Annotated in this window: 55 protein-coding genes and 5 tRNA genes (2 of these 60 cut by a window edge); 24 read left to right on the top strand and 36 right to left on the bottom strand. The window is 64.2% G+C overall.

Going from position 1 to position 55,100, the window contains the following annotated elements:
• The 3 genes in view from ABD847_RS10245 to ABD847_RS10235 are tightly spaced (each overlapping or abutting the next) and all read right to left on the bottom strand, a layout consistent with a single transcriptional unit that may run on beyond the window.
• Positions 1–918, bottom strand: the 5' portion of a protein-coding gene (locus ABD847_RS10245; RefSeq protein WP_345012621.1) for an N-acetylmuramoyl-L-alanine amidase. Its footprint begins 609 nt before the window's first position; the window shows 918 of its 1,527 coding nt (coding positions 1–918); the start codon lies at positions 916–918; the stop codon falls past the left edge of the window.
• Positions 918–1,376 carry a tRNA (adenosine(37)-N6)-threonylcarbamoyltransferase complex ATPase subunit type 1 TsaE gene (tsaE, locus tag ABD847_RS10240; protein ID WP_345012619.1) on the bottom strand — a complete coding sequence of 153 codons (459 nt, stop codon included), beginning with the start codon at positions 1,374–1,376 and terminating at the stop codon, positions 918–920. The genes ABD847_RS10245 and tsaE overlap by 1 nt, the downstream gene beginning before the upstream one ends.
• Entirely contained in the window at positions 1,342–2,877 is a 1,536-nt protein-coding gene (locus ABD847_RS10235) for an NAD(P)H-hydrate dehydratase (RefSeq protein ID WP_345012617.1), read from the bottom strand. Before ABD847_RS10235 ends, tsaE begins: the two co-directional genes overlap by 35 nt.
• Here ABD847_RS10235 and queG point away from each other — a divergent pair.
• Positions 2,876–4,000 carry a tRNA epoxyqueuosine(34) reductase QueG gene (queG, locus tag ABD847_RS10230; protein ID WP_345012615.1) on the top strand — a complete coding sequence of 375 codons (1,125 nt, stop codon included), beginning with the start codon at positions 2,876–2,878 and terminating at the stop codon, positions 3,998–4,000. The genes ABD847_RS10235 and queG overlap by 2 nt on opposite strands.
• A 13-nt stretch (positions 4,001–4,013) precedes the next feature.
• A complete protein-coding gene (gene ppgK / locus ABD847_RS10225) occupies positions 4,014–4,769 on the top strand; it encodes a polyphosphate--glucose phosphotransferase (RefSeq protein ID WP_345012613.1) in 756 nt (251 codons plus the stop codon).
• A 4-nt stretch (positions 4,770–4,773) separates the two neighbouring features.
• On the opposite strand, the gene ABD847_RS10220 is transcribed toward ppgK, so the two are convergent.
• From ABD847_RS10220 to orn, 7 genes are all read right to left on the bottom strand, one after another.
• Positions 4,774–5,229, bottom strand: coding sequence for a hypothetical protein (locus ABD847_RS10220; RefSeq protein WP_345012611.1), 456 nt, complete (start codon positions 5,227–5,229; stop codon positions 4,774–4,776).
• A 115-nt stretch (positions 5,230–5,344) separates the two neighbouring features.
• Positions 5,345–5,420: transfer RNA gene (locus ABD847_RS10215), tRNA-Gly, on the bottom strand.
• 16 nt (positions 5,421–5,436) lie between these two features.
• Positions 5,437–5,512 (bottom strand) — tRNA-Gly (locus ABD847_RS10210).
• Between the two features lie 29 nt (positions 5,513–5,541).
• Positions 5,542–5,617, bottom strand: a tRNA-Gly gene (locus ABD847_RS10205).
• An 18-nt stretch (positions 5,618–5,635) separates the two neighbouring features.
• Positions 5,636–5,711: transfer RNA gene (locus ABD847_RS10200), tRNA-Gly, on the bottom strand.
• A gap of 24 nt (positions 5,712–5,735) precedes the next feature.
• A tRNA-Gly gene (locus ABD847_RS10195) sits at positions 5,736–5,811 on the bottom strand.
• 114 nt (positions 5,812–5,925) lie between these two features.
• A complete protein-coding gene (gene orn, locus ABD847_RS10190) occupies positions 5,926–6,471 on the bottom strand; it encodes an oligoribonuclease (RefSeq protein ID WP_345012609.1) in 546 nt (181 codons plus the stop codon).
• A gap of 106 nt (positions 6,472–6,577) precedes the next feature.
• On the opposite strand from orn, the gene rsgA reads away from it, so the two are divergent.
• The 8 genes from rsgA (at position 6,578) to ABD847_RS10150 (ending at position 15,287) form a co-directional block, all read left to right on the top strand.
• Complete coding sequence (rsgA, locus tag ABD847_RS10185; RefSeq protein ID WP_345012607.1) at positions 6,578–7,609, top strand: small ribosomal subunit biogenesis GTPase RsgA; 1,032 nt, start codon at positions 6,578–6,580, stop codon at positions 7,607–7,609.
• 26 nt (positions 7,610–7,635) lie between these two features.
• Complete coding sequence (gene asd, locus ABD847_RS10180) at positions 7,636–8,493, top strand: archaetidylserine decarboxylase (protein ID WP_345012605.1); 858 nt, start codon at positions 7,636–7,638, stop codon at positions 8,491–8,493.
• A 181-nt stretch (positions 8,494–8,674) separates the two neighbouring features.
• Positions 8,675–10,549: a methyl-accepting chemotaxis protein gene (locus tag ABD847_RS10175; protein WP_345012603.1), complete on the top strand. Its 1,875-nt coding sequence runs from the start codon at positions 8,675–8,677 to the stop codon at positions 10,547–10,549.
• A 317-nt stretch (positions 10,550–10,866) separates the two neighbouring features.
• Complete coding sequence (gene frdA, locus ABD847_RS10170; RefSeq protein ID WP_345012601.1) at positions 10,867–12,639, top strand: fumarate reductase (quinol) flavoprotein subunit; 1,773 nt, start codon at positions 10,867–10,869, stop codon at positions 12,637–12,639.
• On the top strand, positions 12,639–13,376 hold the full coding sequence (locus ABD847_RS10165; RefSeq protein WP_345012599.1) for a succinate dehydrogenase/fumarate reductase iron-sulfur subunit: 738 nt from the start codon (positions 12,639–12,641) through the stop codon (positions 13,374–13,376). The genes frdA and ABD847_RS10165 overlap by 1 nt, the downstream gene beginning before the upstream one ends.
• Positions 13,377–13,379: 3 nt before the next feature.
• On the top strand, positions 13,380–13,784 hold the full coding sequence (locus ABD847_RS10160) for a fumarate reductase subunit C (protein WP_345012597.1): 405 nt from the start codon (positions 13,380–13,382) through the stop codon (positions 13,782–13,784).
• A 12-nt stretch (positions 13,785–13,796) separates the two neighbouring features.
• A complete protein-coding gene (frdD, locus tag ABD847_RS10155; protein ID WP_345012595.1) occupies positions 13,797–14,147 on the top strand; it encodes a fumarate reductase subunit FrdD in 351 nt (116 codons plus the stop codon).
• A gap of 99 nt (positions 14,148–14,246) precedes the next feature.
• On the top strand, positions 14,247–15,287 hold the full coding sequence (locus ABD847_RS10150) for a GMP reductase (RefSeq protein WP_345012593.1): 1,041 nt from the start codon (positions 14,247–14,249) through the stop codon (positions 15,285–15,287).
• Between the two features lie 79 nt (positions 15,288–15,366).
• Here the strand turns inward: ABD847_RS10150 and ABD847_RS10145 are convergent, their stop codons facing one another.
• The 16 genes from ABD847_RS10145 to ABD847_RS10070 form a co-directional block, all read right to left on the bottom strand.
• Positions 15,367–15,555 (bottom strand): hypothetical protein, encoded by a 189-nt coding sequence (locus ABD847_RS10145; protein ID WP_345012591.1) that lies wholly within the window; start codon positions 15,553–15,555, stop codon positions 15,367–15,369.
• A gap of 127 nt (positions 15,556–15,682) precedes the next feature.
• Complete coding sequence (locus ABD847_RS10140) at positions 15,683–17,269, bottom strand: S8 family serine peptidase (RefSeq protein ID WP_345012589.1); 1,587 nt, start codon at positions 17,267–17,269, stop codon at positions 15,683–15,685.
• Positions 17,270–17,388: 119 nt separating this feature from the next.
• Positions 17,389–18,435 carry a tetratricopeptide repeat protein gene (locus ABD847_RS10135; RefSeq protein WP_345012587.1) on the bottom strand — a complete coding sequence of 349 codons (1,047 nt, stop codon included), beginning with the start codon at positions 18,433–18,435 and terminating at the stop codon, positions 17,389–17,391.
• A gap of 105 nt (positions 18,436–18,540) precedes the next feature.
• Complete coding sequence (locus ABD847_RS10130; protein WP_345012585.1) at positions 18,541–19,494, bottom strand: type II secretion system F family protein; 954 nt, start codon at positions 19,492–19,494, stop codon at positions 18,541–18,543.
• A 1-nt stretch (position 19,495) separates the two neighbouring features.
• Positions 19,496–20,467, bottom strand: a complete 972-nt coding sequence (locus tag ABD847_RS10125; protein ID WP_345012583.1) for a type II secretion system F family protein — start codon at positions 20,465–20,467, stop codon at positions 19,496–19,498.
• A 2-nt stretch (positions 20,468–20,469) separates the two neighbouring features.
• On the bottom strand, positions 20,470–21,855 hold the full coding sequence (locus tag ABD847_RS10120; RefSeq protein ID WP_345012581.1) for a TadA family conjugal transfer-associated ATPase: 1,386 nt from the start codon (positions 21,853–21,855) through the stop codon (positions 20,470–20,472).
• 2 nt (positions 21,856–21,857) lie between these two features.
• Entirely contained in the window at positions 21,858–23,090 is a 1,233-nt protein-coding gene (locus ABD847_RS10115; protein WP_345012579.1) for a CpaE/TadZ family protein, read from the bottom strand.
• A gap of 12 nt (positions 23,091–23,102) precedes the next feature.
• Positions 23,103–23,594, bottom strand: coding sequence for a TadE/TadG family type IV pilus assembly protein (locus ABD847_RS10110; protein ID WP_345012577.1), 492 nt, complete (start codon positions 23,592–23,594; stop codon positions 23,103–23,105).
• Positions 23,594–24,049 carry a TadE/TadG family type IV pilus assembly protein gene (locus ABD847_RS10105; RefSeq protein WP_345012575.1) on the bottom strand — a complete coding sequence of 152 codons (456 nt, stop codon included), beginning with the start codon at positions 24,047–24,049 and terminating at the stop codon, positions 23,594–23,596. Before ABD847_RS10105 ends, ABD847_RS10110 begins: the two co-directional genes overlap by 1 nt.
• Entirely contained in the window at positions 24,049–25,275 is a 1,227-nt protein-coding gene (locus tag ABD847_RS10100) for a pilus assembly protein TadG-related protein (RefSeq protein ID WP_345012573.1), read from the bottom strand. Before ABD847_RS10100 ends, ABD847_RS10105 begins: the two co-directional genes overlap by 1 nt.
• 26 nt (positions 25,276–25,301) lie before the next feature.
• Complete coding sequence (locus ABD847_RS10095) at positions 25,302–25,553, bottom strand: hypothetical protein (protein WP_345012571.1); 252 nt, start codon at positions 25,551–25,553, stop codon at positions 25,302–25,304.
• A gap of 12 nt (positions 25,554–25,565) precedes the next feature.
• Positions 25,566–27,134 carry a type II and III secretion system protein family protein gene (locus ABD847_RS10090; protein ID WP_345012569.1) on the bottom strand — a complete coding sequence of 523 codons (1,569 nt, stop codon included), beginning with the start codon at positions 27,132–27,134 and terminating at the stop codon, positions 25,566–25,568.
• Positions 27,135–27,161: 27 nt separating this feature from the next.
• A complete protein-coding gene (gene cpaB, locus ABD847_RS10085; protein ID WP_345012567.1) occupies positions 27,162–27,968 on the bottom strand; it encodes a Flp pilus assembly protein CpaB in 807 nt (268 codons plus the stop codon).
• On the bottom strand, positions 27,958–29,331 hold the full coding sequence (locus ABD847_RS10080) for a P-loop NTPase family protein (RefSeq protein WP_345012565.1): 1,374 nt from the start codon (positions 29,329–29,331) through the stop codon (positions 27,958–27,960). The genes cpaB and ABD847_RS10080 overlap by 11 nt, the downstream gene beginning before the upstream one ends.
• A gap of 64 nt (positions 29,332–29,395) precedes the next feature.
• Positions 29,396–29,872 (bottom strand): prepilin peptidase, encoded by a 477-nt coding sequence (locus tag ABD847_RS10075; RefSeq protein WP_345012563.1) that lies wholly within the window; start codon positions 29,870–29,872, stop codon positions 29,396–29,398.
• A gap of 7 nt (positions 29,873–29,879) precedes the next feature.
• A complete protein-coding gene (locus ABD847_RS10070; RefSeq protein WP_345012561.1) occupies positions 29,880–30,053 on the bottom strand; it encodes a Flp family type IVb pilin in 174 nt (57 codons plus the stop codon).
• Positions 30,054–30,321: 268 nt separating this feature from the next.
• On the opposite strand from ABD847_RS10070, the gene ABD847_RS10065 reads away from it, so the two are divergent.
• On the top strand, positions 30,322–31,440 hold the full coding sequence (locus ABD847_RS10065) for a substrate-binding domain-containing protein (RefSeq protein ID WP_345012560.1): 1,119 nt from the start codon (positions 30,322–30,324) through the stop codon (positions 31,438–31,440).
• A gap of 3 nt (positions 31,441–31,443) precedes the next feature.
• Positions 31,444–34,086: a LuxQ periplasmic sensor domain-containing protein gene (locus ABD847_RS10060; protein WP_345012558.1), complete on the top strand. Its 2,643-nt coding sequence runs from the start codon at positions 31,444–31,446 to the stop codon at positions 34,084–34,086.
• On the opposite strand, the gene ABD847_RS10055 is transcribed toward ABD847_RS10060, so the two are convergent.
• Positions 34,083–34,634: an Lcl C-terminal domain-containing protein gene (locus ABD847_RS10055; RefSeq protein WP_345012556.1), complete on the bottom strand. Its 552-nt coding sequence runs from the start codon at positions 34,632–34,634 to the stop codon at positions 34,083–34,085. The genes ABD847_RS10060 and ABD847_RS10055 overlap by 4 nt on opposite strands.
• 81 nt (positions 34,635–34,715) lie before the next feature.
• On the bottom strand, positions 34,716–36,260 hold the full coding sequence (locus tag ABD847_RS10050) for an alkaline phosphatase (RefSeq protein ID WP_345012554.1): 1,545 nt from the start codon (positions 36,258–36,260) through the stop codon (positions 34,716–34,718).
• 234 nt (positions 36,261–36,494) lie between these two features.
• On the opposite strand from ABD847_RS10050, the gene ABD847_RS10045 reads away from it, so the two are divergent.
• Positions 36,495–38,081: an alpha-amylase family glycosyl hydrolase gene (locus ABD847_RS10045; RefSeq protein ID WP_345012552.1), complete on the top strand. Its 1,587-nt coding sequence runs from the start codon at positions 36,495–36,497 to the stop codon at positions 38,079–38,081.
• Positions 38,082–38,143: 62 nt separating this feature from the next.
• Here the strand turns inward: ABD847_RS10045 and ABD847_RS10040 are convergent, their stop codons facing one another.
• Complete coding sequence (locus tag ABD847_RS10040; RefSeq protein ID WP_345012550.1) at positions 38,144–39,067, bottom strand: substrate-binding domain-containing protein; 924 nt, start codon at positions 39,065–39,067, stop codon at positions 38,144–38,146.
• A gap of 130 nt (positions 39,068–39,197) precedes the next feature.
• Between ABD847_RS10040 and ABD847_RS10035 the strand changes: the two genes are divergently transcribed.
• A complete protein-coding gene (locus tag ABD847_RS10035; RefSeq protein ID WP_345012548.1) occupies positions 39,198–40,499 on the top strand; it encodes an NAD(P)/FAD-dependent oxidoreductase in 1,302 nt (433 codons plus the stop codon).
• Between the two features lie 35 nt (positions 40,500–40,534).
• On the top strand, positions 40,535–40,732 hold the full coding sequence (locus ABD847_RS10030) for a DUF4250 domain-containing protein (protein ID WP_345012546.1): 198 nt from the start codon (positions 40,535–40,537) through the stop codon (positions 40,730–40,732).
• Positions 40,733–40,744: 12 nt separating this feature from the next.
• On the opposite strand, the gene ABD847_RS10025 is transcribed toward ABD847_RS10030, so the two are convergent.
• Positions 40,745–42,214 carry a RimK family protein gene (locus ABD847_RS10025; protein ID WP_345012544.1) on the bottom strand — a complete coding sequence of 490 codons (1,470 nt, stop codon included), beginning with the start codon at positions 42,212–42,214 and terminating at the stop codon, positions 40,745–40,747.
• 301 nt (positions 42,215–42,515) lie between these two features.
• Here ABD847_RS10025 and ABD847_RS10020 point away from each other — a divergent pair, with 301 nt between their 5' ends.
• Positions 42,516–43,604, top strand: a complete 1,089-nt coding sequence (locus tag ABD847_RS10020) for a peptidase C39 family protein (protein WP_345012542.1) — start codon at positions 42,516–42,518, stop codon at positions 43,602–43,604.
• A gap of 55 nt (positions 43,605–43,659) precedes the next feature.
• On the opposite strand, the gene aqpZ is transcribed toward ABD847_RS10020, so the two are convergent.
• The 4 genes from aqpZ to ABD847_RS10000 form a co-directional block, all read right to left on the bottom strand.
• Positions 43,660–44,379 (bottom strand): aquaporin Z, encoded by a 720-nt coding sequence (gene aqpZ / locus ABD847_RS10015; protein ID WP_345012540.1) that lies wholly within the window; start codon positions 44,377–44,379, stop codon positions 43,660–43,662.
• A 169-nt stretch (positions 44,380–44,548) separates the two neighbouring features.
• Positions 44,549–44,947, bottom strand: coding sequence for a VOC family protein (locus tag ABD847_RS10010; protein ID WP_345012538.1), 399 nt, complete (start codon positions 44,945–44,947; stop codon positions 44,549–44,551).
• Positions 44,948–45,017: 70 nt separating this feature from the next.
• Positions 45,018–45,494, bottom strand: coding sequence for a hypothetical protein (locus tag ABD847_RS10005; RefSeq protein WP_345012536.1), 477 nt, complete (start codon positions 45,492–45,494; stop codon positions 45,018–45,020).
• 66 nt (positions 45,495–45,560) lie between these two features.
• Positions 45,561–46,115: a flavodoxin family protein gene (locus tag ABD847_RS10000; RefSeq protein ID WP_345012534.1), complete on the bottom strand. Its 555-nt coding sequence runs from the start codon at positions 46,113–46,115 to the stop codon at positions 45,561–45,563.
• Positions 46,116–46,268: 153 nt separating this feature from the next.
• On the opposite strand from ABD847_RS10000, the gene ABD847_RS09995 reads away from it, so the two are divergent.
• Positions 46,269–46,691: a winged helix-turn-helix transcriptional regulator gene (locus ABD847_RS09995; protein ID WP_345012532.1), complete on the top strand. Its 423-nt coding sequence runs from the start codon at positions 46,269–46,271 to the stop codon at positions 46,689–46,691.
• Positions 46,692–46,697: 6 nt separating this feature from the next.
• Here ABD847_RS09995 and ABD847_RS09990 read toward each other — a convergent pair whose 3' ends face one another.
• Entirely contained in the window at positions 46,698–47,672 is a 975-nt protein-coding gene (locus tag ABD847_RS09990; protein ID WP_345012530.1) for a LysR family transcriptional regulator, read from the bottom strand.
• Between the two features lie 152 nt (positions 47,673–47,824).
• Between ABD847_RS09990 and ABD847_RS09985 the strand changes: the two genes are divergently transcribed.
• From ABD847_RS09985 to ABD847_RS09955, 7 genes are all read left to right on the top strand, one after another.
• Positions 47,825–48,613, top strand: a complete 789-nt coding sequence (locus ABD847_RS09985; RefSeq protein WP_345012528.1) for an ABC transporter substrate-binding protein — start codon at positions 47,825–47,827, stop codon at positions 48,611–48,613.
• 25 nt (positions 48,614–48,638) lie between these two features.
• The gene (locus ABD847_RS09980; protein WP_345012526.1) at positions 48,639–49,361 is read left to right on the top strand and encodes an ABC transporter permease; all 723 of its coding nucleotides are present in this window, start codon (positions 48,639–48,641) and stop codon (positions 49,359–49,361) included.
• Positions 49,361–50,077 carry an ABC transporter permease gene (locus ABD847_RS09975; protein WP_345012524.1) on the top strand — a complete coding sequence of 239 codons (717 nt, stop codon included), beginning with the start codon at positions 49,361–49,363 and terminating at the stop codon, positions 50,075–50,077. The genes ABD847_RS09980 and ABD847_RS09975 overlap by 1 nt, the downstream gene beginning before the upstream one ends.
• 74 nt (positions 50,078–50,151) lie before the next feature.
• Positions 50,152–51,174, top strand: coding sequence for an N-acetyltransferase DgcN family protein (locus tag ABD847_RS09970; RefSeq protein WP_345012522.1), 1,023 nt, complete (start codon positions 50,152–50,154; stop codon positions 51,172–51,174).
• A 1-nt stretch (position 51,175) separates the two neighbouring features.
• Positions 51,176–52,168 carry an N-acetyl-D-Glu racemase DgcA gene (gene dgcA, locus ABD847_RS09965; RefSeq protein WP_345012520.1) on the top strand — a complete coding sequence of 331 codons (993 nt, stop codon included), beginning with the start codon at positions 51,176–51,178 and terminating at the stop codon, positions 52,166–52,168.
• Between the two features lie 105 nt (positions 52,169–52,273).
• On the top strand, positions 52,274–52,717 hold the full coding sequence (gene arsN2, locus ABD847_RS09960) for an arsenic resistance N-acetyltransferase ArsN2 (RefSeq protein WP_345012518.1): 444 nt from the start codon (positions 52,274–52,276) through the stop codon (positions 52,715–52,717).
• A 206-nt stretch (positions 52,718–52,923) separates the two neighbouring features.
• Complete coding sequence (locus ABD847_RS09955; RefSeq protein ID WP_345012516.1) at positions 52,924–54,621, top strand: hypothetical protein; 1,698 nt, start codon at positions 52,924–52,926, stop codon at positions 54,619–54,621.
• 83 nt (positions 54,622–54,704) lie between these two features.
• On the opposite strand, the gene groL is transcribed toward ABD847_RS09955, so the two are convergent.
• Positions 54,705–55,100, bottom strand: partial view of a chaperonin GroEL gene (gene groL, locus ABD847_RS09950; protein ID WP_345012514.1) — the final stretch only. It continues 1,242 nt past the right edge of the window; only the last 396 of its 1,638 coding nucleotides appear in the window; its start codon lies off the right edge, out of view; its stop codon occupies positions 54,705–54,707.

Here is a 55,100-nt window from a genome sequence, read left to right as displayed (position 1 = left end):
CGCCTGCCGGTTGGCCACGCTATCGGCATGCACCGAAATCAGCAGATGGGCCTTGTGCTTGCGGGCAATCTCGGAGCGCTGGTTGAGATCGACAAAATAGTCCCCGGTTCGGGTCATCACGGCCCGCATGCCGGGTTGACGATTGATGAGTGCCGCCAGATCCCGCGCCACCGCCAGGGTCACGTTCTTCTCGTAGCTGCCGTGGGGGCCGACCGCCCCGGGATCCTTGCCACCGTGGCCGGCATCCACCGCCACTATGATCTCTTCGCCGGACAGGGTGCTGACCTTGGCGGGAGCAGGTTTCGTCACCTCAGCCGCCATGGGCTTGGCTGGCGCGGCCGCAGTTTGGGCTGGAACGGCCGGCGACATGGTGGCAGCCGGCTTGTCAGTCACCGTCGGCTGCCGTGGCAAGCCTTCCAGTTCACTCACCGGCGTTATCTTCCCTGCCATCAGGGGTTTGGCACTCCGGACCGGCGCCCCCTGGCCCGCGGCCTTGCTGCTGCTTCCCCCGGTTGCGGCAACCGACTGGCCGGCATGGGGCAGGTCCACCACCAGGCGGTGCCCGTATTGCGCCTGGGGCTTGAGGGTAAACAGCGTGGGCTTGATCTGGCCGGTCAGCTCAAACTGCCAGCGCAGCGTGCCGGCGGCGGCCTGCTGGCTCAGGCGACTGATCATGGGCCCGGTTTTTTTGAGCCCCTCGGCCTGCACCCGGCTCTGGGTATCGGTCAGCTCAATGATGAGCCGCGGCGGCGAGTCCTGCAGCCGATAGTGATAAGAAGGCTTGCCCGTCAGATCGAACACCAAACGTGTCTTCTCTGGTGTGGGGGCAATTCGCAGGGACAAGAGTTCATTCGCCCAGACCGGTCCGGTCAGGCCACACAGAACAACAATAAGCAGGATCAAGCGTCTCAACGGCATCACAACTTGCTGATAATGGCTTCACCTACGGCGCTGCGGGACAGCAACTCGGCCTCCCGCTCCTCGCCAACGTAACGTAACGTGATTTCCACGTCGGCCTCCGGCAACCAGCCCAGGCCCTTCTCCGGCCATTCGATCAGGCACAGACTGTCGGGGGTAAAATAATCACGGATCCCCATGAACTCCAGCTCTTCCGGATCGGCCAGCCGATAAAGGTCGAAATGATACACCTGCCAGGTAGGCAGCTCATAGGCCTCCACCAAGGTATAAGTAGGACTCTTTACCTTGCCGTCATGGCCGAGCCCCTGCACGAAGCCGCGACTCAGGGTGGTTTTGCCCGCCCCCAGGTCGCCGTGCAGGAAAAACACACAGGCACGCTGGCAAGCTTGCGCCAGGCGGCGGCCAAAATCGACCGTGGCCTGCTCAGAGGCCAGGCGTTCTGTGATCTTCATTGTCATCGCGTCTCTCTTGTGGGTTTACCAACTGTCGAATAAAGGGCAACAGATCGCTGGCCAGCATGCCGCGCTCCCCCTGATGGGCGGCCAGATCCCCGGCGGCACCATGCAGACAGACGCCCAACAAGGTCGCCAAGGACTGGGTGAGCCCCTGAGCCCAGAGAGCGGCGATGAGACCCGCCAGCAGATCCCCCATGCCACCACTGGCCATACCGGGATTCCCTCCCTGACAGACCCAGACCTGAGAGCCATCACACACCAGGGTACCGGGGCCCTTGAGCAACACCACGCCGCCAAAGCGGGCCTGCAGCGCCCGCACCGCCGCGAAGCGATCCCCGCTCACCTGGGCGGTGGTACAGCCCAACAGGCGGGCCGCCTCCCCCGGGTGCGGAGTCAGGATCCAGTTATCCCGATGCTGCGGCGAGCGGGCCAGCCAGTTGAGACCATCGGCATCCACCACGCTGGGCACCTCGGCGGCCAGCCAGCCGGCAAACTGCCGCTCGGCCCAAGAGCTCTGACCAAGCCCAGGGCCGAACACGGTCACCGTCGGCCACCGCCAGTCCGGGGACTCCGCATCACTGAGCATCAGCTCAGGGCGGCCGGCCGCCAGCAGCGGCAGATTGGCCGTGACACTGCTGGCGCGCACCAGGCCGGCCCCGGCTCGCAGCGCCGCTTCCGATGCCAGGCGCAACGCCCCCGGCATGCCGGGACCGCCGCCACACAAGAGCACCCGGCCGCAATCGCCCTTGTGCAGATGCCGCGGGCGCCGCCTAAGGTACTCATTGAGCAGGGAATAATCCAGCAGGCCGCCCTCGGGCGCTGCAAAATCCGTCAATTCCGGCAAGCCCAGTGGCGCAAGCACCAGCCTACCAACCCATTCGGCACTCTCTCCGGTGACCAGGCCCCGCTTATGACCGATAAAACTCAGGGTGTGGCTGGCACGCACCACAGCGCCCAAGGGTTGCCCGGTATCGGCATGCAAGCCAGACGGCACGTCCACCGCCAGCACCGGCACCCCCAGCCCATTGATGGCGGCAATGTGCGCCAGCACGGGCCCGCGCAAGGGCTGACTCGGCCCTATACCCAGCAAGGCATCCACCACCAGATCCGGGGCGGACGCGGGCAGATCGGCCAGGGTCAACACAGGGCCCAACTGCCGCCATTGCAGCCAGGCCTGATGAGCCGGCAGCTTGGCGGCCGGCCCGCCCAGGCCGCAAACCGTCACCCTATAGCCCGCCTCCAGCAGCAGGCGGGCCAGCACATAGCCGTCGCCGCCGTTATTGCCGGCCCCGCAGAAAATCCAGATCCGGCTGGCTTGCGGCCAGTGATGCGTCAGGTGTTCGAACAGGGCCTGACCGGCCCGGCACATCAAGCCATAGAGATCCAGCCCCACCTGCCTGGCCAGTTGGGGTTCCAGGGATTGGATCTGGGCGACACGCCAGAGGGGAAGGCCCGCCGGGGGCTGTGGTACACTTTGCGGGTTTTGCATAGACAGGGTGCCCATGACCAGCCTCGATTACACGACTTTGGCCCACCATATCAAGCTCTGGGGGCACGAGCTAGGCTTCCAGCAGGTAGGGATCTGCGACACGGATCTGCAGGTTGAAGAACCCCGTCTGCAGGCTTGGCTCGCCAAGGGCTATCACGGCCAGATGGACTACATGGCCCGTCACGGCCTTCTGCGCGCCCGTCCCGCGGAACTGCTGCCCGGCACCTTACGCGTCATCTCGGTGCGCATGGATTACCTGCCCCAGCAGGCCGGCATTGCCCGCCAACTGTCGGATCCCACCCTAGCCTATATTAGTCGCTACGCCCTGGGGCGGGATTATCACAAAGTGCTGCGCCAGCGGCTCAAACGTCTGGCTCAACGCATCGAGCAGGTGGTGGGCGCCCTGAGTGCCCGGCCCTTCGTCGACTCAGCCCCCTTGCTGGAGCGCCCGCTGGCCGCCAAGGCCGGTCTGGGCTGGGAAGGCAAGCACACCCTCGTCATCCATCAAGAAGCCGGATCCTTCTTCTTTCTGGGCGAGCTGCTGGTGGATCTGCCACTGCCGGTGGATGAGCCGGTGGCCAATCAATGCGGTAGTTGCAGCGCTTGTCTCACCAGCTGCCCTACCGGCGCCATCATAGGGCCCTACGAGCTGGATGCCCGGCGCTGTATCTCCTATCTCACCATAGAGCACGACGGTCCCATTCCGGAATCCCTGCGCCCCCTGATGGGCAATCGCATCTATGGCTGTGATGACTGCCAGCTGATCTGCCCCTGGAACCGCCAGGCCAAGGCCAGCGACGAGGCGGATTTTGTCCCCCGCCCGGCCCTGCACCACGCCAGCCTGCTCAGCCTGTGGCAGTGGGATGAGACCCAATTCCTCGCCCAGACCGAAGGCAGCCCCATACGCCGCATCGGCTATCACAAATGGCAACGCAATATTGCGGTGGCCCTGGGCAACGGGCCATACTCGGACGCGGTATGGACGGCCCTGCACACCAAACTGGAGACCGCCTCTCCCCTGGTGCAGGAGCATATCCACTGGGCCCTGGCCCAGTTGCAGCGCAACACCGAGCGCCAGGATAACAAGACAGCCAGAGTCATACGGTGCGTGCAAAAAGGCATGCCCGACCACGCTTGAGGGAGATGAAAGCATGATGATATTGGGAGTGGACATCGGCGGTTCCGGCATCAAGGGTGCCATTGTGGATACCGAGACCGGACTCATAGTGGGGGAGCGTCATCGCATTCCCACCCCGTTACCCGCCACCCCAGAGGCCATGGCCGAGACCCTCAAGGCCCTGGTGGCACACTTCGCCTGGCAAGGTCCCATTGGCTGCGGCTTCCCGGCCACCATCCACCATGGCGTGGTCTTCACCGCCGCCAACATCGATGCCAGCTGGGTCAACGTGGATGCCGAGACCCTGTTCAGCCAGGCCTGTGGCTGCCGCTGTTATCTGCTGAACGATGCCGATGCCGCCGGTCTGGCGGAGATGCGCTTTGGTGTCGGCCAGGGCAAGGATGGGGTGGTGATGATGATCACCATAGGCACAGGGCTAGGTTCAGCGATCTTCGTCAACGGCCACCTGCACCCTAATACCGAGCTGGGGCACCTGAAGATGAAGGGCCGCATTGCCGAGCACTATTGTTCCGATGCGGTGCGCCAGCGAGAGGAGCTGGGCTGGAAGAAATGGGGCCGACGCTTTAGCCGCTACCTGCAGCGGCTGGAATTCCTGTTCAACCCGGATCTCATCATTCTGGGGGGCGGCGCCAGCCAGAAACTGGCCAACTTCCAGGATCAGCTCTATACCCGGGCACCTGTGATAGCCGCACAAAGTCTCAACCAGGCCGGCATCATAGGTGCGGCCCTGTATGCGCAGGAGCGGGTAACGGCACAGCCCCAAGCCTGAACGACTAGATATCCTCCAGGCGGTGAGCGTTATGCACCAGCTGATGCTGGCGTGTGCGCTCCTCCTGGACAATGCCAGCGCACCAACTTTGCAGGCCTTCCCCATCCAGATGACGGGCCATCACCTCCAGCTCGGCGATGAGGGCCTCATCCAGGGCGACGGCCTGCTCAAGAATAGACTCAGTACTATCCGGCACCTGCTGCGGCAGACTCGTCAGGGCCTGGGCAAACTGGCCGTCGGTCTGAATATCAACCCAGGTTTCCTGCAATTTGGCATCCAGACTCTGCTGCAATCGACCGGCATGGCGCGCCGCCTCTTTCTCTTTCTGAATCATGAACTCCAGCAGCAGACGGCTACGCTCCGCCGGCTGTTGCCGTTGCCACTGATGGTAACGTTCGCCCAACTGCTGGTGGGCCTGATGCAGATGCAGGAGGATATCTTTGAGTTGCTGATAGCGCATGATGGGAGCCCGGGTCAGTGAACCTGCCTCAAGTATAGGCAAGGGGCTGACGAGACAAGCAGACCCCGGATGCCGAGTCAGAACATCTGGACAGAGAGAAGAAAAGGAGGAGATTTGGAGCGGGAAACGAGACTCGAACTCGCGACCCCGACCTTGGCAAGGTCGTGCTCTACCAACTGAGCTATTCCCGCAACAGGGTGTGACGTTTGGAGCGGGAAACGAGACTCGAACTCGCGACCCCGACCTTGGCAAGGTCGTGCTCTACCAACTGAGCTATTCCCGCAACGTCAGATATAAAGAGGTTTCGGCATTTGGAGCGGGAAACGAGACTCGAACTCGCGACCCCGACCTTGGCAAGGTCGTGCTCTACCAACTGAGCTATTCCCGCACGGGCCGAACTTGTGATTGGAGCGGGAAACGAGACTCGAACTCGCGACCCCGACCTTGGCAAGGTCGTGCTCTACCAACTGAGCTATTCCCGCATCACAAGGCTGGCAAAGAGTATTTGGAGCGGGAAACGAGACTCGAACTCGCGACCCCGACCTTGGCAAGGTCGTGCTCTACCAACTGAGCTATTCCCGCAGCATGCTCTGTGCACAGGCGCCGAATTATAAGGAGCGGCCGATTGATTGCAAGGGCTTTTTATCCGTTTGCTCATCCGGTAAACAGTTACCGATCCGACCGCCCATTTTTACATCAGATGGTGAAAATCCGTTCGCGATAGAAGCGCAACTCGGCGATGGACTCCCGGATGTCATCCAGCGCCAGGTGAGTGCCCTGCTTCTTGAATTCCCCTAACAGCTCGGGTTTCCAGCGCCGCACCAGCTCCTTGATGGTGCTGACATCCAGGTTGCGGTAATGGAAATAGGCTTCCGCCTCGGGCAGGTAACGCACCATGAAGCGTCTGTCCTGACCAATGCTGTTGCCACACATGGGCGAGGCGCCCTGGGGCACCCACTGTTGCATGAAGGCCAGGCACAGGGCCTGCGCCGCCGCCAGGTCATGGGTACTGGCCTTGACCCGCGCCACCAGGCCGGAGGCGGTGTGGGTACGGGTACACCAGTCATCCATGGCATCCAGCACGGCATCCGGCTGATGCACGGCGATCACCGGGCCTTCGGCCAGCACGTTGAGATCCTTGTCGGTGACTATCATGGCAATTTCGAGCACCTGATCGGTGTCCGGATTAAGGCCAGTCATCTCCATGTCCAGCCATATCAAGTTTTGTGCGTCTTGAGTCATATCAGATCCTAGGGGCGGCCCGCTTGGGTGCTTTTGCGGGACAAGTGCTTCATCACCCATGTATCATACTGGCTTTATTCCGATTTACTAACAGCAGCACCCGCGCGTGAAAAAACACAAACTCAGTCATGGTCAACAGCGCCGGGTTCAGGCCAATCAACAACGGCGCCTGAACAAGGCCGAGCCCCACACCGACGACAGCCTGTTGGGCCCCGCCCAGGAAGGCTTGGTGATCAGTCGCTTCGGCAAGCATGCCGACATCGAAGATGAACAAGGACAGATCCACCGCTGCAACCTGCGCCGCACCATCAAGAGCCTGGTCACCGGCGACAAGGTGGTCTGGCGGGCTGGCGTCGCCGCCCTGGACGGCATCAGCGGCGTGGTGGAGGCGGTACACCCGCGCCTGACCCTGCTCTCCCGGCCAGACTTCTATGACGGCATCAAGCCGGTAGCGGCCAACATAGAGCAGATGATCATCGTCTCGGCCGTGGTGCCGGAATTTTCCCGCAATATCGTGGATCGCTACCTGGTGGCCGCCGAAAACGTGGAAATCCCGCCCCTGTTGCTGCTCAACAAGATCGATCTGCTGGATGAAGCCGCCCGCGCCAAGCTCGACGATGAGCTGCGCAGCTACGAGGCGCTGGGTTATCCCGTGTTGTGCGTCAGCACCCACACCGGCGAAGGGCTGGCGGAACTGCAGGCCCGACTGCAGGGCAAGATCAGCGTGTTTGTCGGCCAGTCCGGGGTGGGCAAGTCCTCTCTGGTGAATGCCCTGATGCCCGAGGCCGCCGCCCTCATCGGCGAGGTGTCGGATCTCTCCGGCCTGGGACAGCACACCACCACCACGGCCCGCCTCTACCATTTCCCCAGTGGTGGTGATCTTATCGACTCACCGGGGATCCGCGAATTCGCCCTCTGGCACCTGGAGCCGGAGCGCGTCAGCTGGTGCTTCGTGGAGTTCCGTCGCTATCTGGGCGGCTGCAAGTTCCGCGACTGCAAACATGGCAAGGATCCCGGTTGCCTCATCCGCGAGGCCGTGGAGCGGGGCGACATCCACCCCGAACGCTACGAAAACTATCACCGCATTCTGGCCTCCATGACGGAGGCCCATAATGCCCGTCACCTCAACCGTCAATAGACCAACCGGATACATTAGAGACCATCATGAAGCTGCTTGATTCCGTCAAAGTTCTCAGCCAGTACCTGATGCCCAAGCATCTGATCTCCCGCCTGGTGGGCCGGCTGGCCGCCGCCCAGGCCGGCAAGTTCACCACCTGGCTCATTCGCCAGTTCATCCGCCGCTATGGCGTGGACATGGATGAAGCCCTGCACAGCGATCCGGCCAGCTACGCCAGCTTCAACGACTTCTTCACTCGGCCCCTCAAACCCGGTCTGCGCCCGCTGGTGGAGGATGCCAAGCTCGCCGCCATGCCGGTAGATGGTGCCATCAGCCAACTGGGGGACATCCAGCTGGGACGCATCATCCAGGCCAAGGGGCATGACTTCAGCGCCAAGGGGTTGCTGGGTGGGGATCCGGCACTGGCGGCCCCCTTCCAGGGCGGCAAGTTTGCCACCATCTACCTCTCCCCCAAGGACTACCACCGCATCCACATGCCGCTGGAAGGCAAGCTGGAGACCATGATCTACGTGCCTGGCGAGCTGTTCTCCGTCAACCCCCTGACCGCCGCCAACGTGCCCGAACTGTTTGCCCGCAACGAACGGGTGGTCTGCCTGTTCAGCACCGCTGCCGGCCCCATGGCCATGGTGCTGGTGGGCGCCACCATAGTGGCCAGCATCGCCACCGCCTGGGCCGGCACCATCACACCGCCGACCAAAAAAACCGTGGTGCGCTGGGATTATCAGGATCAGGACATCCGGCTGGCCAAGGGCGAGGAGATGGGCCTGTTCAAACTAGGCAGTACAGTGGTGTGCCTGTTTGCCCCCGATAGCCTCGAGTTTCTGGCCGACTGGCAACCCGGCAGCCAGACCCGCATGGGGCAAGCCTTCGCCCAACTGCGTTAACCCGCCGACCACCGACTCGTCCTATCGCACAGGCGGCCCTCGGGCCGCCTGTCTTGCCTCTGCCATTTTCCGACGCCCATCCTATAGTTATCTCGAGGGTCCGATACAGGCCCAACCCACGGGATAATCAGGATGACGACGGGAGCCTGCCTCCCCAAATGCCACAGTGACGGGAGTCCCCATGAAGTTGACCATTCGCAGCAAACTGATACTGGCGCTGGCCTGCCTGCTCATCCTGAGCACAGGGCTGCAGCTGCTGTTTACCCAGCAGGAGCTCAGTCGCAACGCCGCCCACCAGGTCGCGCAATTCGAGTCTGCCGTGTCCGATGCCCAGGTGAACTACCTCAAGACCTGGTTGGATAACAGTGCCAACATAGTCGAGAGTGCCAAGCAGGCATTGGAGCAGGAGAATCCCAAGGCACAGCTCCGCCAAGCCCAGCTGGCCGGCAAGTTCGACATGATTTACGCCGGGACCAGTACAGGGCAGATGCTGCCCTCCATCGACTGGCAGGCACCAGCAGGCTATGACCCTCGGCAGCGCCCCTGGTATCAGGACGCCATGGCCGCCGGCAAGATGGTGGTGACGGCCCCCTATGCCGATGCCAGCTCGGGACAGCTCATCATCACCCTGGCGGCCCCCTTCTCGGTGGCGGGCCGACAAGGGGTACTGGGTGGGGACGTGAGCATCCAGAGCCTGGTGGAAAACGTCAACGCCATCCACCAGGAAGGCATCTACGGCCTGTTGGTGGATCAGGATGGCAACCTCATCGCCAGCCCGGATCCCAAGCAGACCCTCAAGCCCATCAGCCAACTTAATCCCGAGTTGAATGCCCAGACCATTGCCGAGCTGGCCCGCAGCCAACGCTCGGCCGAATGGGTGATGTCTGGCGTGCCCAGCCTGGTATCGGTCCGCCAGATCCCCGGCTACCAGTGGTATTTCGCCATGGTGTATGACAGGTCCATCGCCTATGCCTCCTCAAGGCAACAGCTCTGGCAAGCCGTGATGGCCAACCTGCTGCAACTGCTGCTGGTGGCCGGCGTCGCCGCCTACATCATCTCCCGCTCCCTGACTCCGCTTAAGGAGATGCGCGATGCGGTGGACGACCTGGCCCAGGGCGAAGGCGATCTGACCCGGCGACTGCACATTCGGCGCCAGGACGAAATCGGCGCCGTGGCCAAACGCATCAACCTGTTCCTGGACAAGCTGCAGGACATGATGCGCGGCATCGCCGAGACCTCCAGCCAGTTGGACAGTCAATCGGGCCGCTCCCATGACATGGTGTCCCAAAACAACCAGGCCCTGGCGACCCAGCAATCGGAAATCTCCCAGATCGCCACCGCCGTGCATGAGATGTCGGCCACCGCCAACGAGGTGGCCAGCAACGCTGAGATGACCGCCGAGGCCGCCCGCAACTCCGCCAGCAGTTGCGAAAGCGGCAAACAGGTCATCGCCCGCAACCAGGCCTCCATCACCCAGCTGGATGGCCAGCTGCGCCACGCCTCCGGCATCATCCAGGAGCTGGAAAAGAACGCGCTGGAGATCAACACCATTCTCTCCACCATTCAGGGCATCGCCGAACAAACCAACCTGCTGGCCCTGAATGCCGCCATCGAGGCGGCCCGTGCCGGCGAGCAGGGCCGGGGCTTTGCGGTGGTGGCCGACGAGGTGCGGGTGCTCTCCAAGCGCACCCACAGCTCCACCGAGGAGATCCGCGCCATGATAGAGACGCTGCAGCGCAACACCCAGCAGGCCGTCTCCACCATGCAGCAGAGCCAGCAGTTGGCCCAGAACAGTGTGGAGGATGCCAACGATGCCACCCAGGCCCTGGAAGCCATCACCCAGGCCATCACCCAGATCTCGGACATGGCGACCCAGATCTCCAGCGCCGCCGAGGAACAACGCGCCGTGACCGACGAGGTAGGGCGTAACATTCAGGCAACAAAGGATGTCTCCGATGCGCTGGCCGAAGCCGCCCACACCGCCAATCAGCTGGCCACCGAGCTCAAGGCCATCGCCCAGGGCATGAGCCAACAGGTGGGACGCTTCAAGGTCTGACCCCGAAAGACCGCCACCTGGCGGTCTTTTTTTGCCGCTTTTACCACCAACCAGGGGCACTTGTTGACGGCACGCAACATCCCCTGGGCCTCGGCTGCCACAATGGCAGCAAATCGTCGCGAATGGCACCTTCCGGTAAAAGGAGAGTTGTTTCGCATTTTTAGCTCATTGAGTTGAATACAATTTTGTAACACCGACACTCTAGTGTCAGTCCCCGCTCAGGCGGAAAGCGGCAAGGAGCAGCCGATATAAATGGCTAGTTGCCACTGTATCCCGTTGCCAGTTCGCAACGGGTTTTCGTTCCATAGGAGGCACAAGTGGATATAGTTAAGACCGATGTCGCCATCGTAGGTGCCGGTGGCGGTGGCCTGCGTGCCGCCATCGCCATCGCCGAGAAGAATCCCGCACTGGAAATCGCCCTCATCTCCAAGGTCTATCCCATGCGCAGCCATACGGTGGCTGCCGAAGGGGGCGCGGCTGGCGTGGTACGGGAAGACGACAGCCTGGACAACCACTTCCACGATACCGTCTCCGGCGGTGACTGGCTGTGTGAACAGGATGTGGTGGAATACTTCGTGGATCAGGCCACCCCGGAACTGGTCCAGCTGGAACACTGGGGCTGCCCCTGGAGTCGCAAGGAGGACGGTCACGTCAACGTGCGTCCCTTCGGCGGCATGAAGATACCCCGCACCTGGTTTGCCGCCGACAAGACCGGCTTTCACATGCTGCACACCCTGTTTCAGACCTCCATCAAATACCCGTCAATCAAACGTTTCGACGAACACTTCTGCCTCGATCTCTTGGTGCTGGATGGCCGGGTGCAGGGGGTGATCTGCTTCGACATCCAAAACGGTGTCACCCGCATGATCCAGGCCAAGTCGGTGATCATCGCCACCGGCGGTGCCGGCCGGGTCTACCGCTTCAACACCAACGGCGGCATAGTCACGGGTGACGGCATGGCCCTGGCCTACCGTCACGGCGTGCCGCTGCGGGACATGGAGTTCGTGCAATACCACCCCACCGGCCTGCCCGGTTGCGGCATCCTGATGACCGAAGGCTGCCGGGGTGAAGGCGGCATCATGGTCAACAAGGATGGCTACCGCTACCTGCAGGACTATGGTCTGGGCCCGGAAACCCCCTTGGGGGAGACCAAGAACAAGTACATGGAGCTGGGCCCGCGGGACAGACTCTCCCAAGCCTTCTGGCAGGAGCAGCAGAAGGGCCGCACGGTGGAAACTCCGCTGGGGGATGTGGTCTACCTGGATCTGCGTCACCTGGGTGCCAAGTACCTGGAGGAGCGTCTGCCCTTCATCTGCGAACTGTCCAAGGCCTACGTGGGGGTGGATCCGGCCAAGGAACCCATCCCGGTACGCCCGACGGTGCACTACACCATGGGTGGCATCGAAACCAATGGCCGCTGCGCCACCCGCCTGCCCGGCCTGTACGCGGTGGGCGAATGCGCCTCCATCGGCCTGCACGGCGCCAATCGTCTGGGCTCCAACTCCCTGTGCGAGCTGGTGGTGTTCGGCAAGGTGGCGGGTGAAGAGGCCGCTCATTTCGCCCAGACTCATCCCCATGGCAACACAGATGCCCTGTACAAGCAGGCCATGAGCGCGGTGGCCCAGGCCATGAGCCTGATGGAAGGCGATGGCGACGAAAACCCCGCCACCCTGCGCAACGAGCTGGGTGACACCATGGAAGAAGGGGTCGGCATCTACCGTACCGCCGAGGCCATGCAGCAGACCATCGACAAGATTGTCGAACTCAAGCAGCGCTACAAGCGGGTGCGGGTCAAGGACAAGTCCAGCGTGTTCAACACCGACTGGCTCTACACCATAGAGCTGGGCTTCCTGCTGGACGTCGCCGAGTCCATGGTGCACTCCGCCTACAACCGCAAGGAGTCCCGCGGCTCCCACCAGCGGCTGGATGGATACGAGGAGCGCGACGACGTCAACTTCCTCAAGCACTCCCTGGCCTACTTCAACGCCGAAGGGTCGCCCAAGATTGATTACAGCGACGTCACCATCACCAAGTCTCAACCGGCCGCCCGGGTCTATGGCGCCGCTGGCGATAAGAAGGAAGCGCATTAATGGCCGACATGATCGAGATCGAAATCCTCCGCTACCGCCCGGAGGAAGACAACGAACCCTGGCTGCAGACGTTCCAGGTCCCCTACCGGCACGAGATGTCGGTACTGGAAGCCCTCTCCTACATCAAGGATGAGCTGGACTCCACCGTCAGCTTCCGCTGGTCCTGTCGCATGGCCATCTGCGGCTCCTGCGGCATGATGGTCAATGGCGTGCCCAAGCTGGGCTGCAAGACCTTCCTGCGGGATTACATCCCCGGCAAGATCACCCTGGAGCCGTTGCGTAACTTCCCCATCGAGCGGGATCTGGTGGTGGACATGTCCGACTTCATCGAGAAGCTGGAGTCCATCAAGCCCTACATCATCCCCAAGGAGGAGAAGTCGGTCTGCGAGGGGGAATACATTCAAACCCCGGCGCAACTGGCCAAGTTCCGCCAGTTCTCCATGTGCATCAACTGCGGTCTGTGCTATTCCGCCTGCCCCCAGTATGGTCTGAAGAAGAGCTTCATGGGCCCCGCCGCCCTGGCCCTGCTCTACCGCTATAACGCCGACAGCCGGGATGGCGGTCAGGCCGCGCGGATGAAGATCCTCAACCAGGAGAAAGGGGTCTGGAGCTGTACCTTCGTGGGCTACTGCTCCGAAGTCTGCCCCAAGGGCGTGGATCCTGCGGCCGCCATCCAGCTGGGTAAGGTGGAGAGCGCCAAGGATTACGTCATCGCCATGTTCAAGCCGGAGGAGTGAGCCATGGACCACAGCCAAAGCAAGCGCAAACCCTTTGTTCGCCCGGTCAAGAAGAGCTGGTGGCTCAAGGATCGTTTCTACATTCTCTACATGCTGCGAGAAGGCACCAGCCTGCTGGTGGCCATCTACGCCGTCATCCTGATGGTGGGGCTACTGCGCCTGAGTCAGGGCGAAGTGGCCTTCAACGGCTGGCTGGCGGCCCTCACCCATCCGCTGTCCATCCTGCTGCATCTGGCGGTGCTGGCGGCCTGTGCCTTTCACGCCAAGACCTGGTTTGCCCTGGCCCCCAAGGCCATGCGCATCTTCAAGGGTGATGAGCTGATCCCGGAGAAGCCCATCATCATGGCTCAATACATCGGCCTGGCCGGCGCCTCCTTGGTGGTGCTGCTGTTCGTGCTGCTGGCCTAAAGGAGACGACTCATGAAACGTTCCGACGAACCCGTCTACTGGCTGCTGTTTGGTGCCGGTGGCGTCATGACAGCGGTGCTGCTGCCCATACTGGTGCTCATCACCGGCATTCTGGTGCCCATGAGCATCATATCGCCGGAGAAGCTCAGCTATGAGCGGGTCCATGCCTTTGCCACCACCTGGTGGGGCGCCCTGATCCTGCTGGCCACCATAGCCCTGCCCATCTGGCACGCCATGCACCGCATCTATCACGGCCTGCATGATGTGGGGGTCCACACCACCCGCCTGCACCACTATGTCTGCTACGGCTTTGCCTTTCTGGTCTCTGCCGCCGCCCTGACCCTGTTGGTACAGATGTTCTAGCCTGAGGGCCACCCGGCTCGCCCGGGTACTATGCTAAAAACCGGAAGCCTCACCGCTTCCGGTTTTTTTTGGTCGGTTCAGCGCAGCAAGGAGTTCACCATGCGTATCGAAGAGGATCTCAAGCTCGGCTTCAAGGACGTGCTGTTTCGCCCCAAGCGCTCCACCCTCAACAGCCGCGCCCAGGTGGATCTTAATCGGGAGTTTCACTTCCTGCACGGCAAGGGAACCTGGCACGGCATTCCCATCATGGCCGCCAACATGGATACGGTCGGCACCTTCGCCATGGCCCGCGCGCTGGCGCCCTTTGGCCTGATGACCGCCCTCCACAAGCACTACAGCCTGAGCCAGTGGCAGGACTTTCTCGCCAGCAGCCCCCCTGAGCTGCTGGCCAACATCATGGTCTCTACCGGCACCTCCGCCCAGGACTTTGACAAGACCAGCCAGATACTGACGCTATCCCCGGCGCTGCGTTTCATCTGCGTGGACGTGGCCAACGGTTACGCCGAGCATTTCGTCCGCTTCGTGCAACGGGTGCGCGAACACTTCCCCGAGCATGTCATCTGTGCCGGCAATGTGGTGACCGGCGAGATGGTGGAGGAGCTGCTGCTCTCCGGCGCCGACCTTATCAAGGTGGGCATAGGCCCCGGCTCCGTCTGCACCACCCGGGTCAAGACAGGCGTCGGCTACCCGCAGCTGTCCGCCATCATCGAATGTGCCGATGCCGCCCACGGCCTCAAGGGGCATATCGTCGGCGACGGTGGCTGTACCTGCCCGGGGGATGTGGCCAAGGCCTTCGGCGGCGGCGCGGACTTCGTCATGTTGGGGGGCATGCTGGCGGCCCATGCCGAATGCGGCGGCCAACTGCTGGAGCGGGACGGTCGGCAATACATGCAGTTCTACGGCATGAGTTCGGCCACCGCCATGGACAAGCACGCCGGTGGGGTGGCGGAATATCGCGCCTCGGAGGGCAAGACGGTGGAGCTGCCCTATCGGGGACCGGTGAGCCAGACGGTGCAGGACATACTGGGGGGCGTGCGCTCCACCTGCACCTATGTGGGGGCCGCCCACCTCAAGGAACTGAGCAAGCGCACCACCTTTATCCGGGTTCAGGAGCAGGAAAACCGGCTATTCACCTCATAAGACGGATTGGCGTAGCAAGTTCAAAAGAAGAGGAGGCTTTCGCCTCCTCATTAAGATCACACGCTTAAACAGGACACTGTCAGACGTGGATGTTGATGTTGTTACCCAGGGACTCGGTGGTGGTGCCGCCTTGCGGTGCCGGTGCATTTTCCACCGCCCCCTGCAACAGCGACAGCGCCTGGGCGCCCTGTGCTTCTTGCTGCTTTTTGGCCAGGCTGGCGACCATCGCCTCCTGACCATAATTACCAGCGCTCTGAGTTACATTCATGTTGACGTCCTCCTGCTCTGTTCAATCCCCTATCGGCAGCCAACCGGCTAACTTTAGCCCTATTCACCCTCGATAACCGTCTTTTTAACTCATGGCGCCAGCCAACCCCCTGCTAGTCAGGCCAACATCAAGGCTTGTTGCGCCCCTTGCCGCCACCGCTACCACCAGAGCCGCCATCACCGCCGGCACCGGCCCCGCAATCAGCGGACAAGAGATCATCGGCGGCCTTGGCCTGCACCAGTCCGTAACCAAAGAAGCTATCTCGTCCCAGATCCCCCAGATCCAGGGCGCTGCTGCCCAGGGCCGTGCGGATTTCGGCGTTGCTGCAACCGAGGTGACGTGACCAGATCAGTGCCGCCACCCCGGCCACATGGGGGGTGGCCATGGAGGTGCCGTCATAGTAGGCGTAATCCCCCTGTGTTACCGCCAGCTGGGCGCTTTGCCCCACCACGGCAAGCAGACTCAAGCCATCCAGTTGCCGGATCCCGACACTGGGGATCTGGGTCACCACGCCAGCCAGGGTGCCATTGAGATCGCCATCGACATTGTTGTAGATGATGGCTCCGCGCCCACCGCCCGCCTGGCAATTGAGTACCTTGTCGGCAAAGCTGATGCTGCCCCGGGCAATGAGACACAGGCCACCCTGGCCGCCATCGGCTTGCCCGGCCGCCAGACAGGGCGTAGTGGCCTGGCCACAATCCACCAGGGAGCCGGTCCGGCTAGCCAACGGGCTACCTTCCATGGGCAAGGCCTTGTAGAGATGGCCGCCCTGATTCAATTCTCCCAGCAAGGCGGTGCCCACCGGCACGCTCGAGAGCACCCCGACGCCGGGCGCCGCCAGCTCCACCGCGCTGTTATGCTGGGAGAAGCTGGCGATCTGCTTGGCCTCATCCAGCGCGGCCACGCTGATCACTGACGCGTAGGAGGCTGGATAGGATTTACGGCTGGAACCATCATTGCCGGCTGCCGCCACCAAGAGCACCCCCGCTTTGTAGGCATCGGCAAAGGCGCGATCCTCGGTCCGACTGGAGAGTATGCCTCCCAGGCTCATGTTGACCACCAGACGCCGCCCCGCCTGCAGCTGCCGGCAAGCATCCAAGGCGGCAATCAGGCTGGAGGAGTAGGCCCAACCATCGCCGTCAAATACCTTGACGATGCCCAGCCCTACCTGGCCACCGGGCAAGATGCCCAGCACCCCGACGCTGTTATCCAGCGCCGCCAGGGTGCCAGCCACATGGGTGCCGTGGTGCAGATCATCCACGAACCAGTCACCGGCGCCCCCCGGATCGCTGACCCCTTGTACCGTGGCCGACGGCAGGTCTTCGTGGGTCAGGTCATAGCCGGAGTCGATGATGCACACCAGCAGGTTGCCGCTGGCGCTATCGAAGTTGCTCCCCAGATGGGCGACATCGGCCTGTACCAGACCGATGCCGTAGGGCGCCTGCTGCGGCAGGCTCATGGGATAACGCTTGACGTCGGTTTCCAGCCAGCGCAGCGCTGGATGGCCCCGCAGAGCCGCGACATCCGCCGGCGTCAGATAGACAGCCGCCGCCTCATGGGCCGGCAACGCCAGCGCCGGTTTGACACCGTGATGCTGTAACACCTGAGTCAGGGCCTGATACTGGCCAGGGTTGGCCTGCAGCAGAAACCGCTCCGTCGCCTGAGTCGTGGCCCCCACCAGCATGAGTAGCCAGACCAGCCAGATCCGTTTCATCCCTGCCTCCCGCGCCGACGGCGCTTGCCAACACCCTGATGACTTCAAGTATGGCGAGCCAGCACCGGCAACGATGGAGCAATACGTTCTAACCAAATCGGCCAAAACGAAAAGGGAGCTCATTGCGACAAGGCTGGTTGGACCTCCACGGCCACGTCACTGTCAGCCAGGGCCAACTGACTGGCGCTGAGCCCCTGCTGTGCCCGTTTGAGATTGCGCTGGGCCTTTTCGTAGTAGGTGGGGCAGGTGTCGATGGCCCGCTGCAGGTAATAGGCGGCCACCTTGGGCTCGCCATTGAGTAAGGCCAGGTAGCCGGTGTCATTCATCGCCTCGTGCAGCGGCATGATGTGACTGAACACCTCCAGCGCCTCCTCATAACGGCCGCTGCGCACCAGGATCAGCCCCAAATTGGACCAGCCGCGGGTCAGATTCTTATCCAGACTGAGGGCGTGGCTGGTCTGCTGCTCGGCCCCCGCCAGATCGCCGCTCAGATAGAGGGAGTAGCCCAGGTTCAGATACGCCAGGGGATAGCTGGGCTGCTTGGCCAATACCTGCTGATACAGCCGTCGGGCCAGGGTGCCATCGCCTTGCAGATCCGCCAGTATGCCCAGACACAAATAGGCCCGCAGCGGCGAGCCGGCGTCCAGCTGCAGCTGGGTCAGATCCAGCTGACTGCCGGCCCAGCCCTGACGGCGTTGATCTGCCTGTACCGCCAGCAACAGCTGCTGCTTGGCCGGCTCCTTGGCGCCCTGCTTGAGCAGGACCTCGCCAAGGGAGGCACCAAACAGTGGTTGTTTGGGATCGGCGGCCACCGCCCGCTCGTAAGCCTGCTGTGCCAGGGGCAGGTTGCCCTTGTGTTGATGGATGTAACCAACCTTGAAGTAAAAGGTGCCGGTGAGCGGCGCCGCATCCGGCAGCGTCAGGCCCCGCAGGTATTCGTAGATGGCCAGATCCGGATCTCCCTTGCGATAGGCCAGATCGCCCCGTGCCAGCGCCTCGGCAGCCGTGGCAGGAGGAAAGTCATTGCTCAGACTGACCATGGGTTTGCCGTCGTATAGCTCGTGACTAAAGGGGGCCTGGCTGGGGGGTGCCTCCGAACTGGCACAGCCAAACAAGCCCAACAGGGTGAGCCCCCACAGCCATTGCATGCCATGCCACCGTATCATCGTCGCCTCCCGGGCAAGTAGCCCTCTAGCTCTTGTCATCATATAAGTACTGCACAAAGCGGCCGCCAACACAGGTACCGAGCTGCGCTCACGCGCCGGCCTGATCTAGCGATGAAAGGTTTCCAGCACGGCAATAATGGCCGGCCCCACCGCCACCACGAAAAACCCCGGCCAGATAAACATCACCAGGGGAAAGATCAGCTTGGTGCCTATCTTGGCCGCCGCCTCTTCGGCCCGCTGCATCCGCCGATCCCGAAACTCGTCGGCATAGACCCGCAGGGTTTCCCCCAGACTGGAGCCCATCTTCAGCGACTGACCTATGACCCCGGCCAGCCCCCGCACCTCCTCCAGGCCGGTGCGCTCCACCATCTGCTTGAGGGCGTCGGGAACGGCCACCCCCACCCGGATCTTCGTGCACACCATCTGCATCTCGCCCCCCAGCTCGGGGCACATGCCGACCATCTCGTCCGATACCCGGTTGAGGGCGGCGATAAAGCCCAATCCGGCCTCCGAGGTGACCACCAGCAGATCCAGGGCATCGGGAAAGGCCCGCTGCATCCGCTGTATCCGGGCCGCCGCCAACCGGCTGACCACCATGTTGGGCAGCATCATGCCGCAAAAAATGGCGCCCACCGTATAGAGCAGCACCTGCTGGGACTTGAGCGCCGGAAAATAGTGGCTGACGAACAGGGCGCCGCCCCCCAGACCGATGGCCAGCAAGATCTTGATGGCATAGAAACTGGGCAGTGCCCGCTGGCTCTGGAAGCCGGCGTGGGTCAGCAGGCGCACCACCGAATGACGCTCACTGGCCGAGCGGGGGGTCAGATAGCCGGACACAGAGTCCAGGGTGGTTTGGTACCACTCGTCGGCCTGGGGCTCGGTGTGCGGGTGTGCCAGGTGAGACAGTCGCCGCCGCAGGGGGTCGAGCCAACTGGTTACCAGCAGGGTCAAGCCCAGCCCCAGGGCGATGGCGCTCAGCCCTACCAGCAGCAGGAAGATCAGGCGGCCCCGTTCGGAGTCGTTGAACAGATCGCCAAACAGGCTGAGCAGATAATCCATCTCACACCTCGATACGCAGGATGCGCTTGACCAGCATCAGCCCCAACCCCAGGCTGACGAAGGAGTAGATCAGCAGAAAATGGCCTCGGCTGGTCCCCACCAAGGGAGCCAGGTAATCCGGCTGCATCAGGTACAGCGCCAAGAACAACCCCAAGGGCACCAGAGCCAACACCCAGGCCGACATGCGGCCCTCCGCCGACAGGGTGCGCACCTTGCGGTACAGCCGGAACCGGCCGCGGATCACCTGCCCCAGCTTGTCCAGGTTCTCCGCCAGGTTGCCGCCGGTCTCCTTCTGGATCATCACGGCGCTGATGAAGGCCAGCATGCTCACCGAGGGATTGCGCTCCGCCAGCCCCGCCAGCACCAGACGCAGCTCCACCCCGAAGTTGAGTTCGGCATAGGTCTGGCGAAACTCACCGGCGATGGGCTCACTCATCTCCTCGCCCACGGTACGGAACACCTCCACCAGGGGGTAGCCCACCAGCAGCGCCCGCTTCATCACATCCAGCGCCTCGACAAACTGCTCTTCGAAGCGATCCAACCGCTCGGCGGTCTTCAGGCGCATCCAGAACAGCAGCACCACCAACAGGGCCACCGGCCACAGCAAGGCCACCGCCGGATTACCCAACCCGACCCAGGCCAGCAGGCTGCCCAGCAAGGCGCCCCCCAACCAGCCCAGCACGGTGCGGTAGGCCAGCCAGTCCAGCCCCGCCTGCTGCAGGCGCCAGCGCAGTGCCTGCCCCAGCTCGCTGCCTTCCAGCCAACGGGCCAGGGGGGTGAGATCCGCCAGATAGCGCTGGCGCAACAAGGAGAGCTTGGCCTCCTGCTGCTGATCCGCCAACTGCCGCAGACGTTCGCGCATCAAGCGGTTCTGTTTGGCCCGGGTTCCCCCCAAGGAGACCAGGACCGTCTGGGAGATCACCACCACGGCGATAAACACCACCAGCAGGTACAGCTCCAGTGTCTGTTCCATGCTTACCTCCTTGTGCCGCCCAATTGCGGGGTGAACAGGGAATAGGGCAAGTCGATGCCCATGTGGGCGAAGGCATCCATGAAGGTGGGAATGTTGCCGGTGGGCAGGTAACAGCCCAGTATGTTGCCCTCCTTATCCACCCCCTGGCGTTCGAAGCGAAACAGCTCCGTCATGGTGATGACGTCCCCTTCCATGCCGTTGATCTCCTGAATGCTCACCAGGCGACGCCGGCCATCCTCCATCCGCTTGAGCTGCAGCACTATGTGCAGGGCCGAGGCGATCTGAGCCCGCACGTTCTTGGCCGGCATGTTCCAGCCGGCCATGGCGAACATGTTCTCGATGCGGCTCAGGGCATCCCGCGGCGTGTTGGCGTGGATGGTGGTCATGGAGCCATCGTGCCCCGTGTTCATGGCCGCCAGCATGTCTACCGCTTCGGCGCCCCGCACCTCCCCCACCACGATGCGATCCGGGCGCATGCGCAGGGCGTTGATCACCAGCTCCCGCTGGGTGACGGCCCCCCGCCCTTCGATGTTGGGAGGCCGGGTCTCCAGCCGCACCACATGGGGCTGTTGCAGCTGCAGCTCCGCCGAGTCTTCTATGGTGATGATGCGTTCGCTGGCCGGAATGTAGCCGGAGAGGATGTTAAGGGTGGTGGTCTTGCCCGAGCCGGTCCCGCCGGAGATGAGCACGTTGAGCCGCCCGCGGACGATGGCGTTGCAGAAGTGGGCCATGGCGGCATCCAGGGTGCCGAACCCGATGAGGTTGTCCATCCCCAAGCGCTCCACCGCAAAACGGCGAATGGAGAGGCTGGGGCCATCGATGGCCAAGGGGGGAATGATGGCATTGACCCGGGAACCATCCTTGAGCCGGGCATCCACCATGGGGGAGCTTTCGTCGATGCGCCGGCCTACCTGGGAGACGATGCGATCTATGATGCTCAGCAGGTGATGATCATCCTGAAAGCGGTGGCCGGTCAGCTCCAGCTTGCCGGCCCGCTCCACGTAGATCTGATCGAAGCCGTTCACCAGGATATCCGAGACACTGTGATCCGCCAGCAGCGGCTCCAAGGGCCCCAATCCCAGGATCTCGTCGCCGATCTCCTTGATGATCCGACGCCGGGCATCGGCACTCAAGGGGCTCTCCAGCTCGGTCAGCAGGCTGGCGGTGGCTTCGGCAATCTGCTCCCTGGCCGCCACCTCACCTAACGTCTCCAGCAAGGCCAGATCCAGGTTGTCAAACAAGGCATCCATCAGCCGGCGCTTGAGACGCATCCACTCCTTGTTGACGCCGTTGCTCTGGGTCTGGCTCGGTGCCACGGCCACCGGCTCCTGGCGCGGAGCAGCCTCGTGGTCATGGGGACGGCCGCTTTGGCTGTTGCGAAAAAACATGACTACCTCCTCAGGCGATCCCAGATGCCAGCAAACCCGGTACGAGGCAGACTGGGTTGCAAGGCCAGCTCCTCCATCACGCCCCGCAGCACCCGGGTCAGCGGCTTATGGCGGCCCGCCTCGGTCAGCGGAATGCCTAAGTTGGCGCAGGCATTGGCGGTGGCAAAGTCATTGGGCACCAGGATGGCGGACGACACCCCCAGGGGCTGGCAGAGGGCGTCCCGACCTATGTCCAGACGGGGGGAATAACGATTGGCGATGACCCTGAGCTTGTCGTTGCCGATGCCGGTGGCCTGACGGATCTGACGCAACAGCAAGGCCGCATCCCGCAGGGCCGGCAGGCTCTGCTGCACCACCATGAACAGGCGATGGGCCTCCAGTACGGCCGGCATGTTCCAGGCCTCCACCCCGCGGGAGAGATCCACCACCACATGGTCATAATGCTGTCTGACCTTGGTGAGAAACAGGCCGAAACTCTGGGCCGTCAGGGTCGTCGCGCCCCCCAGCTGCTCGGTTCGACTACCGATGAGCCGCAAACCAGAGTCGTGCTTGCACAGCAGGCCTTCCAGCGCCATGTCGTCCAGCTCCTCCACCTGCTCCAGGGCCTCGGACAAGGAGAACTTGGGCTGCACCCCCAGCAGGTAATGGCAACAGCCAAACTGGCTATCGGCATCGATGAGCACGGTGCGCTCCTGCTTCTCCTTGGCCAGCAGGTGGGCCACCGAGGTGGCAAGGAAAGTCGCGCCCATGCCGCCCTTGCCGTTGAGAAATACGCTGACCCGTCCCAGCCGGCCATGCTGCAGCTTGTGGGCCGCCACCGCCGCCAGGGACTCCAATAACTCATCCTCGTCACAGGGCAGACCGAGCACATCCTGCACCCCGGCCCGCAAGGCCTGGCGCATCAGGGCGGTGTCCGGCTGCTGGCTAAACAGCAGCACGGCGGTCAGGCCGTGACCGGAAACCTCGCGAAACTCCGCCAAGGAGCACTCCCAGTCATCCTGGTCATACAGCAGCAGCAGATCGGGCCACAGCATGCCCCCCTCTTCCTGCTGGGCCTCCTCCAGGTGCTGCAGGGCGGCATAGGCCTGGCAGCGGACATTGCTCCACTGCCCCAGCGTGCCCGCCACATGCTCCAGCACCGAGGGGTGGGCGCTCACCAGCCAGCAATCCAGCGAGGTGGCGATCATCCTCGGATAGGCGGCCTGGCCACTGCGTAAGTCGACGACTGTGCTCACCGCATCTCCCCCCTAACAGTCCGTGTAGCCCGTGGGCGTTACGCCCAGACTCTCTCTGGGCAGGGTGGTGCTAAACGCCGGGGCCAGCAGCGTCACCAGATCCGGCGTCAAAAACGGGATCATCAGCCGCAGCTGGTAATTGATCACCCGTGCCTGCACGAAGCGGATCTGGTTGAAGGTGGCGGCCTGGGTCAGATCCCCGGTCACCGGGGCCCCGGTGGCATCTAGGTAATTAAGCTGCAGGTTGTCCGGGCCAAACTCCGGCAACAACCCGGGCTCCAGCACTGCCAAGGTCCGCACGTCCAGCTGTTCTGCCTCGCTCACCTGACAGACGGCGGCCAGCCGCGCCGCCCGCCGGGTGGACTCGCTCAAGGCGTGCCAGACAAACAGCAGGCGACTGAACTCCATGATGGCAAACAGTAGAAGGAAAAAGAGCACCGCCACCAGAGTGAACTCGATGAGGACGGTTCCGCGGCTGCGCCGCTGCAGAAAATGAGACATCATCACAAGGCCCTCATGACACTGCTGCTGACCAGGTCGAACTGCAGGCTGATATCATCCGCCAGGCCGAACAGTGGCAGTCGCAGGGTGTCGCCAAATAACATGGGCGAGAAACGGTAGCGGATCTCCACCTTCACCAAGGTCCCTCCCAGACTGGAGATGGTCACATCTGCCGCCGTGAGCCCGGGCAATAGCGGCTGGCCGTTGCCATCACCATTTACGGCCAAAGCGCTCGCCTCGGCCACCACCTCAGGCGTTAGCTGCACCAGCCCGGTCGTGCCACTGGCCGCCCCCTCCACCACAAAGCGCGCCGTGTCCCGAGCCATCTTCTCCAACTGGCTGTACTGGTACAGGGCCCGCCCCAGCTCCGTCAGCCCCAGCAACAGGATCAGCAGTATGGGCAGCAGCAGGGTGAACTCCACCACGGCCAGCCCCTGTTGGCGGTTGGCGGCCCTCATCAGGCATCTCCACTCAGGTTGTCGCGGTAGAGCTGGATCCGATAAGGCCCTGCCTGCAAGGGGTTCATGCCTGGCGTTCCTGTCGCCAAATTACAGCTGGACATGAACTGACCGACGATAAAGGCATCCGCCTGATCCACCGGCTGAACCAGGAACAGACAGGCCAGCCCCAAAAAAGGCAGCTCGCCCTGACCATTGACCCCGCCATCACAGCGACCGATGGGTACCGCCATGACACGGCGATAAGCCCCCCGCTCGCTACACTCCCCTAATAGGCAGTCTTGGTAGGCCTCCTCCACGTTCTGGGCCTGATACTCCTCCAGGTAGTCCGCCAGATTGAAGCTCAACTGATCCGGATCCGTCTGATCCATGGCGCCGGTTTTTTTATCCACCTTCACCTGGGGGGTGGGCTGGGTTACCACCAGATCAGGCGGGTAATCCTGTTCGTTGACACCGGCCCCAGAATAGATGCCAAATCGGGTGTTGAGCCCCTGGGCGGTAGGGCCAGCCTTGTTGCCCGGCTCCGTTTCCAGCATGGAACTTTCCAGGCTCAGGCACTCGCCATAACCACCGGCCAACTCCACCCGAATGTCCGCCGCCCCGGCGGCATCTGGCAGTCGCAGCAAGTGGAAGTTGCCCGTTCCCACCTCCTCATCCGGCGAGGAATACTTGAGGCCAATCAGCTCCTCTGTGTCATACCCGAAGTTCTCTGCCCCCTCCTCACCACACACCAAGATGGGCACCAGGTTGCAGGTGTTGACCAGACTGGTGCTGGGCCCCGCCACGGCACTGGCCTGCACCTGCATATCCAGTTTCAGCACCCGGGCAAAAAACTCCGGCAAGTCCACCTGACTCACCGCCACCCGCACATAGGTGGCATTGGCACTGCCGCCGGGGGTAAACGGCAGGCTGTCGGAAAACTGCACCTGGATATTCGCGCCCGCCAGACTAAAACGCCCATAGCCCGGCTGGGCAAGATGGGTGTTGAGCATGGTGAGGGCCGCCGTGGTGGCCAGGGCCTGATCACCGCCCAGATCCAGGGTCTTGGCGGCACTTAAGGCCGCCGCATCCACCATGTTCTGCAGCTTGCCCTTGTTGAGGATCAGGTGCCCCACATCCAAGGCCATGGCCGCCATGGCCAGCAGTACCAGCAGGCTGACGGCCGCCAGTACCAGCACTATGCCGCCCTGACGGGCGGGGCCTCGCATCCTGGTCACAGTGTTCATCCTGACCTCCTTATTGGCGGTGCTGACTACTTAAGCACGCTGCCCATGCTGCTGCCGCTGGTCCCCACCGCCTTGGGCGTCCCTAGATCGGCAACCGCCCGCTCGACCTGCCGTCCCGGCACCGGATTGGCGGCACTGACCGCCAGCAGACCGGCCTCAGGATCCAGGGTCTGCGCCTGGATCAGCTGGCGCTTGGCCTGCCCCATGGGGGGCTCATTGGCACAGCCAACCAGGCTCAGCCCCAGGCCCAGCGTCAGTATCACTATGGTTCTTTTCATGACGGCCTCCTGCTACAAGTCATGGCCATACTGGCCTTCGCTGCCCACCGCCACCCCAGGTGCCACCGGGGCCGTCGAGGTATCCGCCAGACCGCTGCCGCCCCGCTCTTCGCTGGAGAGCCGGCTCATCTTGCCCAGCAGGTAGTACTCCAGATCCGTGGGTTCGACGAAGTTGTCGGTAGGCAGCCGGATATCCTCCCGCCGGATAGGCTTGGCCAGGCGCGGCGTCACCAGTATCACCAGCTCGGTCTCGCCCTTGCGAAACTCCTGGCTGCGGAACAGCTGGCCGATGACCGGCAGATCCCCCAGCCCCGGCAGTTTCTCCACGAAGTCGCTGAGGTTTTCGTTGAGCAGACCGGCGATGCCGATGGTCTGGCCATTGCCCAGCTCCACCGTGGTCTTGGCGCTACGTTTGGTCAGTGACGGCACATAAAACGACGTGGTGGTGGTGGACGGCGATATGGTCATGGCATTGGTACCGCTCAACTCGCTGACCGCCACGTCCAGCTCCAGGTTGATGCGGTCGGCATCCAGCACCACGGGCACAAACTGCAGCCCCACGCCAAACTCCTTGTATTCGATGGTCAAGCCATCGTCATCGGGCACAGGCACCGGAAACTCGCCGCCGGATAGAAAGTCGGCCTTGGTACCGCTGAGCGCCAACAGGGTGGGCTCCGCCAGCACCTTGGCCATGCCGTTTTGCTTAGCGATGTTGAGGGCCACGCTAAACAGGGTGTTGCCGCTTAGGTAGCTGGCAAACAGCCCCTTGCCATCAATATTGAGGGGATTGGGGGCAAACTCGGACACCGCCGGCCCCACCAGAGCGCCGTTGGTGGTATCAAACACCGGGATCCGACCATCGCCACCCACCCCATTGAACACGGCATCGGGGAAACTGGCGCCATTGGTCACACCGCCGAAGCTGAAGGTGCCCCCGTTATGGGCAAAGATGAAGTTGGAGTCGAACTGGCGCACCAGGGAGCGCTGCACCTCCGCCACCGTCACCTCCAGCATCACCTGCTGAGCGCCGCCTATGGTCAACATGTTGATCAGGGTGCCCTCGTTCTGCTCCTCCGGCTTGGCACCGTCACCAAACTTGACGGTGCCGGTGAAGGTACGGGCCAGCTGCAGTGCCACATTCATCCTCTCCGCCGAGGAGACCTGGCCGCTGAGTACCAGCTTGCCCTGGCTGCTCTGCACCTTGATGGCCTCCTCGGGCATGAACTCGTGCAGCTTGCTCTTGAGCCCATTGAGGTCATGGGTGACCTCCACATCCAGCATCAGCATGGGCCTCTGCCGGGCATCCCAGACGATGACGTTGGTGCTGCCCAGCTGCTTGCCCACCAGATAGAGCTGATCGCTGCGCAGCACCATGAGGTCCGCCACCTCAGGACTGCCCACCGACACCTTCTTGGCCTTGCCCGGCAGTTGCACCATGCGCCCGCCATTGACCGGCACACTCACCCCCTGACTGGGCACCGCCATATCCGCCGGTTCCGCCGCCTGCAGCGGCGCCCCGGCGAGACTTGCCAACCACCACAAGCCAGCCACCAGGATCCCTTTGTATTGTTTCGTCTCCATAGCGTCCTCCCCGCCATGAGCGCCCGGTTATTGGCTAACTCGGGTCTGACTGACACTCACCCCTTTGATGAGGGTCACAGATTGACCGCCGCCACTGCGTACCACCTTAGGCGCCGGACAGGGTGGTGGCGTTACGGCCGCCAATTGCGGGGCGGCCGCCACCGGGGTTGGGTTGGGAGCCACATCCTCAGGGTTACGCAAGGCCAGCTGTATGGTGCCCCGGGTGGTCTCCGTCATCAGCTTCTCCGCCTCCTGCGGCGTCACTTCCAGGGTCACGGCGCGCACTATCACCGGCTTGTTGTCGGCAGTGCGGGCGGTCTGATCCACCGCCAGCACCCGGATGTTTTCCAGCACGGTCGTGGTCTTGACGTTGTTTTTGCCATCCAGCTCCACCGAGGCCAACACATCCACGTAATTGCCCGGCAGCAGGAATCCCGCCACCCCCACCACATCGTTGACCCGTATGGTCACCGCCCGCTTTTCCGGGGTGATCAGGCTGGCAAACAGGTTGCCCTCACCCGGCCTGGCCAGCCGTTCGGCCCGCAGGATTTCCGCCGGCAACAAATCCACCTGAGCGATCCGTCCTATGGCGTCCTCCAGGGTGCTGAAGCTGTTCTCCGGCTGCAGCGCCTTGGGCACAGTCAACAGGTGCACATGCTTGGACTCCACCTGGGTACCCAAGGGGATGAGCTGGGCGGCTACCACGACCGCCACCTGATCCCCTTGCGGGTTCACCGGCCCGCGCTGGCGCTTGAGCCAGCTGTCGGCCAACCAGAGGGCGCCGCCCCCCATGGCCAGCGAGACAACCAGCATGGCGATGACTTTACCCTTCATGATCCTTCCCTCCTTGTTCCTCCGTGCTGACGAAGTAGCTGCGCCATACCGCATCGAGCAGTTCGCTGGTCAGTCTGGGAGGGGCTTGCGTGAAGTTGATCTGATCCCGGCACAGGCCCACCAGATCCCGTGGGTGACAGGGCAACAGGGGCACGGCGCAGGCCTGGTGAAGATCCTTGAGCAGGTGCTGCAACAGGGGCTCATCCCACTGCACCTCATGGCGCTGGCATTGCTGCTGCCAAAGCTGGCGATAGTGCTCCGGGCTGATGGGCAGGAAGGGGATCTTGTAGCCGATGCGGCGCAAGAAGGCCTCGTCCACCAACTCGTGGGGCGGCAGGTTGGTGGAGAACACCAGTACCTGCTCAAACGGCACCTCAAAGTGCTTGCCGGAGGCCAGGGTCAGATAGTCGATCCGCTCCTCCATGGGCACGATCCAGCGGTTGAGGATGGCATCCACCGCCACCTTCTGCCGACCCAGATCGTCGATAAGAAACAGACCGTTATTGGCCTTGAGCTGCAAGGGGGCCCGGTAGGCATGCAAGCTGGCGTCGTAGTTCACATCCAGCATGTCGGTGGTGAGCTCTCCCCCTACCATCACCTCGGGCCGTTGGCACCACTGCCAGCGCGGATCCGCCCCCTCATCCAGTCGCAAAGAGGCCCCTTGTCCCAGCTGCAGCGGCCGGTGCACCAGGGGATCGAACACCGGCAGTACATGCTCGTCGATACACAGGGCATGGGGGATCAGCACCCCGGTGGCAAACAGCCGCACCAGGCGGCGGGAGACATAGGTCTTGCCGGTGCCAGGATGACCGTAGATGAAGATGGCCCGGCCGGAATTGAGGGCCGGGCCCAGTTGGTTGATCATCGCCGGGGTCAGCAGCACATCACTCATGCCGGCGGCGAAGCGCTCGGCGGTGACAAAATCGTGGCGGGCGCTCTGGCGCATCACCAGGGCCCGGTACTGAGTAAGGCTGACCGGTGCCGGCCCCAGATAGCCATCCCGCTGCCACTCGTACTGAGCCAGGGCCATGCCCTTGTGGGTCAGGCCGAAGCGCAGGCTCCGTTCGAAGCGGCCATCGGCCCGGGTCTCCAGCAGCGCCTCCCCCTTGAGCCCCTGCAACAGCTCCTCCACCAGGGAGCCCGACAGACACAGGCGAGACGACAAGGCCAGCTTGTCCAGTTCGGTGACCTGAGAGAGGTGTTTGATCAGCAGCATCTCCAGCACCCGGCGGGGGATGCCGGTGTCCGCCAGACTGCGGGGGCGTGGCGCCAGCTCGGCCGGGGGCGCCACCAGGGGCGGAAACAGGGCACAGGCTTCCTCGGCGATCGCCTCGTCATCAAGACTGCGGCCAGGTTCGCTCATCTGCGCCTCCTTGCCAGCCAGGGCCGGCCTCCCTGCCCCGGCCAACTGGCCGCGGCTATGTGTGTTAACCGTAGAACTGCTGGGCCAAGGCTGCCAGAAAGAGGGCGCCGCCAAAGGGCAGGCGCACCGTCTGAGCCTTGAACTCGGCCACAACGCCAGCGGGATGACGCCAGTGCCAGCATAGCCGCTGCAGCAGCCCGTGGCTGAGCAGCCAGAGCAGACTCAACACGCCGATAAATAACCAGCTGGCCAGCTGCAGCCAGATAAAGCCGGGCCAGCCCAGCACGGCGCCACAGGCGGCCAGCAACTTGGCATCGCCGGCCCCCAGCAGCCCCATGGCATAGCAGGGCAGGCTCAGGGCCAGTCCCAGCCCCAACCCCGCCAGGGCACTGGCCGGGCTGGGGCCGGTGAGCGGCACACCCGGCAGCTGCTGCAACAGGGCCAAACCCAGCAGGGCCAGCACCAGGGCATTGGGGATGCGCTGGGTCTGGATATCCACCAGGGCGCCGTAGCAGAGGGCGGCCAATAGCAGGATATTCATCTGAGCGTCATTGAATCTCAGCAATGATTCTGCGAATGGCATCTCCGACTGCCGTCCCCAAATCGGTAAATGCCGTCACCACCGCCAGGGCCACCAGGGTACCCGCCACCGCATATTCCACCGTGGTGAGCCCTTCTTCGTCCTGCCAGAAGGCACAGATCTTGTTTGCCAGCTTGTTCATAACCACCTCCACACACCCTTGGTTTATGCCCGGCAGGGGGCAAGCTCCTGTCGGCCGTCCTGGCCCGGTCGCCCGTTTGTGACGCCGACCCTAGATCAACCATAGCCAACAACCGGGTTGGTTAACCGATTGTTGCAAAAAAGTGATCCTCCTTGACAAATGACCAAGCTTGATATCATCAGGTGATTCTGCCGGGGGGAATGCTCTACAATGATTCGACCGAATCCGGTGGGTAATGGGCCTGAGGACAGGTGCTTAAGGAGTGGTAATGGGGAGAAAAGGGGCATGGCTAACCGGCCTGCTGCTCTGGGGACTGGGTCTGTCGGTGCTTGGCGCCGAAGGGCTGGATGAATACTGGCCCCTGAGCCAGTACCAGGCCATGCACCCGGAGCAGGCCCAGGCTACCCAGACCCTCAAGCGCCTGGTGCGCAACGCGCCACAGCCGGCCCGGCTACATCAGCAGGGACCGATGCGGATCGCCCTCATCAGCCCGGGCGGCCAGCTCTCCGACTACTGGCGTCGCAACCGTCTGGCCCTGGAGCGTCGCCTGACCCAGCTGGGGCTGGACTACCAGTTGCAAAGCTACGACAAGGCGCCGGAACAGGATGAGCGGCAGCAGACCCAGCAACTGGTAACCGCCCTGGCGGCGGATCCCGATTACCTTATCTACACGCTTGACGCTCAGTTTCAGCACAAGTACATAGCCCGGCTGCTCAGCCGTGGCCGGCCCAAGGTGATACTGCAAAACATCACCACCCCCCTCAAAGACTGGGAGGCGCGGCCCCCGCTGCTTTATGTCGGCTTTGACCATCAGCAAGGCAGCCGTCTGTTGGCCGACTTCTTTCGCCGCCAGGCGGCCGGGCGCCCCCATTTTGATTACGCCATGCTTTACCGTAGTCCTGGCTATGTGAGCACGGCCCGCGGCGATACCTTTATCGAGCAGATGCGGCCTCAGTCCAACAGTCAGCTGCGACTGGCCTTCTATACCCAGTCCGATCGCGCGTCGGCGCGCCAGGCGGCCTTATCGGCCCTGGAGCAGTATCCGGATCTGGATCTGCTGTTTGCCTGTGCCACCGACACCGCTCTGGGCGCCCTGGATGCCATCAAACAGAAGGGAAGACAGGGCAAGGTGCAGGTCAACGGCTGGGGCGGCGGATCCCAGGAGCTGGCGGCCCTGGCCCGCGGGGAACTGGCCGCCACCGTGATGCGCATCAACGACGATACCGGGGTGGCGGTCGCCGAAGCCATACAGCGGGATCTGCAGGGGCTGCCCCTGCCCCGGGTGTTTGCCGGGGATCTGGTGCTGGTCACCCCAGACACCCCCAAGACGGTGCTACAAGGCTTGCAGGCGCGCGCCTTTCGTTATTCGGACATGGAACAGGAGTAACAGATGCCGTCCTCCCGGCCGCCAACGCAACGCCCCCTCTCCAGTGTGCTGTTACTGGGGCTGACCGTGACCCTGCTGCTGGTCACCGCCATCCTGGTATTCCAGACCTATCGCTATGCTCGCCAGGCCATCGACACTCAGATGGAGCAGCGACTGGCCCAGGGTCACCATACGATGCAGCTGACCATGAACCATCATCTGACCCACCTGGCCCAGCAACTCGACAGTCTGGCCAGCCAGGTGGAAATCTCCTACGACCTGGGCACCCAATCCAGCTGGCGTCTGCCCCTGGAGCGGGAAGATGAACCCAAGAGTCTGGATTTCCTGTTCATCGCCCATCAGCAGACCCTCTACTGGCAGGATGCGGCCACCGATTTCTTCGTGCCGGCGGGTCAGCTCTCCAGCCTGATCGATCAGGCCGAGCAGCGCCATCGCTGGTATCTGGTGACGCTGCCGGATACCGAGTCGGCCCCGCTCATACTGCTGCTGCGCCAAGTCCCCCTGGTGGCCCCTCACACGGGTCAGGTCTTGGCCAGTCTATATGGCGCCCTGGTGCTTAACGACAACCTGGAGCTGCTGCAGGATCTGCAGCGGGAAGCCCAGCTGCAAGCCCTGAGTCTGGAGTACCAAGGCCTCCCCCTGCTCACCACCCAGCCTCAAGACAGCACCCTGGCCAAAGCGCTGAGCCAGCTGCCCGCCGGCACCGGCCTGCAAGCCGTGGGGAAGCACCTGCTGGCTGACCGGCAACCCCTGTGGCTGGATGGGACGCCCACCCCCTTGAGCCTGGTGGCGGTCGTTGAAAACCGTGCCACTCCCCGGCTGCAGGAACAGTATCTCCATGGCGCCGGTATCGTGCTGCTGCTGATCCTAGCAGCCAGCTGGATGCTGCTGCTGCACCTGCACCAATACACACTGCTGCCCCTGCGCCGCCTGGTGACCTGGAGCCGGGCGGTGAGTGCCGAGGATGAACCCCCGCCCTTTGTGCCTGGCCGCATCGCCGAATACAACGAGCTGGGGCAGGCACTGAGCCTGATGGTGCAACGGCAAAAAGAAAAAGAGCACTACTTTCAAGATCTGCTGGAGTTCGCCTTCTCCCCCATCATCGTCTGGAACGCCCGACTGCAGGTGCAGCAATGCAACGCCGCCGCCAGCCGGCTGATCGGCCTCACTGCCCAGCCCGGGGAGCCGGTATTCAAACTGTTCCCGGCAGAGGCCCAACCCGCCCTGGAGTCCAGTGTCCAGGGGCAGGTATGTGCCGGGGTCGAGCTGCAATATCCCAACGGACGCCTGCTGATCTGGAACATGGCGCCGGTACGCATCGGTGATCAGGTGACCGCCGTCATCGCTCAGGGGCTGGACGTCACGGCGCTCAAGCAGGCCCAGCGGGAGAGTCTGCTGGCCCGCCAGGCGGCGGAAGCGGCCACCCGCACCAAGTCGGAGTTCCTCGCCACAGTCACCCACGAGATCCGCACCCCGCTCAACGGCATTCTGGGCATGGCCCACCTGTTGCAAGACGGCCCCCTCACCGCCACGGCCCGGGAATACGCCCAGACCATAGAAGAGTCGGGCCAGGCGCTGCTGACCATCATCAACGACATACTGGACTTCTCCAAGATAGAGGCGGACAAGCTGACCCTCTGTCTGGAGCCCTTCCATCTGCCCCGGCTGCTGCAAGGGGTGATACGGCAGCTGGCCCCCCTGGCGGAGCAGAAACCGGGACTGCAGCTGGAGCTGCAGATGGCATCGGATTTGCCCGAATACCTGCTGGGGGATGCCGGGCGCCTGCGCCAGATCCTCATCAACCTGATCGGCAACGGCATCAAGTTTACCGAGCGAGGGCAGGTGCGATTGCATGCCCGGGTGCTGGAGCGGCAGAACCAACGCATTCGACTGGAGCTGACGGTCAGCGACAGCGGCATCGGCATTCCCCCCGAGGCCCAACGCAACCTGTTTCAGGCATTCGTCCAGGCAGACACCTCCACCACCCGGCGCTACGGTGGCACCGGCCTGGGGCTGGCCATCTGCAAGCGGTTGCTAGACATGATGGCGGGCAGCATACAGCTCACCAGCCGTCAGGGGATCGGCAGCTGCTTTACCGTACAGCTGCCGCTGCAACTGGCAAGCCCCCCAGCACCATCAGAGATCGGCGCCCCGCAGCTGGACGCGCCCCTGTCCGACAGTGGCGCCCCTCCGCCAGAGGGTGTGCCGTCGCAGCTATCGACCGCGCCGACGGCCGATGCCGGCACCGCAGAGACACGGCCAGATCTGGGTGAGCCCCACATCCTGCTGGTGGAAGACAACCGGGTGAACCAGCAGGTGGCCCTGCTGATGCTCAAGAAGCTGGGCTGCCGGGTGAGCCTAGCGGAAAACGGCGAGGTCGCCCTGCAAAAGACCCTGGACGAGACGTTTGACCTGGTGCTGATGGATTGTCAGATGCCGGTATTGAACGGCTACGATGCCACCCGGCGCATCCGCCTGAGCCAACCCCCTCAGGGTCGCCGTCTGCCCATCATCGCCATGACCGCCAACGACCAACCGGAGGAGCGGGCCAGGTGCCAGCAGGCGGGCATGGATGACTTCTTGGCCAAACCGTTCCGACGGGAAGATCTGGGCCAATGCCTGGCCCACTGGCTGGACAAGGCTTAGTCGGCGGGCGGCCCTCGCCGCACCAGCCGCACGGCATTGGCCAATTGGGGATCATCCTCCCCCGGCCAGCCGGTGGCAAAATCCACATACTGGCGGTCGCTACCGGCCACGCCACCCCCGTCATCACTCCAGAACCACAGGGCCTCGGTGTGGGGGAAGACCCGCAGATCTATGCTGGGTCGCAGACAGCCGGGGCGCACCAGACTCAGCAGCTCGGCCCGGGTAGGCAGCCGCCAGTTTTGGGCTTCTCCCCAGCCTTGCCGGTTCAGGCGATAGATCAGCTCCTGACTCTGGGGCCAGGTCAGGCGCTGCGCCTGGCCCTGAGCACAATCCGGCCCTGTCTGCCCCCAACTGCAGCGCTGCCACTCCAGGCCGGTCTGCTTGTCGCGCACCCTCTGCGCATCCAGTGGCTGCCAGCGGGCATCCACCACCTGCGGAGCCAGATCGGCTTGGCACACCTGCGCCGCCTGGGCGGCCGGCAGGCCGACGGCCAATAGCAGGATCCACCAGGCCCGTCGCCGCATCAGCCCCATCCGTTTCCCTCGCATCTCAACCCTCCTTAGTTCCGGGCATGCATTGCCCAACGAAAAACGGGCGATCCACAGGATCGCCCGCCACGGTGGCCAAGTTTATTCATCGCTGGGCAGAGCGGCCTGCATGACACCGAAGACATCCGTGTTATCCACGTAGTTGCCCTCGGTGTTGTGCCCCACCGTGCTGGCAAAGGTCGCATCCTGACCACGTACCCGGGCGTTGAACTCGTCACTGCCTTGACCGCGCGCCCACAGCCGCACCAGCTCATTGGTGTGGTTGCCACTCCAGAAGCGCACCGCCGGCAGGGCCTCGGCACCGTTAAAGGTCAGGCTCTGGTAGGGCACGCTGTCGGAGTCCAGCCCCAGAGGCAGGGCGTTGCCGTGGTCTGTGGTGACGATGAGCAGGGTCTCGTCCCAGCTGCTGTTGGCCGCCACCCACTCTTCCACCGCTTGCAGGGCCTGGTTGAAGTCCACCTGCTCCTCCACCATGCGATCCGCCTGGTTGGCATGGGCCGCCCAATCCACGGCGCCGCCTTCCACCATCAGGAAGAAGCCAGACTCATTTTTGCCCAGGTAATTGAGTGCGCCCTGGGTCAGGGTGGGCAGATCCGGCACTGTGGCGATCTTCTTCACGCCGCTGGGCTGGCTGGCATCGGCCCCCAGCACGCTGGCCTCCCGGCCCTGTTGCAGGGTCCAGCGAACCTTGGGGATGCCCACCAGGGGACCCGTCACGCTCAGACTACCATTGGCCAGGGCCTCGAAGCTGGCCTTGCTCTCAATCAGGGTCCAGGGGGTGCTGGAGCCACTCGGGATCAGCTCGCCGGCCTTGAGGGAGGTCCACTCAGTCTCCCCAATGGTGTCGTAGGGGGTATAGCAGGCATAGGTGGCGGCACACTCGTCGTCACTCAAGGCGCTCATGTCGCTACCATTGCCGTCATAGCCCGGGTTGCCGGTGCCCATCAGCAGATCCAGGTTGCCGTTGGTCAGCATGTCCCGGGCGATATCGGTCATGTTCTTGCGGCTGAGGTTTTGGGCGGCAAAGGCAGCGGGGGTGGCGTGGGACAGCTGAACCGAGGTCACCACACCGGTGGCCTTGCCAGCCTGCTTGGCCAGTTGGGTGATGTAGGCCAGCGGCTGACCCAGGTTGTCGTAGTTGATGGCGTTGTTGTAGGTCTTGTGGCCGGTGGCCAGGGCCGTGCCGGCGGCAGCCGAGTCGGTATAGTTGGACTTCAGATACTGATAGCCGGCGATGGCGGTCTGGTAGCTGTCGCTCTCGTCCACGGTGGCGGCACTCTCATCCCAGGCCTTGGCGGCATCGTAGCTGAGGCCATCGCCGTTGACGTCATTGGTGGGCTTGCTGCTGGTGGTCAGCGGGTAGGTGGTCATCCCCAGACGCACCTCCATGTCGGCATAGGCCGGCAAGGCATTGGCAGTGACGCCAGCCTGCCATTCGGCCCCCATCTCCCAGGTGTTCCAGCTGGCCCCATCACTGATCATCAGTATGATGTTTTTGGGCTTACTGCTGCTGCGCGCTGCCGTGGTGTCGTTGTCGCTGTCATTGCAGGCCGACAGGGTCATGACCGCCAGCACGGCGGCGGCAACCAGGGCGGGCTTCTTATATTTTTCCTTGTAGATCAACATAGTAAGCATCTCCATGCTTGTGCAAAGTGCCTAGACGGTAAGCCGCGCTGATGACAATCCCATGATGATTGCAAGGCAATTTATGGATTCAAATGATACATATTTTTTCTTACTTTTATTCCCAGGTCGTTTTGTGACCCCGCTCGGGTTGCCAACCCTGCAATCTACCAATGACACGCGCGACCGGTATGCTGACCGACCAAACATGCCCATCCCCCATGAGACAGACCGACCATGCGCCTTCTTCTTCCCCTCACGCTCCTGCTGCTGGGCAGTTGTGCCAGTGCCCCGCCAACCGCCCCAGAGACATTGTCCAGCTCGGCGCTCCCTTCACAGGATCTGAGCCCTGTGGCCCAGCAGATCCCGGCCCGAACCCTGCCTACCGACTGGGCCCGGGGCGCCGTGTTCATGGAGATCTATGTGCGGGGCTTTCAGGACAGCAACGGCGATGGCATCGGAGACTTTCGGGGTCTCATCAGCCGGCTGGACTACCTGCAAGACCTGGGAATACAGGGCCTGTGGCTGATGCCGGTAAACCAGAGTAAGGACAGGGATCACGGCTACGGCGTGGTGAATTACCGGGACGTGGAGGCCGACTACGGCAGCCGGGCCGACTTCCAGGCCCTGCTGGAGGCGGCCCACGCCCGGGGCATGGGCATCATCATGGATTACGTCATCAACCACAGCTCGGATGCCAACCCGCTGTTTGCCGACGCCAAGGCCAATCGCAACGGCAAGCGCGACTGGTATATCTGGGCCGAGCGGGATCCCTACTGGGTCAACTGGGCTCGCCAGCCCAGCTGGCATAGAACGCAAGTGGGCAGAGGTGACTACTACTACGGCGTCTTCTGGGTCGACATGCCCGACTTCAACCTGCGCAATCCCCAGGTGCTGGCCTTCCACCACGACAACCTGCGCTACTGGATGAACCAGGGGGTGGATGGCTTCCGTATCGATGCAGTAGGCCAGCTCATTGAGAACGGCCCCCAAGCCTACGAGTCCCAACCGGAAAACAAACCCATCCTCAAGGATCTGCAGACCCTGGTACACAGCTACCCGGGCAACTTCATGGTGTGCGAGGAGCCGACCGATCCGGTAGGTGCCGCCGGCAGAGATGCCTGTGGCTCATCCTTTGCCTTTGGCTTCAACCGACAGGTACGTGCGTCGGTAAAACATGGCAAGGTGACCAAGCACTTGAGTGAGATACTGCAGCAGTATCCACTCGCCGATATGGGACTGGTACTGGGCAGTCATGACAGCTATGCCGGCGAGCGGCTGATGGTGGACTTGGCCGGTGACGAGGCCGCCTACCGGCTGGCGGCGGCCACCCAGCTGACCCTGCCGGGTCAGCCGTTTATCTATTACGGCGAGGAGATCGGCATGGGCACCAGCCGGGGCAACGCCGGCGACTGGGGATTGCGGGCCCCCATGAGCTGGCAGGCCGATGGCGGCTTCAGCACCGTCACGCCGTTCCGGGCGCCAGCCGACAACCAGGCCGACTATAACGCGGCAGATCAGCAGGCCGAACCCGACTCACTCTGGCATCACTATCAGCAGCTGATCGCCCTGCGCAAGGCGCATCCGGCCCTGCGCCTGGGGGATTTGCAGCTGCTGGCCGAGGGACCTGTGCTGGCCTACCTGCGTCAATCAGGGGACGAACGTGTGCTGGTGGTGCTCAACTACAGCCGCCAGGCCCAGGCCCTCAGCCTGCCCCTCAAGAGCGAAGCGCCGCAACGCCTGCTGGGCCAGGGTACGCTGAATGCGGGCCAGACCCTGCAGCTGAGGCTGCCAGCCCAGGGGTTGGCCATCTACCGGCTGTAAGCCGCCTCCAGTGACACCCGCGGGCGCCGCTTGCCGTGCCCGCGGGTCTTGCCGTCCTGGCCTCAGGGCGCCACCAAGGCACGGTTTTCCACGCGATCCAGCTCCTCTGCGGTAATGAAGCGAGCCGGGATCAGTTGGTGATCCTCCACCCGCTTGCCCCGCAAATAATCCACCAGCCGCTGCACCGCCAGATAGCCCAGCTGCCGGGGTTGCTGGACCATGACGCCATACAGACGCCCATCCCGGATCGCCTGAGCCAGTTGAGGATCCAGGTCGAACCCGATATGCAGCGGCGCCGGGGTGGGCCCCAGATCCCGCAACACCGCCGCCACCGCCAAGCTGGTGGACTCATTCACCGAGAAGACACCGTCAAAGCGTCCGGCCTCGCGCAGGAAACGGAGCAAGACGCTGCGCGCCTCCCCGACGCCCAGCCCCAGATAGGGGGAATAGGTGAGCTGCAGCCCCGCCTCCCGCGCGCCGCGGGCAAACCCCAGCTCCCTGGCATCCGTGCTGGGGATGCCGGACTTGAGCCGCACCAGCAGCACCCGGCCTTGGCGGCCCAGGGCCTGCGCCATGCGGTGGGCGGCCAGCTCGCCGGCCGCGCCGTTGTTGGTCGCCACCACCGCCACCCGCTCGCCGGGCAGATCCCGGTCCAGATACAAGGTGGCGATGCCCTGTTTGCGCAGCAAGGACACATGGGCCTCGCGCGCCGCTGAGCTGGGGGCGATGACCAGCCCCTGGCAGCCCATGGCCACCAGGCGATTGATGGCCTCCCGCTGGGTGGCGTCCTCCTCATCCATGGGCAGCAAGGCATGCACCTTGACCCCCAGATCCTGGCCGGCCAGCTGGGCCCCCATCACCACCTCGCTCCAGAAGCGTTTACCACCGCTTCCGGCCACCAGGCCGACACACTCGGCCAGCACGGCACCGCTGCACCACCACAGCAGCAAGCCGCAGCAAAGCCCGTATCGCCGGATCCACCCCATAGCACCCCCTTCGGCCAGTTGCTGGGCTAAGTGTAATGCACAGACAGCAACGCCAGCCAAAGCCGGTGGCAACCGGGTCTATAGTTAGCAAAGGGTGTCACCCGCAACAGCCCTGCAGAAGGGGGGAACTATGGCAACCATCATGGTCATCGGCGCCGGCCTCGGCGGCCTCTCCGCCGCCTACGAACTCAAGGCCGCCCTGGGGCAAGCCCATCGCGTGCTCCTCGTCAGCGACAAACCCAGCTTCGACTTCACCCCCTCCAATCCCTGGGTGGCGGTGGCCTGGCGCAAGCGAGAGCAGGTCTCCCTGCCCATCGCCCCCCAGGTAGCCAAAAAGGGCATCGACTTCATACCCCAAGGACTGATCCGGCTGGATCCCCAGGCCCGCAAGGTGACCCTGGCCGATGGCAGTGAACACGGCTACGACTACCTGGTGCTGTGCACCGGCCCCGAGCTGGCCTTCGACGAGCTGCCCGGCGCCGGGCCGGAGGCCGGCAGCAGCAGCGTCTGCACCCTGCCCCATGCCGAGGACTGCCAGGCCAGGGTAGCGCAGCTGCTGGCCCAGCCCGGCCCCGTGGTGGTGGGGGCCCTGCCCGGCGCCTCCTGCTTCGGCCCAGCCTATGAATATGCCTTCATCCTCGACAAGCACCTGCGGGATCACAAGCTGCGCAAGGCCGTCCCCCTCACCTTCGTCACCAGTGAGCCCTATATCGGCCACCTGGGACTGGGCGGGGTCGGCGACTCCAAGGGGCTGCTGGAGAAGGCCCTGCGGGAGCGGGACATCCCCTGGATCTGCAACGCCAAGACCCGGGCATTGCAGGACGGCCAGGTGCTGGTGGACGAGCTGGATGACCTGGGGCAACTCAAGCGCCAGCATGCCCTGCCCTATCGTCATGCCATGCTGCTGCCGGCCTTTCGCGGCATAACCCCCCTGCGGGGCATCGAGGGCCTGGTGAATCCCAGGGGCTTCGTGCTGGTGGACGCCCAGCAGCGCAACCCCACCTACCCCAATATCTATGCCGCCGGGGTCTGCATCGCCATAGCACCGCCGGTGGCCACCCCGGTCCCCACCGGCGTGCCCAAGACCGGCTACATGATCGAGTCCATGGTGCGGGCCATCACCCTCAACATCCAGGCCGAGCTGCAGGGGCAGACACCCCAGGCCAAAGCCAGCTGGAACGCCATCTGCCTGGCGGACATGGGCAACACGGGCGCCGCCTTCGTGGCCATCCCCCAGCTGCCACCGCGCAACGTTGCCTGGTTTGCCGAGGGCAAGTGGGTCCATCTGGCCAAGGTGGCCTTCGAGAAATACTTCCTGCGCAAGATGCAGCAGGGCGAGACCGAGCCGCTGTATGAGCGGCTGGTGCTCAAGTACCTGGGCATCGACAAACTGGAGCAAGCGGCTGACCGGACGGATAAAACTTCGCTATAGTGGCGGCTCAGCCACGACCGCCCCAAGGAGGCGCCATGTTTTCCCTGAGCCGTTTTTCCGCCCTGCCCGGCGCCATGCTGGTGAGCCTGGTGAACACCCAGCTGCGGGATCATTTCGCGGATCTGGCGGATCTGTGCCGCTACCACGACATCCAGGCCAGCGAGCTGGAAGCCAAGCTGGCCGAGGACGGCTTTGTCTATCAGGCCGAGCTCAGGCAGTTTCGCGAGGCGTAAAAACGCGGGGGCCTAGAGCCCCCGCTGTTGCATCCGCCGCAGGAACTCCGTCATCACCCGCTCGTAGATCAGATCCCCCATCAGGTGGTCTTCCACCCCGCGATCTATGTTGGGATTGTCGTTGATCTCGATGACGTAGGCCTTGTTGCCCTTCTGCTTGATGTCCACGCCGTACAGGCCATCGCCAATCAGGGCGGCCGCCTTCAGGGCCGTCTCCCGCACGCAGCGCGGCACCGCCAGCACATCCAGGGTCTCCCAACCGCCGGCGTTGAAGTTGCCCCCCGCCTGGTGCTGGTAGATCTGCCAGTGGCCCCGGCTCATGTAGTACTTGCAGGCAAACAGCGGCTGGCGATCCAGCACGCCGATCCGCCAGTCGAACTCGGTATACATGAACTCCTGGGCCAGGATCAGGGAGGAACTTTGCATCATCTCCCGGGCCTTCTCCTCCAGTGCCTCCAGGCTGTCCACCTTGTGCACCCCGCGGGAGAAGGAGCCGTCCGGCAGCTTGAGCACGCAGGGCAGCCCCAGGGCCGCCACCGTCTTGGCGGCCCAGTCGGCCTCACCGGCACGGATCACCCGGGTCTTGGGGGTGGGCACCTTGTGCTTCTCCAGCAGTTCCGCCAGATAGACCTTGTTGGTGCAATACATGATGGAGGCAGGATCGTCGATCACCACCAGCCCCAGCTTCTCCGCCCGCCGGGCAAACTGATAGGTGTAGTTGTCGATGTTGGTGGTGGCGCGGATAAACAGGGCGTCATATTCCCCCAGCCGGCCCATCTGCTCCTTGTCGATGAGATCCACCTTGATGCCCAGCCGCTGACCGGCGCGGATGAAGCGCTTGATGGCCATCAAATTGGAGGGCGGCAGCTGCTCCTCCCGGTCGATGAGGATGGCCAGGTCGTAGCGATACTTGCGATGGGGGCTGCTCTGACGCCAGATCTTGCGGGAGAAGCGCTCCAGGGCGGCGGCGAAGCTGTCCTGCTGGCCATTTTCCAGCTGCTGGAAGGGATAGGGGGCCACGCCGGCCACCTGCCAGCCCTGGCGCTGGTGGCGAAAGGTCACCTGCATCACCGGCAAGGGGTATTGCTCGAACAGGGCGCGGGCCAGCTTCTGCAACGCGGGCACCTCGCTCTGGCCAAAGTAGAACAGCTGGGTGACTGTACCTTGCGGGCTGCCGGCGAAGGCCTGATCCAGCGCCTCGTTCATGCCTCCCAGCACCATCAATTGGAATTCTTTGCTGGAGAGTTCATTGATGGTGCGCAGGGTAGGCAAGATGCGGTGACCACGGGCTTCGGCCAGCAGGGTGCAGTAGTAGCCCAGGCTTTGATAATCGTAGTTGCGGCACAAATTGATGACTTGGGTGTTGCGGGCGGCGGCGTCGCTGCGATGGTCGAGGTAGTCGCCCACGCTAACGACGCTTTCCGAGGGGAAGTAGGCAGCCCAATCCGTTTTTTCTTCGGTCACGATAAGAAACTTGGCCATAGAGACTCCAAGTTGACTAGCAAGGATATCCGGCGCGGCACACAGCAGGGGAGGTCGGATACGATCCGGGTAAGACGAGTCTGTGCAGATAAGAAAGGAGTTAGGTGCAACAGGCTGGTGGCCCGCCGAAATGCTATGCCTGTCACACTTTACCCGTCAAGCACTTGGGCCTATGATTCGACTCGTTTGGGTTGCCCTGTGCGCCCGCCTTGCCCCCGCCTTGCCACCACAGCCCGGACAGACGACGCCAGCCATCCCCCTTCCCCCATGGGGACTTCATCGGGAATCGTTGGGAGACGTTATGATCCGCGATGCGCAACTGGAGGATCTGCCGGCCCTGTTGGCCCTGGAGCAGACCGCCTTCCCTGGCGACCGGCTCTCCAGCCGCCAGTTCCGCCGTTTCATCAAGAGCGACAACAGCCGCACCCTGGTGCTGCAACACGACGGCCAGCTGGCCGGCTACGCCCTGGTGCTGTTTCACCACAGGACCCACCTGGCCCGACTCTACTCCCTGGCCATCGTCCCCGCATTGCGTGGCCAGGGGCTGGCCGGCCACTTGATGGAGGCCTGCGAGCAGGAGGCACTGGCGCGCGGCTACCTGACCCTGCGCCTGGAGGTGCGGGAGGACAATGCCGGCGCCCGGGCCCTGTACCGCAAGCGGGGCTACCGCCCCATCCGCCTGCTGGCCCACTACTACGACGATGCCGCCGACGGCATCCGGCTGGAGAAGCGCCTGCAGCCGGGCAAACCCACCAGCCTGCTGCCGGTGCCCTACTACGCTCAGACCCTGCCCTTCACCTGCGGCCCCGCCAGCCTGCTGATGGCCCGCAGCGCCCTCACCCCGGGCTTTGTGCCCAGCCGGCGCGAGGAGGTGCAGATCTGGCGCGAGGCCACCACCGTCTTCATGACCACGGGCCACGGCGGCTGCTCCGCCCTGGGGTTGGCCCTGGCGGCCCATCGCCGCGACCTCACGCCCCGCCTGTGGGTCAGCCAGACCCAGACCCCCTTCCTGCGCGGGGTGCGCAGCGACAGCAAGCGACAGGTGATGGAGCTGGTGCAGGCGGACTTTACCCAGCAGGCCGCCGAAGCGGATCTGGACATCCGGCTGGGCCGCGCCAGCCTGGAGGAGCTGGGCCAGGAGCTGGCCGCCGGTCATCCTGTGCTGGTGCTCATCAGCACCTGGCGGCTCACCGGTGACAAGGCCCCCCACTGGGTGGTGCTGGTGGGGCTGGATGAGCAGTTTGTCTTCTTCCACGACCCGGACGTGGACAGCAGCCGGGATCGGCTGGCCTCCGCCATCCAGGTGCCGGTGCGGCGGGACGACTTCGCCGCCATGATGCAGTATGGCCAGGAGCGTTTCAGCGCCGCCCTGGCGCTGAGCGGCCGATAAAGAACGACGCCGGGCAAGCCCGGCGTCGTTTCACTAGATACAGCCAACCGTTCGCCTAAGCGCTTACCGGCTTGACCGCCGGCTTGGCTACCGCCTCACCGGCCAGCCCCCGGTAGATGAGCGCGCCCAAGGCGCCGCCAATCAGGGGCGCCACCCAGAACAGCCACAGCTGGGCGGTAGCCCAATCCCCCACGTACAGCGCCACGCCGGTACTGCGGGCCGGGTTCACCGAAGTGTTGGTCACCGGAATGGAGATGAGGTGGATCAGGGTCAGGCACAGGCCGATGGCGATAGGCGCGAAGCCCTGCGGCGCCCGGCTGTCGGTGGCCCCCATGATCACCAGCAGGAACATGGCGGTCATCACCACCTCACACACCAGGGCAGACATCAGGCTGTAACCACCCGGGGAGTGCTCACCATAGCCGTTGGAGGCAAAGCCGGCCGCCAGATCGAAACCGGCCTGGCCACTGGCAATCAGGTACAGCACACCGCCGGCCGCCAGGCCGCCCAGCACCTGGGCCACCACATAGGGCACCACCTCCTTGGCCGGGAAGCGGCCGCCGACGCACAGCCCCAGGGTCACCGCCGGATTGAGGTGACAGCCCGAGATGTGGCCGATGGCAAATGCCATGGTCAGCACCGTCAGGCCGAAGGCCAGGGAGACCCCCAAGAGGCCGATCCCCACCTCGGGAAACGCCGCCGCCAGCACGGCGCTGCCGCAACCGCCCAACACCAGCCAGAAGGTTCCAAAAAATTCTGCTCCGTATGCTCTCATCGTGGTTTCCTTTTACCTTGCTTGAACAGAAAACCCGTGCCAAACCACGGCAACCACCGGGCGGACGGCCTGTGACACCACAGGCAGCCAGGCTCACAACTAGCACCAAGTGAAACTCAGGCTGAGTCTGAGGATACGCCTCTGCCCTGACAGATAAAAGACACCCGCATTAACGCGGCCAGCGATCCTGTTGCAACACCACGCGATACCCATCCAGATCCTCGAAGGTGCGGCCACGCTGATCCCAGTAGGGGTTATAGGAGGGGACGGCCAGGAAGTCGGCCGCCAGCAGGGCCGCACAGGCACTCTGCCATTGGACGGGGTCGGGCAGGTAGAACACCAGCAGGTGATCCTGGGTCGGGGCCCGGCCCACCTTGTGGCCACGCTGATGGGTAAACTCCAGATGATAGGGCTGGTGCGGATGGCCCAGCATGATGCCGTCAAAGCCCTGATGATCGGCAAAGGCCCCCAGCCGGACAAACCCCAGACCGTCACAATACTGGGCCGCCAGGGCGCTGAGTTGGTCGGTGGGACGGGCGATACGCAAGATGGCGTCAGAGGGGATCATGGCGGCCTCCTGATAAAACCCCATGATGCGCCTGCGACGGACAAGATCAAGTAGCGCACAAGGACGGCCGTCAGCCCGCCACGGGCAAAATCTCAGCGCGACCGTTCGCCGGCACCAGACCATCGAAGCCACCGTGGTGCAGCAGCTCCCGGATGAGCAGCAGCCGACTGGCAAACTGCCGATCCGCCGGTAAGCCCAGCTGACTGGCCGGTTGGCCCCAGGCCAGGGCGGCCAGGCGATGGAAGAGTCCCTCTACCGCCTCCGTACTCAGGGGCACTGTGGTCACCGGGCTCACCGCCAGCAGGGCCTGCCACAGATCCGGCGGCAGGGCCAGCAGGCCCCCGGCCGCCGGCGGCAGCCGGGGCATCAGCTCATCCTCGATAAAGGCGATGGCCAGCTCCAGCTGACCCTCGCTGGCCGGCTCATCCTTAAGCCAGGCGGCAATACTCGACCAGGAGAGCTGCAACCGCTCCTCATCCCCCTGCAGCAGGCGCAGGGAATCCCCCTGGCTCACCAGGCAGGCACGATAGACAGGGATAGGTGACATGCCGATCTCCTTTGACCCGCTGACAAGAGGCCGGCGCGGGTCCCTGACCCGCACCGGCCCCAGGGATCAGCCCTTGAGCTTGGCGGCCACGGCGGCCACCCGGGCACCGTAGCGGGTGGCGGTTTCCAGATCCCCTGCCGGTATCACGTCGGCACCGGCATCGGAGGGGGATTGCACCAGCAGGCCCACAGAGCCCCCCAGGTTGTTCACGTCCTGACGGGTGGCGGCCTGGGTGTTGGCCGGCGGCAGCCCCAGGCTGACCCAGAGACCGCCGTGTTGGGAGGCCAGGGTCTGCAGGTAGATCAGGGTCACCTGCTTGTCACCGTTCAGGCTGGCGCTGTTGGTGAAGCCACCGAACACCTTGTCCTTCCAGCCGCCGGTGAACCACACCTTGGAGGTGGCATCGGCAAACTTCTTGAACTGCCAGGGTACGCCGCCCATGTAGGTGGGCGCGCCGAAGATGATGGCATCGGCCGCATCCAGCAGGGCGAAGTCCGCCTCGCTCACCTCACCCTCGGCACTCACCGCCACCAGGCTGGCCTCGGCGCCCTTGGCCACATACTCGGCCACCCGCTGGGTGTGACCATAACCGGAGAAATACACCACCACTGTCTTAGCCATAACCTACCTCGTCATTCTGTGCGTGTTTGAACATGGATTGCCGTGGAGGGTAGCCCCATTCGAGTTCAAGGCCACCCTGACGGGCATGGTATCCAGCGGAAACTAGGTTTACAATGAGTGGCGAAAAAGTGCCTTGGTTACCTGGAGGATACCGTGTCAGACCTTCCCGCCTATGACGTCTACAGCCGTGACTGCCCGGCCCGCCTGTTCTTCGATCGCCTGGCCGAACGCTGGGTACTGCTCATCATCAACCTGCTGCGCCAGGGCGGCCCCCTGCGCTTTAGCGAGATCAAGCGACGGGTCAACGGCATCTCCCAGAAGGTGCTGTCGCAAAAGCTCAAGCAACTGGAACGGGATGGCCTCATCGCCCGCACCCTCTACCCCGAGGTGCCGGTGCGGGTGGAGTACCACCTCACCGCGTTGGGGGGCTCCTTTGCCGACACCATAGAGCAGGTGGGGCAATGGGCGGAGCAGAACGTGGAGCGAATGCTGGCCGCCCAGACCCAGTACGATGCCCAGCTGCCGGAAGCGCCCCGCCCCACCGGACTGCGCTACATCCGCCCGGCGCAAGACTAGCCGCCCTCAGGCCGAGACGCCCGGCCCGCCGGCAAAGTAGCGCCGCTGCAGATCCTGGCGCGCCTCTTCCTTCAACCGGCTGATGAAGGTGGCCTCGGCCACCGACAGCCCCTGGCTGCGGCTCACCAGATAGATGTCCACCATCGGCAGGTTCTGGTAGGGCGGCAGGGGCCAGAGATCGCCGTTGGCCACGAAGGGGGCGGCACCGGAGACGGTAAGCACGCCAAAGCCCACCCCCGCCAGGATCAGCCGCCGCACCTCCTCGTCATTGGGCGACACGCCGATGAGATTGCCCCACAGGCCATGCTCCTGCCGTAGCCGGGTGATGGACTGCAGCCCCTGGCTGGGCTGCTCGCTTTCAAACGACACATAGGCAAAGCCCTGCAGCTGCTCCAGGGTCAGCTCCTCCTGGCCATACAGGGGGTGGGCCCGGCCGCAGTAGAACGCCATCTGCTCGTGACCCAGCAGCTGGAAGTCTACCCCCGCCTGGGGACGCTGCATGGTGCACAGGCCGAAGCCCAGCCCTCCGGCGGCCACCGCGGCGATGATCTCGGCGCTGGGCAGCACGCTCAGGTTATAGGTCACCTGGGGATAGCGCTGATGGAAGGCCCCCAGGGTGCGATCCAGCGCCGGCAGGTGCAGGTGACTGGCCACCGCCAGATCCAGCTGGCCCCGCAGCTCGGGGGCCGCCGCGGCAAAGTGCCCCGCCAGCTGACGCAGGATGCGGTGCACCGCCGCCGCATCCTCATACAGGCGCCGCCCCTGGTAGGTGAGGGCGAAGGCCCCCTTGCGCCGCAGCAGCAGCCGGGCTCCCAGCTGCTCCTCCAGCCGCTTGAGACCGTTGCTGACGCTGGGCTGACTGAGGTTCAGCCGCTGGGCCGCCGCCGTGATCCCCTCCTCCTCCACTATGGTGAAAAACAGGAACAAGAGGTTCCAGTCCAGGTTGCGCAACAGACGCTCCGCCGCCGCATTGGGTTCCATCGATTCCGCTCTCCGCTCAACAGGCGCCCCATGACACCCATAGCATTTGACTATGAATATCATACTAACAATTCATTTGAGAAATATATGGTACCGCCGGACACTGGCCTCATCCCGAGCCCAAGGCTCGCCATCACCCCAAGGAAGGCCCCATGTCCCTCAAGCTTACCGGCACCCTGACCCTCGCCCTGTTGGCTGGCCTCGCCAGCGGCTCCCTGTCTGCCAAGGAGTGGAAGACCATCCGCATCGGCACCGAAGGCGCCTATGCCCCCTTCAACTTCATCGATGCCAACGGCCAGGTGCAGGGTTTCGACATCGAGATCGGCAAGGCGCTGTGCGCCCAGCTGCAGGCCCAGTGTGAATTCATCACCCAGGACTGGGACGGCATCATACCGGCGCTGCAGGCCGGCAAGTACGACGTCATCCTGGCCTCCATGTTCATCACCGAGGAGCGCAAGAAGCAGGTGGCCTTCACCGATCCCTACTACAAGGCCGCCATGACCTTCGTGGCCCCCAAGGAGGCGGATGTGCAGGACATCTCCCCCGCCGCCTTGGCCGGCAAGGTGATCGGCGCCCAGGCGGGCACCACCCAGGCGGAGTACCTGACCCAGCTGTATGGCAAGTCGGACGTGCGCCTCTACCCCACCCAGGAGGCGGTGAACCTGGATCTGGCCTCCGGCCGGCTGGATCTGCAGATGGGCGACGCCCTGCCGCTGCTGATGTGGACCCGCACCACCGACGACGGCAAGTGCTGCCAGACCGTGGGTGAGATGGTGACGGATCCCAAGTACGTGGGGGACGGCGTGGGCATGGCGGTGCGCCTGAGCGACGACGATCTGCGCCAACAGCTGAACCAGGCCCTGGCGGCCATCATAGCCGACGGCACCTATCAGAAGATTAACGCCCAGTACTTCCCCATCAACATCTACACCATGAAGTAAGGCCGCAGGCGGCGAGGAGTCTGGCATGAACTGGCAACTATTGAGCTGGGGCCCCACAGGCTGGGGCGATGAGCTGGTGGCGGGACTGGGGATCACCCTGGCCCTGGCCCTGGCCACCCTGCCGGTGGGCCTGCTGCTGGGCAGCCTCAGCTGTCTGCTGTGGTTCCGGGGTGGGCCGGCCCGCTGGCTGGCCCGCGCCTACACCACCCTCATCCGCGGCACCCCCGAGCTGTTGACCCTGTTTCTGGTCTACAACGGGGTGGCCATGCTGCTCAACCGCCTGCTCTCCCGGGAGCATGGCGACTTCGTCAGCCTCAGCCCCTTCGTGGCCGGGGTCATCTCGCTGGGGCTGGTGCTGGGCGGCTATGCCGCCGAGGTGCTGCGCGGCGCCTATCAGTCCCTGGAGTTCGGCCCCCGGGAGGCGGGCCTGGCCCTGGGGATGCGCCGCTATCAGGTGCTGCTGCTCATCGAACTGCGTCCCCTGCTGCAGCTGGCCCTGCCGGGGCTGGGCAACCTCTGGCTCAACCTGGTGAAAGACACGGCCCTGGTGTCGGTCATCGCCCTCAACGATCTGATGCGCATGGGGACGGTGGCGGTGGGCGCCACCCGCCAGCCCTTCTTCTTCTACCTGACGGTCTGCTTCATCTACTGGGGAGTCTGCATGGCCTCCGAGTGGGGGCTGGCCCGGCTGCAACTGGGCTGCCGCCCCGGCGGTCGCCAGGGAGTTCAACCCGGAGGTCACGCCTGATGGACAGCCTGCAACACTACGGCGCCCAGCTGCTGGCCGGCGCCGGTCTGACCCTGAAACTCACCCTGGGGGGCTACCTGCTGGCGGCCCTGCTGGCCCTGCCCCTGGCGCTGCTGCTCTACCGGCGGCCCCGGCTGCTGACGCCCTTGGCCCGGCTGTATGTCTCCTTCTTTCGCGGCACGCCTCTGCTGGGCCAGCTGTTTTTGCTCTACTACGGCGCCGGCCAGTTCCGCCCCGAGCTGCAGGCCCTGGGCCTGTGGGGCCTGCTGCGGGATCCCTTCAACTGCGCTCTGCTGACCTTCAGCCTCAACTCCGCCGCCTACCAGGCCGCCATCCTGCTGGGTGGCTTGCAGGGGGTGAAGGCTGGTGAGATGGAGGCCGCCCGGGCCTATGGCTTTCGCCCGGTGCAGCTCTACCGCCTGATCCTGCTGCCCAATGCCTATCGCATCGCCTTTCCGGCCCTGGGCAACGAGCTGATCCTGCTGCTCAAGGGCGGCGCCGTGGCCAGCATCGTCACCCTGCTGGATCTCATGGGCCAGACCCGGCGGCTGTTCTCCCAGACCTTCGACTTCACCGTCTACTGCTACGCGGCCCTGGGGTATCTGGTGATCACCAGCAGCCTCGTCTGGCTGTGGCACCGGCTGGAGCGGCGGTTGATGCGCCACCTGCAACCGGCGGCACCGCCCCCGACCCAGCGCCTGGCACTCAGTCACTAACTACTTATTCACCCCTGAATCGTCGGCCACTCCCGGAGCACCGGGCGGCCTCTGTCGTCCCCAAAGGAGCACACATGGAACTCATCGAACTCAACGCCCCCTACCTGCTGTTTGTCGGCGATGCCCCGGATCTGCTGATGGCCAAGACCGCCAAGGGCGTGGCCCACTGGCGGCCGGAGCGCTGCCTGGCCCAGCTGCGCTACCCGGAAAGCCCGGTGGATCTGGGCCTGCCGGACATGGACGTGGCCAGCGCCGCCGCCGCCGGCGCCAAGACCCTGGTGCTCGGTCTGGCCCCCTTCGGCGCCAGCCTGCCCCAGCGCTGGATCGACACCTGTGTCGAGGCCCTGGCCCACGGCATGGACGTGGCCAGCGGCCTGCATATCCGCCTGGCCAGCATCCCCGCCATCGTCGACGCCGCCGCCCGTTACGGCCGCCGCATCCTGGATGTGCGCAACCCGCCGGCCACCCTGCCCTGCGGCACCGGCCTGCCCCGCAGCGGCAAGCGGCTGCTCACCGTGGGCACCGACTGCTGCGTCGGCAAGATGTTCACCGCCCTGGCCATCCAGGCCGAGATGGCGGCCCGCAAGCTGCCCACCAGCTTCCGTCCCACCGGCCAGACCGGCATATTGATCGAAGGCTACGGCGTCTCCGTGGATGCGGTGGTGGCCGACTTCATCTCCGGCGCCGTGGAGCTGCTGGCCCCGGCCAATGCCCCGGAGCACTGGGACATCATCGAGGGCCAGGGCTCCCTGTTCCACCCGGCCTACGCAGGGGTCAGCCTGGGGCTGCTGCACGGTGCCCAGGCCGATGTGCTGGTGGTCTGCCACGAGGCCGGCCGCAGCCAGATGGACGGCATGGAAGGCTACCCCATCCAGCCCATGGAGCAGGTGATCGCCACCAACCTGGCCATGGCCCGCCTCACCAATCCCAAGGTCCGGCTGGGGGGGATCGCCCTCAACACCTCCCGTCTGAGCGAGGCCGATGCCCTGGCCGCCATCGACGAGCTGGCCCAGCGCCTGGGGGTGGTGGTGGTGGATCCGGTGCGCACCGGCGTGGCGCCCCTGGTGGATGCCATCCTGGCCGGCGAGACCGCCTAAGATGCGCCGCCTGACGGTACGCAGCGAGCACTGGCCGCTGCACGAGCCCTTCATCATCTCCCGGCTGGATCCCTTTGTGGACGCCGCCGTGGTGGTGGTGGAGATCGAAGAAGATGGCCTGATCGGCCGGGGAGAGTGCGAGCACACGGATCTCTACGAGGCGGACTACCCGGCCATACTGCCCCAGCTGGAGGCGGTGCGTGACGCCATCGAGGCCGGCGCCGATCGCCTGGCCTTGCAGCAGCTGCTGCCGCCGGGCTGTGCCTGCAGCGCCCTGGATTGCGCCCTGTGGGATCTGGAGGCCAAGCGCTCCGGGGTGCCGGTCTGGCAGTGTCTGGGCCTCACGCAGCCGCCGGCGCCCCTGACCACCGCCTTCACCCTGTCCCTGCGCAGCCCGCAGGAGATGGGTGAGGCGGCCGGTCGCGCCGCCGCCCGGCCGCTGCTCAAGCTCAAGCTGGGTCAGCCCCAGGGGGATCTGGAGCGGGTGGCTGCGGTGCGCACTGCCGCGCCTCGGGCCCGGCTCATCGTCGATGCCAACACCGGCTGGCAGCGGCAGCAGCTCATCGACTACCTGCCGCGGCTCAAGGCACTGGGGGTGGAGCTGATCGAGCAGCCCTTCGCCGTGGGCTGCGAGGCCTGGCTCGACGGCATCGACCGCCTGGTGCCCATCGCGGCAGACGAGTCCTGCCTCAGCCGGGAGAGCCTGCCGGCGCTTATCGGTCGCTTCGATCTGGTGAACATCAAGCTGGACAAGAGCGGTGGCCTCACCGAGGCCTGGGCCCTGGCCCAGGCGGCCCGGGAACAGGGTTTTGACATCATGGTGGGCTGCAATATCGGCACCTCCCTGGCCATGGCCCCGGCGGTGCTGCTGGCCCAGGGCGCCCGGGTGGTGGATCTGGACGGCCCCTTGCTGCTGAAGACCGACCATGCCCAGGGGCTGCAATACCAGGGCAGCACCCTCTACCCGCCCCAGGCGGCGCTGTGGGGCGGCTAACGCCCTGAAGACCAGGGCCATGCCGCACCTGGGTGGCATGGCCCTGCTACCCCACCAGGCAAAAAGGGTGCAAAATCGGTCTATCCGTCCGTTTGGAGCCCAACCATGCAAGCCCAACCCCATCCGCCCCTGGCCGCCGTGCTGGCCTTGCTGCAGGCGTGCGATCTGCCCACCCGGGACATACATCCCGACCAGCGCCACCGCTTCTGGTCCCTGGGCCCCATGGATCAGCCGGACGGCATCATAGGCCTGGAGGTGCATGGCGGGCAGGGACTGCTGCGCTCCCTGGCGGTGCGCCCGGCCTGCCGCAGTCAGGGGCTGGCCCGGCAACTGCTGGCAACCGTAACGGCCCAGGCCCAGACCCTGGGGCTGACGGATCTCTATCTGCTCACCACCACGGCGCCGGACTACTTTGCCCGCCAGGGCTTTACTCAGGTGGCGCGGGAAGACGTGCCACAGAGCATCCGCCAGTGCAGCGAATTTGCCGCCGTCTGCCCCCAGAGCGCCATCGTCATGCGCCTGGCACTCTCAGGGGCCGCATCAGGCTGATACAGCCACAGCCAGCGATCGCTCCGGCTGATTGATGAGACCGCGCACTGTGCAACCTCAGCTGCCCCGAGAACTGAGCGACAACGTCTGCGCTCGGGGCCCGGGTTCGACAACCTCAGGCTCAGGCATTACCTTGAAATAGCAGCAAGCCTGATCCGACGGTGCGCTGCCGAGCTGACAAGGGTTTCCGGCCAGGGAGGCCACTCATGGTTTGGCTACTGCGCCTGATGAACACATGGTCTGTTTGGCTGGTTCTTATCGGTGTGCTGCTGACCCTGCCTCTGTTGTGCAATCCCACGCCGACCGGCCACGATTTCTTGCATCACCTGCTGTTTAGCCACCACTTCAGCCAGCAATTTTGGCAGGGTGAGCTCTATCCGCGCTGGATGCAGGCGATGAACGCCGGCTTCGGCAGCCCCACCTTCTTCTTCTACCCACCCCTGCCTTACTGGGTCACGGCGCTGTGCCAGGCCGTGCTGCCGACACAGGGCGCGGGGGACGGCCACCCCCTGGCGCTGGCGGCGCTGTTGGCGCTCATCGCCTCCGGGGTCACCGCCCGCGCCTGGTTGCTGGGCTACGGCATCGGTCAAAGAGCCGCCCTGCTGGGTGCCCTGCTCTACATGGCTCAGCCCTACCACCTGCTCATCGACCTGTACCAACGCTACGCCTTCGCCGAATTCTGGGCCTTCGTCTGGTTGCCTATGATACTGCACGGCAGTGTGCGCCTGGCGCAAGGTGGCCGCTTGGCCCTGGCTCAGCTGGCCGGCGGCGTGGCGGCCCTGACCCTCAGTCATCTGCCGGTGCTGCTGCTGGCCTCACCACTGATCGCGCTGCATACCCTCTGGTTATGGAGAAGGCAGCCAACGCTAGGCCAGCTTGCCCGCCAGGTGGCGGGTCTTAGCCTCGGGCTCGGATTGGCGGCCATCTACTGGCTACCGGCCATGACGACCCAGCAGTATGTCTCGATTCCCGCCATGCTGGAGGGGATCCTCGACTATCGCCGTCACTTCCTCGACATCTGGCCCGACGCCCAACACGGCTTCACCTTCCGCCGCAACCTCAGCTTCGTCGCCGCCGCCAATGGCCTGCTGGCCCTGGCCGGCTGGTGGCAGGCTCGGCGGCATAGTGACAGGGAAGCCCGCCACACGGCACTGCTGTGGTTGCTGCTCAGCGCCGCCTTACTGTTGTGGATGGCGCCGCTGGCGCGCCCCCTCTGGGATGCCCTGCCCATTCTGCAGCAGGTGCAGTTTCCCTGGCGCATCCAGACACTGCTGTGTGTCAGCGTGCTGCCCATCCTGGGTCTGGCGCTGCAGGTCGGCGCCCAGCACCGCCAGGGTGTCGCCCTCTGGCATGTCCTCTGGCTACTGCTGATGCTGATCGAGGTGAGTGTCATGGCGGATCGCCTCTTCCGCCAACATCCCCAGACCCGCCTCGACACCCTCTTTGTGAATCGGCGCAGCCCGCTGGAATATCGCCCCAGCTGGGTGCCCAGCGATCGGTTCAGCGTGCCGGGCCTGCTTGAGCTGGCGCGAACCACCCCCACCCTGTCCAGCGAGCCACCGACCACCCGCTGGCAGATACTGGATTGGCAACCACGGCGGCTGAAGCTGCAACTGGCTGTGCCGACCGCCAGCCAGCTGACCCTGCACCAGTTCTTCTACCCCGGCTGGCAGGCCCGCCGCGACACAGACGCCACGCCCCTGACCCTGGGGCCTGACGCCAACGGTCTGCTGCGCCTGGCTCTGCCAGCCGGCCATTACCGGGTGCAGCTGACCCTGAAGGCCCTGCCGCAGGAGCTGGCCGGTCGCGGGATTAGCCTGTTGGCGCTGTTGTTGCTGCTGTGGGCCAGCCGCCCACGGCCCAAGGCCACACCGGCTCCAGGGCTGCGCGGCTCACCAGGCTGAGCTGAGCCGGGGCCGAGATCACGCAAAAAAAAAGACCGGGCAATTGCCCGGTCTTTTCAATCAGTTAGCCTTGGTTGGCACGATTACATCATGCCGCCCATGCCACCCATGCCGCCCATGTCCGGGGCCGCCGGGGCATCCTTCTTGGGCAGGTCGGTGACCATGCACTCTGTGGTGATCATCAGACCAGCCACGGAGGCGGCGAACTGCAGGGCGGAACGGGTCACCTTGGTGGGATCCAGGATACCCATCTCCAGCATGTCGCCGTAGGCTTCGGTAGCGGCGTTGTAGCCGAAGTTGCCTTCGCCTTCACGCACCCGGTTGGCCACCACGGACGGCTCCTCACCGGCGTTGGCCACGATCTGACGCAGGGGGGATTCCATGGCGCGCAGGGCGACGCGGATACCCACGGTCTGATCTTCGTTGTCACCGGTCAGGGCGGTCAGCTTGGAGGCCACACGCACCAGGGCGACACCACC

This window comes from Pseudaeromonas paramecii, assembly GCF_039540575.1.
Taxonomy (GTDB): domain Bacteria; phylum Pseudomonadota; class Gammaproteobacteria; order Enterobacterales; family Aeromonadaceae; genus Pseudaeromonas; species Pseudaeromonas paramecii.
This window is presented reverse-complemented; position numbering and strand designations above follow the sequence as displayed.

What these genes read in the sequence shown, in the direction of transcription:
- tsaE (WP_345012619.1), bottom strand. Translation starts at nt 1,376, where the DNA reads ATGACAATGAAGATCACAGAACGCCTGGCCTCTGAGCAGGCCACGGTC.
- queG (WP_345012615.1), top strand. Translation starts at nt 2,876, where the DNA reads ATGACCAGCCTCGATTACACGACTTTGGCCCACCATATCAAGCTCTGG.
- ABD847_RS10235 (WP_345012617.1), bottom strand. Translation starts at nt 2,877, where the DNA reads ATGGGCACCCTGTCTATGCAAAACCCGCAAAGTGTACCACAGCCCCCG.
- ppgK (WP_345012613.1), top strand. Translation starts at nt 4,014, where the DNA reads ATGATGATATTGGGAGTGGACATCGGCGGTTCCGGCATCAAGGGTGCC.
- ABD847_RS10220 (WP_345012611.1), bottom strand. Translation starts at nt 5,229, where the DNA reads ATGCGCTATCAGCAACTCAAAGATATCCTCCTGCATCTGCATCAGGCC.
- orn (WP_345012609.1), bottom strand. Translation starts at nt 6,471, where the DNA reads ATGACTCAAGACGCACAAAACTTGATATGGCTGGACATGGAGATGACT.
- asd (WP_345012605.1), top strand. Translation starts at nt 7,636, where the DNA reads ATGAAGCTGCTTGATTCCGTCAAAGTTCTCAGCCAGTACCTGATGCCC.
- ABD847_RS10175 (WP_345012603.1), top strand. Translation starts at nt 8,675, where the DNA reads ATGAAGTTGACCATTCGCAGCAAACTGATACTGGCGCTGGCCTGCCTG.
- ABD847_RS10165 (WP_345012599.1), top strand. Translation starts at nt 12,639, where the DNA reads ATGGCCGACATGATCGAGATCGAAATCCTCCGCTACCGCCCGGAGGAA.
- ABD847_RS10160 (WP_345012597.1), top strand. Translation starts at nt 13,380, where the DNA reads ATGGACCACAGCCAAAGCAAGCGCAAACCCTTTGTTCGCCCGGTCAAG.
- frdD (WP_345012595.1), top strand. Translation starts at nt 13,797, where the DNA reads ATGAAACGTTCCGACGAACCCGTCTACTGGCTGCTGTTTGGTGCCGGT.
- ABD847_RS10150 (WP_345012593.1), top strand. Translation starts at nt 14,247, where the DNA reads ATGCGTATCGAAGAGGATCTCAAGCTCGGCTTCAAGGACGTGCTGTTT.
- ABD847_RS10145 (WP_345012591.1), bottom strand. Translation starts at nt 15,555, where the DNA reads ATGAATGTAACTCAGAGCGCTGGTAATTATGGTCAGGAGGCGATGGTC.
- ABD847_RS10140 (WP_345012589.1), bottom strand. Translation starts at nt 17,269, where the DNA reads ATGAAACGGATCTGGCTGGTCTGGCTACTCATGCTGGTGGGGGCCACG.
- ABD847_RS10135 (WP_345012587.1), bottom strand. Translation starts at nt 18,435, where the DNA reads ATGATACGGTGGCATGGCATGCAATGGCTGTGGGGGCTCACCCTGTTG.
- ABD847_RS10130 (WP_345012585.1), bottom strand. Translation starts at nt 19,494, where the DNA reads ATGGATTATCTGCTCAGCCTGTTTGGCGATCTGTTCAACGACTCCGAA.
- ABD847_RS10125 (WP_345012583.1), bottom strand. Translation starts at nt 20,467, where the DNA reads ATGGAACAGACACTGGAGCTGTACCTGCTGGTGGTGTTTATCGCCGTG.
- ABD847_RS10120 (WP_345012581.1), bottom strand. Translation starts at nt 21,855, where the DNA reads ATGTTTTTTCGCAACAGCCAAAGCGGCCGTCCCCATGACCACGAGGCT.
- ABD847_RS10110 (WP_345012577.1), bottom strand. Translation starts at nt 23,594, where the DNA reads ATGATGTCTCATTTTCTGCAGCGGCGCAGCCGCGGAACCGTCCTCATC.
- ABD847_RS10105 (WP_345012575.1), bottom strand. Translation starts at nt 24,049, where the DNA reads ATGAGGGCCGCCAACCGCCAACAGGGGCTGGCCGTGGTGGAGTTCACC.
- ABD847_RS10100 (WP_345012573.1), bottom strand. Translation starts at nt 25,275, where the DNA reads ATGAACACTGTGACCAGGATGCGAGGCCCCGCCCGTCAGGGCGGCATA.
- ABD847_RS10095 (WP_345012571.1), bottom strand. Translation starts at nt 25,553, where the DNA reads ATGAAAAGAACCATAGTGATACTGACGCTGGGCCTGGGGCTGAGCCTG.
- ABD847_RS10090 (WP_345012569.1), bottom strand. Translation starts at nt 27,134, where the DNA reads ATGGAGACGAAACAATACAAAGGGATCCTGGTGGCTGGCTTGTGGTGG.
- cpaB (WP_345012567.1), bottom strand. Translation starts at nt 27,968, where the DNA reads ATGAAGGGTAAAGTCATCGCCATGCTGGTTGTCTCGCTGGCCATGGGG.
- ABD847_RS10080 (WP_345012565.1), bottom strand. Translation starts at nt 29,331, where the DNA reads ATGAGCGAACCTGGCCGCAGTCTTGATGACGAGGCGATCGCCGAGGAA.
- ABD847_RS10075 (WP_345012563.1), bottom strand. Translation starts at nt 29,872, where the DNA reads ATGAATATCCTGCTATTGGCCGCCCTCTGCTACGGCGCCCTGGTGGAT.
- ABD847_RS10070 (WP_345012561.1), bottom strand. Translation starts at nt 30,053, where the DNA reads ATGAACAAGCTGGCAAACAAGATCTGTGCCTTCTGGCAGGACGAAGAA.
- ABD847_RS10065 (WP_345012560.1), top strand. Translation starts at nt 30,322, where the DNA reads ATGGGGAGAAAAGGGGCATGGCTAACCGGCCTGCTGCTCTGGGGACTG.
- ABD847_RS10060 (WP_345012558.1), top strand. Translation starts at nt 31,444, where the DNA reads ATGCCGTCCTCCCGGCCGCCAACGCAACGCCCCCTCTCCAGTGTGCTG.
- ABD847_RS10055 (WP_345012556.1), bottom strand. Translation starts at nt 34,634, where the DNA reads ATGCGAGGGAAACGGATGGGGCTGATGCGGCGACGGGCCTGGTGGATC.
- ABD847_RS10050 (WP_345012554.1), bottom strand. Translation starts at nt 36,260, where the DNA reads ATGTTGATCTACAAGGAAAAATATAAGAAGCCCGCCCTGGTTGCCGCC.
- ABD847_RS10045 (WP_345012552.1), top strand. Translation starts at nt 36,495, where the DNA reads ATGCGCCTTCTTCTTCCCCTCACGCTCCTGCTGCTGGGCAGTTGTGCC.
- ABD847_RS10040 (WP_345012550.1), bottom strand. Translation starts at nt 39,067, where the DNA reads ATGGGGTGGATCCGGCGATACGGGCTTTGCTGCGGCTTGCTGCTGTGG.
- ABD847_RS10035 (WP_345012548.1), top strand. Translation starts at nt 39,198, where the DNA reads ATGGCAACCATCATGGTCATCGGCGCCGGCCTCGGCGGCCTCTCCGCC.
- ABD847_RS10030 (WP_345012546.1), top strand. Translation starts at nt 40,535, where the DNA reads ATGTTTTCCCTGAGCCGTTTTTCCGCCCTGCCCGGCGCCATGCTGGTG.
- ABD847_RS10025 (WP_345012544.1), bottom strand. Translation starts at nt 42,214, where the DNA reads ATGGCCAAGTTTCTTATCGTGACCGAAGAAAAAACGGATTGGGCTGCC.
- ABD847_RS10020 (WP_345012542.1), top strand. Translation starts at nt 42,516, where the DNA reads ATGATCCGCGATGCGCAACTGGAGGATCTGCCGGCCCTGTTGGCCCTG.
- aqpZ (WP_345012540.1), bottom strand. Translation starts at nt 44,379, where the DNA reads ATGAGAGCATACGGAGCAGAATTTTTTGGAACCTTCTGGCTGGTGTTG.
- ABD847_RS10010 (WP_345012538.1), bottom strand. Translation starts at nt 44,947, where the DNA reads ATGATCCCCTCTGACGCCATCTTGCGTATCGCCCGTCCCACCGACCAA.
- ABD847_RS10005 (WP_345012536.1), bottom strand. Translation starts at nt 45,494, where the DNA reads ATGTCACCTATCCCTGTCTATCGTGCCTGCCTGGTGAGCCAGGGGGAT.
- ABD847_RS10000 (WP_345012534.1), bottom strand. Translation starts at nt 46,115, where the DNA reads ATGGCTAAGACAGTGGTGGTGTATTTCTCCGGTTATGGTCACACCCAG.
- ABD847_RS09990 (WP_345012530.1), bottom strand. Translation starts at nt 47,672, where the DNA reads ATGGAACCCAATGCGGCGGCGGAGCGTCTGTTGCGCAACCTGGACTGG.
- ABD847_RS09985 (WP_345012528.1), top strand. Translation starts at nt 47,825, where the DNA reads ATGTCCCTCAAGCTTACCGGCACCCTGACCCTCGCCCTGTTGGCTGGC.
- ABD847_RS09980 (WP_345012526.1), top strand. Translation starts at nt 48,639, where the DNA reads ATGAACTGGCAACTATTGAGCTGGGGCCCCACAGGCTGGGGCGATGAG.
- ABD847_RS09975 (WP_345012524.1), top strand. Translation starts at nt 49,361, where the DNA reads ATGGACAGCCTGCAACACTACGGCGCCCAGCTGCTGGCCGGCGCCGGT.
- ABD847_RS09970 (WP_345012522.1), top strand. Translation starts at nt 50,152, where the DNA reads ATGGAACTCATCGAACTCAACGCCCCCTACCTGCTGTTTGTCGGCGAT.
- dgcA (WP_345012520.1), top strand. Translation starts at nt 51,176, where the DNA reads ATGCGCCGCCTGACGGTACGCAGCGAGCACTGGCCGCTGCACGAGCCC.
- arsN2 (WP_345012518.1), top strand. Translation starts at nt 52,274, where the DNA reads ATGCAAGCCCAACCCCATCCGCCCCTGGCCGCCGTGCTGGCCTTGCTG.
- ABD847_RS09955 (WP_345012516.1), top strand. Translation starts at nt 52,924, where the DNA reads ATGGTTTGGCTACTGCGCCTGATGAACACATGGTCTGTTTGGCTGGTT.